At 47.5% G+C, this 57,671-nt stretch carries 52 protein-coding genes, 1 tRNA gene, 3 pseudogenes, 1 riboswitch and 1 other annotated feature (1 of these 58 running past the window's edge); of the genes and pseudogenes, 37 read left to right on the top strand and 19 right to left on the bottom strand.

Annotation, left to right across the window (positions count from 1 at the left end):
- The 7 genes in view from GSO_RS04815 to GSO_RS04785 are tightly spaced (at most 14 nt apart) and all read left to right on the top strand, a layout consistent with a single transcriptional unit that may run on beyond the window.
- Positions 1-432: the end of a phage tail tape measure protein gene (locus GSO_RS04815; protein WP_010489601.1), read on the top strand. The gene continues 3,714 nt to the left of window position 1, outside the view; 432 of the gene's 4,146 nt are visible here — the last part of the coding sequence; its start codon lies off the left edge, out of view; the stop codon is at positions 430-432.
- Entirely contained in the window at positions 429-2,366 is a 1,938-nt protein-coding gene (locus tag GSO_RS04810; RefSeq protein WP_010489598.1) for a distal tail protein Dit, read from the top strand. Before GSO_RS04815 ends, GSO_RS04810 begins: the two co-directional genes overlap by 4 nt.
- Positions 2,367-4,802, top strand: a complete 2,436-nt coding sequence (locus GSO_RS04805; protein WP_010489596.1) for a phage tail family protein — start codon at positions 2,367-2,369, stop codon at positions 4,800-4,802.
- A gap of 1 nt (position 4,803) precedes the next feature.
- Positions 4,804-5,094, top strand: coding sequence for a hypothetical protein (locus GSO_RS04800; protein WP_005713395.1), 291 nt, complete (start codon positions 4,804-4,806; stop codon positions 5,092-5,094).
- Complete coding sequence (locus GSO_RS18325) at positions 5,087-5,218, top strand: XkdX family protein (RefSeq protein ID WP_005714777.1); 132 nt, start codon at positions 5,087-5,089, stop codon at positions 5,216-5,218. Before GSO_RS04800 ends, GSO_RS18325 begins: the two co-directional genes overlap by 8 nt.
- The gene (locus GSO_RS04790) at positions 5,199-5,549 is read left to right on the top strand and encodes a hypothetical protein (RefSeq protein WP_015968166.1); all 351 of its coding nucleotides are present in this window, start codon (positions 5,199-5,201) and stop codon (positions 5,547-5,549) included. Before GSO_RS18325 ends, GSO_RS04790 begins: the two co-directional genes overlap by 20 nt.
- A gap of 14 nt (positions 5,550-5,563) precedes the next feature.
- On the top strand, positions 5,564-5,983 hold the full coding sequence (locus GSO_RS04785) for a phage holin (RefSeq protein ID WP_010489573.1): 420 nt from the start codon (positions 5,564-5,566) through the stop codon (positions 5,981-5,983).
- Positions 5,984-6,063: 80 nt separating this feature from the next.
- On the opposite strand, the gene GSO_RS04780 is transcribed toward GSO_RS04785, so the two are convergent.
- Positions 6,064-6,720, bottom strand: coding sequence for a hypothetical protein (locus GSO_RS04780; RefSeq protein WP_010489570.1), 657 nt, complete (start codon positions 6,718-6,720; stop codon positions 6,064-6,066).
- 61 nt (positions 6,721-6,781) lie between these two features.
- Between GSO_RS04780 and GSO_RS04775 the strand changes: the two genes are divergently transcribed.
- A complete protein-coding gene (locus GSO_RS04775) occupies positions 6,782-7,951 on the top strand; it encodes a GH25 family lysozyme (protein ID WP_010489568.1) in 1,170 nt (389 codons plus the stop codon).
- Between the two features lie 375 nt (positions 7,952-8,326).
- On the opposite strand, the gene GSO_RS04770 is transcribed toward GSO_RS04775, so the two are convergent.
- A complete protein-coding gene (locus GSO_RS04770) occupies positions 8,327-10,159 on the bottom strand; it encodes an LPXTG cell wall anchor domain-containing protein (protein WP_010489566.1) in 1,833 nt (610 codons plus the stop codon).
- 516 nt (positions 10,160-10,675) lie between these two features.
- Here GSO_RS04770 and GSO_RS18660 point away from each other — a divergent pair.
- The 6 genes from GSO_RS18660 (at position 10,676) to GSO_RS04745 (ending at position 16,515) form a co-directional block, all read left to right on the top strand.
- Positions 10,676-11,062 (top strand): L-type lectin family protein, encoded by a 387-nt coding sequence (locus GSO_RS18660; protein ID WP_235500833.1) that lies wholly within the window; start codon positions 10,676-10,678, stop codon positions 11,060-11,062.
- A complete protein-coding gene (locus tag GSO_RS15575; RefSeq protein ID WP_235500834.1) occupies positions 11,052-13,178 on the top strand; it encodes a WxL domain-containing protein in 2,127 nt (708 codons plus the stop codon). The genes GSO_RS18660 and GSO_RS15575 overlap by 11 nt, the downstream gene beginning before the upstream one ends.
- 86 nt (positions 13,179-13,264) lie before the next feature.
- The gene (locus tag GSO_RS04760) at positions 13,265-14,275 is read left to right on the top strand and encodes a WxLIP family cell surface protein (protein ID WP_138117757.1); all 1,011 of its coding nucleotides are present in this window, start codon (positions 13,265-13,267) and stop codon (positions 14,273-14,275) included.
- Entirely contained in the window at positions 14,272-15,318 is a 1,047-nt protein-coding gene (locus GSO_RS04755) for a DUF916 domain-containing protein (protein WP_010489562.1), read from the top strand. The genes GSO_RS04760 and GSO_RS04755 overlap by 4 nt, the downstream gene beginning before the upstream one ends.
- A 30-nt stretch (positions 15,319-15,348) precedes the next feature.
- Positions 15,349-15,504: a hypothetical protein gene (locus GSO_RS18105; RefSeq protein ID WP_093997912.1), complete on the top strand. Its 156-nt coding sequence runs from the start codon at positions 15,349-15,351 to the stop codon at positions 15,502-15,504.
- A 108-nt stretch (positions 15,505-15,612) separates the two neighbouring features.
- A complete protein-coding gene (locus tag GSO_RS04745) occupies positions 15,613-16,515 on the top strand; it encodes a WxL domain-containing protein (protein ID WP_010489557.1) in 903 nt (300 codons plus the stop codon).
- Positions 16,516-16,796: 281 nt separating this feature from the next.
- Here GSO_RS04745 and GSO_RS04740 read toward each other — a convergent pair whose 3' ends face one another.
- Complete coding sequence (locus tag GSO_RS04740; protein WP_010489555.1) at positions 16,797-17,444, bottom strand: hypothetical protein; 648 nt, start codon at positions 17,442-17,444, stop codon at positions 16,797-16,799.
- A gap of 94 nt (positions 17,445-17,538) precedes the next feature.
- Positions 17,539-17,626, top strand: a riboswitch (SMK box riboswitch).
- Between GSO_RS04740 and metK the strand changes: the two genes are divergently transcribed.
- Complete coding sequence (gene metK, locus GSO_RS04735) at positions 17,624-18,808, top strand: methionine adenosyltransferase (protein ID WP_010489553.1); 1,185 nt, start codon at positions 17,624-17,626, stop codon at positions 18,806-18,808. It overlaps the preceding riboswitch by 3 nt.
- 422 nt (positions 18,809-19,230) lie before the next feature.
- A complete protein-coding gene (locus GSO_RS04730) occupies positions 19,231-20,724 on the top strand; it encodes an MDR family MFS transporter (RefSeq protein ID WP_010489551.1) in 1,494 nt (497 codons plus the stop codon).
- 164 nt (positions 20,725-20,888) lie between these two features.
- Here GSO_RS04730 and GSO_RS04725 read toward each other — a convergent pair whose 3' ends face one another.
- Positions 20,889-21,380 carry a MerR family transcriptional regulator gene (locus GSO_RS04725; RefSeq protein ID WP_010489548.1) on the bottom strand — a complete coding sequence of 164 codons (492 nt, stop codon included), beginning with the start codon at positions 21,378-21,380 and terminating at the stop codon, positions 20,889-20,891.
- Between the two features lie 120 nt (positions 21,381-21,500).
- On the opposite strand from GSO_RS04725, the gene GSO_RS04720 reads away from it, so the two are divergent.
- Both GSO_RS04720 and GSO_RS04715 read left to right on the top strand, forming a co-directional pair.
- Positions 21,501-22,979 (top strand): MDR family MFS transporter, encoded by a 1,479-nt coding sequence (locus GSO_RS04720; RefSeq protein ID WP_010489547.1) that lies wholly within the window; start codon positions 21,501-21,503, stop codon positions 22,977-22,979.
- Positions 22,976-23,701, top strand: coding sequence for a DUF4811 domain-containing protein (locus GSO_RS04715; protein WP_010489546.1), 726 nt, complete (start codon positions 22,976-22,978; stop codon positions 23,699-23,701). The genes GSO_RS04720 and GSO_RS04715 overlap by 4 nt, the downstream gene beginning before the upstream one ends.
- 79 nt (positions 23,702-23,780) lie before the next feature.
- Here GSO_RS04715 and GSO_RS15570 read toward each other — a convergent pair.
- Positions 23,781-24,456: pseudogene (locus tag GSO_RS15570) on the bottom strand (phosphatase PAP2 family protein).
- A gap of 128 nt (positions 24,457-24,584) precedes the next feature.
- Positions 24,585-24,778: a binding site (T-box leader), on the top strand.
- A gap of 192 nt (positions 24,779-24,970) precedes the next feature.
- On the opposite strand from GSO_RS15570, the gene leuS reads away from it, so the two are divergent.
- The 3 genes from leuS to GSO_RS04690 all read left to right on the top strand — a co-directional run bounded on the left by leuS (position 24,971) and on the right by GSO_RS04690 (position 30,236).
- Complete coding sequence (gene leuS / locus GSO_RS04700) at positions 24,971-27,382, top strand: leucine--tRNA ligase (protein WP_010489545.1); 2,412 nt, start codon at positions 24,971-24,973, stop codon at positions 27,380-27,382.
- A gap of 495 nt (positions 27,383-27,877) precedes the next feature.
- Positions 27,878-29,521 carry a putative polysaccharide biosynthesis protein gene (locus GSO_RS04695; protein ID WP_010489544.1) on the top strand — a complete coding sequence of 548 codons (1,644 nt, stop codon included), beginning with the start codon at positions 27,878-27,880 and terminating at the stop codon, positions 29,519-29,521.
- Between the two features lie 4 nt (positions 29,522-29,525).
- Positions 29,526-30,236 (top strand): pseudouridine synthase, encoded by a 711-nt coding sequence (locus GSO_RS04690; RefSeq protein WP_010489543.1) that lies wholly within the window; start codon positions 29,526-29,528, stop codon positions 30,234-30,236.
- A 152-nt stretch (positions 30,237-30,388) separates the two neighbouring features.
- Here GSO_RS04690 and GSO_RS04685 read toward each other — a convergent pair whose 3' ends face one another.
- Positions 30,389-31,213 carry an NAD(P)H-hydrate dehydratase gene (locus GSO_RS04685; protein WP_010489542.1) on the bottom strand — a complete coding sequence of 275 codons (825 nt, stop codon included), beginning with the start codon at positions 31,211-31,213 and terminating at the stop codon, positions 30,389-30,391.
- Positions 31,210-31,710, bottom strand: a pseudogene (locus GSO_RS15565) (NUDIX domain-containing protein). The gene GSO_RS04685 and the pseudogene GSO_RS15565 overlap by 4 nt, the downstream one beginning before the upstream one ends.
- A 310-nt stretch (positions 31,711-32,020) precedes the next feature.
- On the opposite strand from GSO_RS15565, the gene GSO_RS15560 reads away from it, so the two are divergent.
- A complete protein-coding gene (locus tag GSO_RS15560; RefSeq protein ID WP_010489540.1) occupies positions 32,021-32,647 on the top strand; it encodes a hypothetical protein in 627 nt (208 codons plus the stop codon).
- 278 nt (positions 32,648-32,925) lie between these two features.
- Here GSO_RS15560 and GSO_RS04665 read toward each other — a convergent pair.
- Positions 32,926-33,010: transfer RNA gene (locus GSO_RS04665), tRNA-Leu, on the bottom strand.
- 133 nt (positions 33,011-33,143) lie between these two features.
- Between GSO_RS04665 and GSO_RS04660 the strand changes: the two genes are divergently transcribed.
- Both GSO_RS04660 and GSO_RS04655 read left to right on the top strand, forming a co-directional pair.
- A complete protein-coding gene (locus GSO_RS04660) occupies positions 33,144-33,617 on the top strand; it encodes a glutathione peroxidase (RefSeq protein ID WP_010489539.1) in 474 nt (157 codons plus the stop codon).
- Between the two features lie 102 nt (positions 33,618-33,719).
- Positions 33,720-34,925 (top strand): MalY/PatB family protein, encoded by a 1,206-nt coding sequence (locus GSO_RS04655; RefSeq protein WP_010489538.1) that lies wholly within the window; start codon positions 33,720-33,722, stop codon positions 34,923-34,925.
- 120 nt (positions 34,926-35,045) lie between these two features.
- On the opposite strand, the gene GSO_RS04650 is transcribed toward GSO_RS04655, so the two are convergent.
- Complete coding sequence (locus GSO_RS04650; protein ID WP_010489537.1) at positions 35,046-36,374, bottom strand: metallophosphoesterase; 1,329 nt, start codon at positions 36,372-36,374, stop codon at positions 35,046-35,048.
- 202 nt (positions 36,375-36,576) lie between these two features.
- Here GSO_RS04650 and GSO_RS04645 point away from each other — a divergent pair, with 202 nt between their 5' ends.
- The 3 genes from GSO_RS04645 (at position 36,577) to GSO_RS04635 (ending at position 39,426) form a co-directional block, all read left to right on the top strand.
- On the top strand, positions 36,577-36,843 hold the full coding sequence (locus GSO_RS04645; RefSeq protein ID WP_010489536.1) for an ACT domain-containing protein: 267 nt from the start codon (positions 36,577-36,579) through the stop codon (positions 36,841-36,843).
- 32 nt (positions 36,844-36,875) lie between these two features.
- Entirely contained in the window at positions 36,876-38,219 is a 1,344-nt protein-coding gene (locus GSO_RS04640; protein ID WP_010489535.1) for a PFL family protein, read from the top strand.
- Between the two features lie 139 nt (positions 38,220-38,358).
- Positions 38,359-39,426 (top strand): competence protein CoiA, encoded by a 1,068-nt coding sequence (locus tag GSO_RS04635; protein WP_010489534.1) that lies wholly within the window; start codon positions 38,359-38,361, stop codon positions 39,424-39,426.
- 292 nt (positions 39,427-39,718) lie between these two features.
- Here GSO_RS04635 and GSO_RS04625 read toward each other — a convergent pair whose 3' ends face one another.
- Together GSO_RS04625 and GSO_RS04620 are read right to left on the bottom strand one after the other, a co-directional pair.
- Positions 39,719-40,354, bottom strand: coding sequence for a DsbA family protein (locus tag GSO_RS04625; RefSeq protein ID WP_010489533.1), 636 nt, complete (start codon positions 40,352-40,354; stop codon positions 39,719-39,721).
- Positions 40,355-40,423: 69 nt separating this feature from the next.
- Positions 40,424-41,017 carry a CYTH domain-containing protein gene (locus GSO_RS04620; protein ID WP_010489531.1) on the bottom strand — a complete coding sequence of 198 codons (594 nt, stop codon included), beginning with the start codon at positions 41,015-41,017 and terminating at the stop codon, positions 40,424-40,426.
- 162 nt (positions 41,018-41,179) lie between these two features.
- Here GSO_RS04620 and yjbM point away from each other — a divergent pair, with 162 nt between their 5' ends.
- The 3 genes from yjbM to GSO_RS04605 are packed head-to-tail and all read left to right on the top strand — an operon-like array spanning position 41,180 to position 43,558.
- Positions 41,180-41,857: a GTP diphosphokinase gene (gene yjbM / locus GSO_RS04615; RefSeq protein WP_010489529.1), complete on the top strand. Its 678-nt coding sequence runs from the start codon at positions 41,180-41,182 to the stop codon at positions 41,855-41,857.
- 1 nt (position 41,858) lies between these two features.
- Positions 41,859-42,656 carry an NAD kinase gene (locus GSO_RS04610; protein WP_010489527.1) on the top strand — a complete coding sequence of 266 codons (798 nt, stop codon included), beginning with the start codon at positions 41,859-41,861 and terminating at the stop codon, positions 42,654-42,656.
- On the top strand, positions 42,656-43,558 hold the full coding sequence (locus tag GSO_RS04605; protein WP_010489525.1) for an RluA family pseudouridine synthase: 903 nt from the start codon (positions 42,656-42,658) through the stop codon (positions 43,556-43,558). Before GSO_RS04610 ends, GSO_RS04605 begins: the two co-directional genes overlap by 1 nt.
- 113 nt (positions 43,559-43,671) lie before the next feature.
- On the opposite strand, the gene GSO_RS04600 is transcribed toward GSO_RS04605, so the two are convergent.
- The 5 genes and pseudogenes from GSO_RS04600 to GSO_RS04585 form a co-directional block, all read right to left on the bottom strand.
- A complete protein-coding gene (locus tag GSO_RS04600) occupies positions 43,672-44,730 on the bottom strand; it encodes an FAD:protein FMN transferase (protein ID WP_010489523.1) in 1,059 nt (352 codons plus the stop codon).
- 218 nt (positions 44,731-44,948) lie between these two features.
- The gene (locus GSO_RS04595) at positions 44,949-45,584 is read right to left on the bottom strand and encodes a copper homeostasis protein CutC (protein ID WP_010489521.1); all 636 of its coding nucleotides are present in this window, start codon (positions 45,582-45,584) and stop codon (positions 44,949-44,951) included.
- A gap of 20 nt (positions 45,585-45,604) precedes the next feature.
- Positions 45,605-46,423 (bottom strand): undecaprenyl-diphosphate phosphatase, encoded by an 819-nt coding sequence (locus GSO_RS04590; protein ID WP_010489519.1) that lies wholly within the window; start codon positions 46,421-46,423, stop codon positions 45,605-45,607.
- 195 nt (positions 46,424-46,618) lie between these two features.
- A pseudogene (locus tag GSO_RS18655) lies at positions 46,619-46,854 on the bottom strand (hypothetical protein).
- A 165-nt stretch (positions 46,855-47,019) separates the two neighbouring features.
- The gene (locus GSO_RS04585; RefSeq protein ID WP_010489515.1) at positions 47,020-48,060 is read right to left on the bottom strand and encodes a lactonase family protein; all 1,041 of its coding nucleotides are present in this window, start codon (positions 48,058-48,060) and stop codon (positions 47,020-47,022) included.
- A 270-nt stretch (positions 48,061-48,330) separates the two neighbouring features.
- Here GSO_RS04585 and GSO_RS04580 point away from each other — a divergent pair, with 270 nt between their 5' ends.
- On the top strand, positions 48,331-48,705 hold the full coding sequence (locus GSO_RS04580) for a PTS glucitol/sorbitol transporter subunit IIA (protein WP_010489512.1): 375 nt from the start codon (positions 48,331-48,333) through the stop codon (positions 48,703-48,705).
- Between the two features lie 94 nt (positions 48,706-48,799).
- Here GSO_RS04580 and rpsN read toward each other — a convergent pair whose 3' ends face one another.
- The 3 genes from rpsN to GSO_RS04565 all read right to left on the bottom strand — a co-directional run bounded on the left by rpsN (position 48,800) and on the right by GSO_RS04565 (position 51,305).
- Entirely contained in the window at positions 48,800-49,069 is a 270-nt protein-coding gene (gene rpsN, locus GSO_RS04575) for a 30S ribosomal protein S14 (RefSeq protein WP_003564153.1), read from the bottom strand.
- 116 nt (positions 49,070-49,185) lie between these two features.
- Positions 49,186-50,163 carry a GMP reductase gene (locus GSO_RS04570; protein ID WP_044112599.1) on the bottom strand — a complete coding sequence of 326 codons (978 nt, stop codon included), beginning with the start codon at positions 50,161-50,163 and terminating at the stop codon, positions 49,186-49,188.
- A 194-nt stretch (positions 50,164-50,357) separates the two neighbouring features.
- Positions 50,358-51,305, bottom strand: coding sequence for a magnesium transporter CorA family protein (locus tag GSO_RS04565; RefSeq protein WP_010489474.1), 948 nt, complete (start codon positions 51,303-51,305; stop codon positions 50,358-50,360).
- Between the two features lie 66 nt (positions 51,306-51,371).
- On the opposite strand from GSO_RS04565, the gene GSO_RS04560 reads away from it, so the two are divergent.
- From GSO_RS04560 to yfmH, 6 genes are all read left to right on the top strand, one after another.
- Positions 51,372-52,214, top strand: a complete 843-nt coding sequence (locus tag GSO_RS04560) for a methyltransferase domain-containing protein (protein ID WP_010489473.1) — start codon at positions 51,372-51,374, stop codon at positions 52,212-52,214.
- Positions 52,215-52,552: 338 nt separating this feature from the next.
- On the top strand, positions 52,553-53,062 hold the full coding sequence (gene trmL, locus GSO_RS04555; RefSeq protein WP_010489472.1) for a tRNA (uridine(34)/cytosine(34)/5-carboxymethylaminomethyluridine(34)-2'-O)-methyltransferase TrmL: 510 nt from the start codon (positions 52,553-52,555) through the stop codon (positions 53,060-53,062).
- A 22-nt stretch (positions 53,063-53,084) separates the two neighbouring features.
- Positions 53,085-53,492, top strand: a complete 408-nt coding sequence (locus tag GSO_RS04550; protein ID WP_010489470.1) for a DUF1149 family protein — start codon at positions 53,085-53,087, stop codon at positions 53,490-53,492.
- A 106-nt stretch (positions 53,493-53,598) separates the two neighbouring features.
- A complete protein-coding gene (locus GSO_RS04545) occupies positions 53,599-55,917 on the top strand; it encodes an FtsK/SpoIIIE family DNA translocase (RefSeq protein WP_010489468.1) in 2,319 nt (772 codons plus the stop codon).
- Between the two features lie 8 nt (positions 55,918-55,925).
- Positions 55,926-57,188: an EF-P 5-aminopentanol modification-associated protein YfmF gene (gene yfmF / locus GSO_RS04540; protein WP_010489466.1), complete on the top strand. Its 1,263-nt coding sequence runs from the start codon at positions 55,926-55,928 to the stop codon at positions 57,186-57,188.
- A partial coding sequence (gene yfmH / locus GSO_RS04535) for an EF-P 5-aminopentanol modification-associated protein YfmH (RefSeq protein WP_010489464.1) occupies positions 57,185-57,671 on the top strand: 487 nt, incomplete at its 3' end. The genes yfmF and yfmH, both read left to right, overlap by 4 nt.

Below are 57,671 nucleotides of genomic sequence, written 5' to 3'. Positions count from 1 at the left end.
CCAACGTTCCGTGAAGCTATTTTTCATCCTAATGGTGTAATTGAGATTCCATTTGGTCGTAATGTGATTAAACCAATCGAAAAGCATGCTCAAATTGTCCCTGCCGGAATGACAGCTAGAATGTTTCCAAAATTGCCTCAATACGCCAATGGTAAAGACATTCCAGCAAATGCAACAGCGCTTAGCCTAGCAAATCAAGTGACACAATCGTTGGTTGGTCAACAACCGATTAGTGTAAGCAATTATTTAGACACAAAAAATCTTGAAAAGTTGCTTATGTCGATTCAGTCTATGATGTCCGCGCTGATGCAACGCGACACAACAATTGATATGGATGGACGTGCAGTTGCACAAGTTCAGTATCCATATCTTGATCAGATACAAAAGATTAGTGACAAAAGGCAAGCACGAGGAAGGGGCATCACAAGTTGAAAAAAGTTATTACGGTAACATTCGGAGATGTGGATTTGTCTCCTTATTTTATCGTGTCAAATATTACAATGCCTTTTTTATATAAGGACAACAAATACGACCAAGTCGGCCTATCTGACGGGGAACAACTGACTTATTCGCGCAATGCTAAAACACCAATTACAATTGAAGGCACAATACTTTCTGAAAATTCAGACTTAACAGTTGCTGAAACGCGAGATCAGCTTATTTCATTGTTAAGCGGAAACGTGACAAAGCAACTAAAACTATCGAATTATCCAGGCCGCTACTTCGATGCAATATTTGAAGGGACACAGGAATATGATGGAACATTTGATTATATTGCTAAAGTTGATTTGGTATTCATGGTCCCCGATGGCGTTGCGCACTCGGTAGCCAAGAAGACGTTTGACAATATGCCTTACAAGGATATCCCACTGAATCTCATGGCAGGCACAAGCGCCGACCCAGTATCAGTCACAGGGTCGGGATGGAATATTCAAAAGCTTGGATCGTTCAACAATCCTACCGTTGGGAAAAAGTATGCAGCTACGGTCTTGCTTGGGCGGGCTGATTTTGCTGTCAGTTTCCAACTTTGGGCGAATGATATTAATGGCAATCGGATATCACTGGCTGGGTTTCCTGTGACCACACAAATGGGAGCAAATCAGCGCAGCACGATTGTCTGCACTTGGCCCGATCCAGGGACGACTGGAGCAGCTCAGATTGAGGTGACACTTGCGTGGGCTTTCCAAAAAACGGATGTTGGCACCTATCAATATCTCAAAGCCAAGTTAGAGGAAGGCACCACTTATTCCACGTGGTCTCCTAACCCAGCAGACGCAGCATACTACGCAAACACAATCATGGTTCACAATGGTGGCACTTATCCTGTTGAGCCAATCATTACGGCAACTATGCACGCGGATAACGGCATGGTTGGGATTGTTAATGATCGCCCGGGTATTCTCCAATTTGGCACGCAAGAAATAGATGGTTTCACCACCGAAGAAAGCGAAGTAGCACTTGATTTGGCAGCCGTGCAAGGCTCACATATGGATAATCAAGCCGCCACAAACAATCCCTATTGGGGTGGTGATCCTAGTATGCCTAATGAACAGATTGGCAATGCGATTTGGACTCATGACGATTATGATGGCTGGAAGGTTGAGCCTAATTGGCCCAGTATTACTGGCGACCACAAGTATTGGAACGGTCCTTCAATCAAGCACAACCTTGCTCAGACACATAACGGTAACTTTAAGAGCAATCTCACATGGGACGTTATGACACGCTTCCAAACTGGTGTCTCAAAGGTTGGTTCACTCGAAACAACTTTAGAAAGTGACGGCAAGCCAATCTTTCAGATGATACTGAAAGACAATAGTGCACTGTCTGACCAAATATGGTGGATGTGCTATTACAAAGATCAGCTGGTCGTCAATGAACAGCTTGATCGTAGCATTTTCACTAATGACAAGTTCATTCAGTTGGAATTACAGAAATTTGGTAATTCAGTTGTTTTCCGAGTGTCCCCATGGGTTGGCAATCAAGGACGAGAGACGACTATTACCCGCCAGTTTACCTTTGCGGATGCTGCTAGTGTCGAGACTAAGCAATTTTCCGCGTGGTTCATGCGTGACAAGACGTGGGGCGAATCGACCATGTATCTGATTGCGTCCACCGTCAAATGGCAGAACGTTAGCTGGTATACGAATATCAAGAATCGTTTTAGCAATGGTGATGTTCTCAAGATTGATGTGGCTAATGCTAAGACGTACTTGAATGGTTCTCTTGACCCAACCATGCACACGCTCGGTAATCAATGGGAGCAATTCAAACTGCCACCCGGTGATACTAAGATTGCTATCACGCCCTCGAGCTGGGCACAGCCATTTGCATGTGAAGTCGAGATAAGGGAGGCGTGGCTATAAATGGAGTATTACTTTGCAGATCGAAAATCAAACATTTTGGGTGTTGGTTCGACCGATGGCAAAGGCGAGTGGCGAATTGACAATGATGTCGAAACACAAAGTGTTGATAACCGTCCTGCGGTCGAGCTTTCTCTTGATATTCACTTCACGACTGATCAGGAACAAGCAGTCAATGAGATGGCTAAAGCAACCAACTTCATCATGTATCAAGATGAAGAAGGCAATGCTCACCAAATGGTGATTGAATCGGTTGAGCATGATTCACTAGGCCATATCCATTCAATTGTTGCCAGCGATGCTGGTAATGATTTAATAAACGAAACCGTTGGCGCCTTCAAGGCCGACAAACCATATACGATTGCTGAATACATTCTCATGTTTACAAATGATTCTGGCTGGGAGATTGGTATCAACGAATTTCCTGATAACGTCCGAACGCTTGAGTGGACAGGCGAAGAATCGTCGTTGGCTCGCATTATTGCCGTGGCAAAAGATTTTAATGCAGTGCTTAGTTTTGGCTTTGAGTTTGTGGGAACCAACTTGGTCAAGCGTGTCATTAACATTCGGCATGAAACGGCCGGTGACAGCTTGATCTCTTTTGAAATGAATAAGGACATCAACAACATCGTCACGCACCTCGATACCTATGACATGGAAACATCGATTAAGGCTTACGGAGCGGTGCCAGAAAGCACGGATGGATCAACTAATAAGGATCCAATCAACTTGATCGGCTACAAATGGACTGATCCGACGGGACAGTTTGTGCTTGATCAGTACGGGTTCTTGCACGATACCATTGCTGTGCAGAAATATTCACGTTTGTTAAGCAACAGCAACCCAAACCCAAAACAGTCTGACTGGAATCGGGTTAAAACGTTTGATTCAAAATCGCAGGCAGAACTTTTGCAAGCGGCTTTGGCAGATTTGAAGAAATACAATCATCCAAACGAAACGTATGATATTGATTTGGTTAATTCGCCATACGTACCGCTTAATCAAACCGTCCACATTGCAGATGAGAATCAACAGCTATTCCTGTCTGCCAAAGTGTTGAGCATTCAGCGCAGCCGTGCTAACCATTCTGTCAAACTGACTTTGGGTGAGTTTGCTCATGAAACAGTCAGCTTTGACCAACGGCTCAGCGATCTTGCCAATAAGATGGCCAACATGCCCAAGACTATTCAGTTTTATCCATGGCTTCGTTATGCCGATGATGACAAAGGCACTAACATGTCAGCGTTACCTGCTGGTAAGAAGTATATGGCAACAGTTTGGTCGAACAAGTCGTCAGTCCCGAGTGACAATCCGGCCGATTATGCTGGTAAATGGGCACTGATTAAGGGAGAGGATGGTGCTAACGGTAAACCGGGGCCTAAAGGTGCCGACGGTACCAGCAGCTATCTTCATACTGCATATGCCAATAGTATCGACGGCAAAACTGATTTTTCAGTTACAGATGCCAGCGGTAGATCTTACTTCGGGCAGTACGTTGACGAAACGCAAGCTGACAGTACCGACCCGACACGCTACTTGTGGGCATTATTTAAAGGCGCCGATGGGCGCGATGGTAAAGACGGTAGTGACAATGTTCCGGTTGTGACGGTTGGCCCGAGTTACCCTGCTAAACCAAAGGCTGGGGACCAGCACTGGTTAACCGACGAGGACGGAAATCTTGCCGCTTTTGCCATATTTGATACCACAAGTGGTTGGGATTCAAAACCAATTGCAGCCAAAGCATTAAATGTCGAAACCTTTAATGGCATGACTTTTAATGGGGTCACTTTTAACGGATCTACCTTTATCTCATCTTTCAACCACATCCAACCAGATGGTTTTCCAAATACGATCAGTGGGACGACAAAAATTAGTGGTGGCAGCATGGTCACGAATGCAACGCTGGATAGTAATAGCAAGCAAACGTATCAATCTAAAGTTGATCAGTTGGGGTTGGTTAGCAAGTCAATGTACGACGGTAAGGAAGTTAGTTCCGTTGATGCACGCCAAGGCATGCTCACACTAAAATCTTTGTATAATCCATCTGGGCAAGACGTCACACTTGTATCAACGTTTACGGCGGCTGATTCGGTTTTCTATCAGCACATTGATAGTGGCCTTGAAACCAATGACGTTAGAAGTATGAAAATTGGATATTCAAGAAAAGGCCCAAATGTCACCATTGGGATTGCTTTTGAAATGAAAACTAGCAACGGGTGGGTCAAAATTGCCAACATTCGACCAGGATATAGTCCATTCAATAATGATGATGCAGCAAGATTGATCGGTAGCATGTCGTATACGGGCGCAGCCTGTGAATTGTATGTTTCAGCGGGTGGAATTTATATCATTCCATGGCGTGGGCAAGGCGCGTATGCTGGCAGCTTGAGTTTCATTACGCGTGATGCGTATCCGATTAATGATGCGGTGGTGAATTAAGATGAAGATTAAGATTTGGCTAGATGATCAAAACCGACTAACCAACTGGGCCTATGAAGCAGATGATGCTAAATTGGGCCCAACAGAGGACGGTCAACAAATCATAGAAGCAGATGACGTGTCTCAGTTTTTTGAGGGTCACGCATCTCTTGTAGACGGCAAAATCGTTGCCGATGAGGGTTATGATCCGGCTAATGATCATCCACTCCCCGGACCGTCACCTGAACAGCAGATGATTGCCGCGCTGTATGCCCGTGTGACAAATCTTGAGGATGGTGGAAAAAATGAGTGACTTTGAATTTTGTGGCACACTATATTCTTGGGGGTGCCCGATAGAGCAGTACGTGGGGCGGCAAATAACGGAGGACCAATACAAACAAATTACAGGCAGTGACTATGTCGCCAGCAAAAGCTAGCGGCTATTTTTATGGAAGGAAGTATAAAGATGTGGATTTCAAGAGTTGGATAGATATGTTTGTGGAGTTGGGTGGTGGAGCTTTGTTTGGTTGGTTTGCAAGCCAATGGCGCATGCATCGAAAGCATGGAAAGGCAATTGATTCAGGCCTTGTCGGTTTGCTTCATCATGAGGTTTACATGCTGTGTAACCATCATATCGAGGTGGGGTATATCAGCACGGACGACTTGGACGATCTTAATTACCTTTTCCGCAGCTACAAAGCACTGGGCGGTAACGGAACGGGCGAAGCGCTATATAACAAAGTTTTGCAACTTCGGATTAAAAACTGAAAGGAATGTTCAGTATGAAGATTAATTGGAAAGTACGATTATTAAGCGTCAAATTCTGGCTGGCTTTGGTGCCAGCTTCTTTGTTGGTAGTTCAAACGGTAGCAGCGGTTTTCGGTTACAACTGGGACTTTGCCAATTTAGGCAAGCAGTTAACAGCAGTGGTCAATGCAGTATTCGCTGTGCTGACCATCGTTGGCGTTGCAGTTGATCCAACAACGAAGGGGGTGAGTGATAGTCAACAAGCTTTGAATTATAGCGGCATCATTGAAACTAAGGCTGACAAAATCAAGGAACTTGAGCAGCAGATCAAAGCTTTGCAAGAAGCTGATAAACAGGTAAGCTCCACAACGCCTTTGAATGTGGCTACTTCGGTTTCTTCGACTGCCGCTGCAAGTACAGAATCGTCAGCGGTCAATTCAACGGAAGGAGTCTAATGTGAAACCTAAAAATGAGCTAACTATCTTTGGCGTTGCCGTATTGGCAACTATCGCCATCACTGAATTAACAGTCCATATTACAGAGCACTATCTATCTGGTGTAGCACTATTTTTGGCACTAATTTCCCTGGGTCTAACGTTCTTCTCGATAATTCGGGGTAATCAGAAATATCCAGACGATATATTTGGTCCTCGAATCCATTACCGAAGGGATTCTTTGAGACTACCCGAAATCGGAACTGAAAATCAGTGAATGTGTCTGGCATATTCACCTTTCCTTGAAAGATTGTGGTTAATCGATAAGTGCTATAAGGTTTGACAATTACGATGTCATTCGGTATCAGTCGAATAACATTTAATATCCCAGAACGCATATTTTCTTCAGATGCTCCTCCGGCAAGGCGTTCTTTGACCATGTCGCCAGCAAGAGTCTCTTGGGTCAGCAACTGGAAGCCAAAATATTTATCAGATCCATGTGCAATAAGTTGAAAACCATAAATGGTCAGCGGAAGTGATGAAGGGTTTAAAACATCCAGGTCGATTTCGATTGATGGACCCAGCATAAATAAATTTTCTGAATTGGGTCGTTTTGAGTTGTAGCTAAAGACTGCATGATTAGCAAAAGTGATGAATTCTAAGTTCATATACTTTGCCTTTTTTCCCTGACTTTTCCATGTCCATAGCGAAAACCCAAAGCTTGCCAAAGAAATCAATATAGAAATAATGGATAACATTTCTTCATCTCCTCCCAATTAGTATCCATTAATACGTAACGTAAAATCAAGGAGGAAACAAATGAAAAACAATACGAAACTCATCCAAGCCGTCGCTGCTTTAGCGGCGGCTTTTACTTTGGCGGCAACTCCGGTTTCGGTTTCCGCTGCTAAGGGCGATATTGGCGTTGATTGGGCGAAGTATCAAGGCGCGACCGGCAAGTATGGTATAAACAACAAGTTTGCCATTATTCAGGCTGGCGGTACACAAGGCGGTACATTGTACGATCAATGGACGTATGCAAGCCAAGTTAAAGCGGCGCAAACCAATGGTCTCAAAGCTCACACCTATCTGTGGTATGGGGTTGGCGGCAGTGCTGATATTGGTCGGCAAGCCCTTGACTACTTCTTGCCGAAGATTCTAACACCCAAGGGATCTATTATTGCCCTTGATTATGAGGATGGTGCATCTGCAAATATGCAAGCTAACACCGATGCCATTTTATATGGGATGCGTCGGATTGCACAAGCTGGTTACACGCCAATGTATTATTCTTACAAGCCATATACAGTGGCGCATGTGGACTATCAGCGAATTCTACAAGAGTTCCCAAACTCTCTATGGATTGCTGCGTATCCAGATTATCAGATCCGGGCACTGCCAGATTATGGCGTGTTCCCGTCTTTGCCAGGCATTGCGCTCTATCAGTTCACTTCTATGCATGCAGCGGGAGGGCTTGATGGTAATGTTGATCTACTTGGCATCACTGACAACGGATACACTAAGCAACCAGCGACACCGTCTACGCCAACTGTTACGACACCACCGGCTACATCATCGGCAGCAAGCGACACTGATTACGCTCAAACTGGTGTTTTCAAGCCGTCCGCGACTGTTAACATCCGCACTGGTGCCGGCACCGGCTATGCATCCGTTGGTAGCTATGCACCTGGTGAAAGTGTGATTTATGATCACGTGTATATCCGTGGCACATACGTTTGGGCACGTTATCTCAGCTACTCAGGCAGGTATCATTATGTTGCCTTGGGTGTTAATGGTGGGGAGAGCTATGGCTCGCGTTCGTCTGGATATACTTCGCTGGTAAGCCACACGTACTACACAGTCCGATATGGTGACAGCTTCTGGAGCATTGCCAGAAAGTATGGCATCAGCATGTACACGTTAGCCGCTAACAACGGCAAATCAATCTATAGCCTGATTTATCCGGGCGAAAGCCTGTATATCCGATAACAAAAATGCCTCCTACCAGTAATGGCGGGAGGCTTATTTTTGTGCACAAAATATGCACAAAATGTGGTTTAATACTATTGTATATACGTTTATTTTCGCACTTACTCTCCGTTTTGTTGTCTCTACATACTTTCCACAAGAAACCCGAAATGCTGATTCGATAGCATTTCGGGTTTCTTTTTTTTGCTCTGATTTTGTCTGCTTTAAAAAAACGAGACCAAAACCGTTTCATGATTCGGCGGTATTCTGAGCGGTGATGCATTGATTGGCAACTGATCTAAACCATCTTCATATATGCCCATGGTTGGGAGACGCACAAAAAGCCATGATAACAGCCTCATTATGTCATCATGGCAATTTACTGCTTAGTTCAATTTACTTGCGGACTTTAACGAACAGAACAACTCCAATTAATGCTAGAAAGCTACCTAACATGGCGGCGGCGATTTCCAGGCGTTCGCCAGTGTCCGGCAGATGACGCTGATTTTGAGAATGATTCATGCCTCCGGGCTGGTTGTTAGATTTGGATAACAGTTCGGCGCTTGAATTGGAAGAATCACTTATGAATGTAGGAGGCTCTGAGGATGTTGACGGGTGCTTCGGTCTTAAGGTAGAAGAACTGCTTACCGATGTAGAGGACTCTGATGAGGTAGCGGGCAGCTTGGAACTTGAATTAGAAGAATCACTTACAGATGTGGAAGGTTCTGACGAAGTGGATGGTCCCTTGGGTCTTGAAGCAGAGGAACTACTTACTGATGTAGAAGGCTCTGACGATGTTGACGGGCGCTTAGGTGTTGAGGCAGAGGGGGTACTTACCGATGTGGAAGGTTTTGATGATGGGGATGGGAGGCTGGAACCTGATTCAGACGGCTTGCTTGCAGACGCAGAAGGCATCGATGATGTCGAAGGTTTGACCGGTGGCGGGGTTGCAGAAGCTCGGTCGTTTGCTTGAATGGTGACTTGCGGATGTTGGGTATTAATTGTAAAGGGTAACGGTGTTGGATTGCATTCGTAGCCATTAGGTGCTTTTGTCTCAACAAAGTAATAGCTGCCAGCCAATAATTGACGAACCGTTAGCTGACCCTGGGTGTCGGTTGTCAGGTTTGCGCGAACCAAGGTGTGGTTGGCGCGGTAAAGAGCAAAAACCGCACCCGCTAACACCTTTTTGGGATGATCTTGATCACGTTTGATTAGTGTGACTTGACCAACCTTACCGTTACCGCTGCCATTATCTGTCCACACGATTTTGCCTTTTGCATCTGTCGGCAAGCCACTGCCTTGATTCTGAGCTTCTGCAGATACTTGGTTTGTCCACGTTGTCGTTTGAGCAAAACTTGCCGGACTTGGATTTGTCCATAAATCAATCTTAATGGTTTGATTGATATTACCTAGTTCAATTTTAATTTGGTTTCCTTTAATTTGATAGTCCGGGTTCATGGTGCCGCTTTGGTGGAAAGCACCTTGGGAATAGTTACCAGTTTCAACTTGGATTTTTCGAGTGGCGTCAAAAGTTTGACCACTGCCAAGGGTGTCATTGAGAACTAGGTGGTTAACTTGGACCATTTGAGGATTGACGGTAATTTCCCACTGCAGAATCTTAGGTCGGCCAAGGCTATCGACATACTGAGCTTTTTCAGCTGCTGAAGCATTAGCGGGCGGCAGGACTGCCCATCCTGATTTAGCAATATACCAGCCGACTTGATGATGCTCATGGTCATCATATGTACCTTGGGCAGTAAAGGTTAAAGTACCAGTTCGCCCTACAGTGGAATGACTGAAGAAGTCGGTGAACGTCAAAAGCGCTGTTTGGCTGCCTGCTTTAGCGGAAAATTTGCCGATAACGGCGCCTGTTTTGGGATCTTTCACTGGAAAACTAAGATCGGTTTGAATGACGACCGTGGCCGGTAAGCTAACTTTTGCCGTATCGCCAGCCGCAATGACAGTTTGGTCGGGCACGCGCCAATGGTAATTAAGGGTGTATATGAAGTCTTTGGAAAGTTTAGGCTCATTGGTGACATCATGGCCATTCATGTCGGTAATCGTCGCATCGTTGCCCTTCAATCCTATCATCGGAATACTTTTGTCAGCACTCGTGGTTGCAGCTTTGCTTGATGTGAATGCCAAAGCCGAAACCAACAACGAAAAAACAAACAAGATAACAAAGAACCGACGTGAAACGCGGTTGCCTTCACGGCTTTGACTTTGCACGGGAATACCTCCTGTCAATTTCTATTAAATAAATTATAACATGATGACATCTGTTTGATTGATTGCTTTCGCACAATGTATCGCTAACCTCCAGATAAAGGCGGCAAACGGATCATCTTTATAAGTTTATTTATTTAGCAATTAACTACTCACAAGAAACTTAACTGACAGCCCGTAATTATTAATAACTGAAATTTAGGCGAGTACGGTGACTGTTACTATTTGGCTAAAACTCAAGAAATGAACATAACGAATCAAAAACAATAAAAAAGCAATCTTGAGCTTGTAATGTTTACATAAAAATTAAAAACACGGTGTTCTCATAAAAGTTTATGGCCTTAATAGTTTATTTAGGAAATCAAAATAGAAAAACGGGTATTATATTAACTTATAAGTCATGAAATATACATAATATTATGTTGCCCATGTTTAACAGCCTTGTTATAGTTATCGTACGGTAAGATTCGATAAAAGAAAACGCTTTTAAGAATTGCTGAAAAGTTGGGGGTGATGTGGGTGAAACGTGTACTGACGATTGCTGGGATTTTCGTTGCGATGTTTTTTATGTTATTGTTTCCGATTCAAAAGGTCGTAGCGGCGGATGATGATATTCCACCTGATTCGGGTATTCCAGATTCTGCATTAAAGGCGCCGGATTACTTTTTCAAGAGCACGGCAAAGCCGGAATATAACCAGAACCGTTCGGCTTTTAGTACAACTTATCCGCAAGCATTGATTGTGACTGGGTCAGCGAATTATCAAAATTGGCAAATTGGTGGTATGTGGAGTAAACAGCGGATTGATCTTAACAGTGCCTTTACCTACGAGACTGCTCATTACTTTGGTTCGCGGCCTGGTTATGATGCAGACGGGATGACGTTTACTTTGCAAAATGATCCCTGAAGGTATTGCCGCTTATGGTGCGCCGGGCGGGGGCTTAGGCGCGTATCCATGGTCTAGAAGTGGTCCGCCGAAGCAGGAGTTGATCAGCCACTATATTCAAAATGCACTGTCTATTGAGATGGATAGTTACTGGAGCGGCGATAGGGCACAATTTGATGATATGTATGATTATGATTATCCCAATACCAAAATGACCGGCCATTTAGGGGTAGTTCGACCGGGTGAGACCCCATTGACCACCAAAACTTCTAGAGACGTTGGGCATCTTCAATACGTTCCCTTAACGGATGCAACGAAACTTTCAAATGGTAAATTTCGTCCGTTTACGGTTAAGTGGACACCATCTGTCACGTATAAGGACGGTGTACGAATTCTAGGTGGTGATCTTCAGTATTACATGGATGGTAATCCCAAAGAAGGCGGCATTTTTAGAATTAACAATGTATTGGATTACTTCAAATCAGACAAGGTGCTCTTTGGTTATACCGGTTCCAGTGGTACGCACCCGACTTTCCAAGCAGTGGCGTTGCTGAAAATGCCACAAAATGCCCAGCCGGTGACCGTTAATTTTGTGGACACAGCAGGTAATGCCATCCAGGACCCACTCACGATTCCCGGTGATCCGGGGAATCAGTGGGATGCGGCTAAGCGGCGGCCGGAATGGATTCATAAAGGGGATGACTGGTATCAGTACACAGGTAAATATACGGCGAATACGCCAGATCAAAAGGATGCTGGAACGTTTTCGGCAACAGATCCGTACACCGTGACCTATCAATATGAAGCACGGCGACCACCGCTGAGTTATGTCTTGAAAAAAGGAGTTCGTAACGATACGGCTGGGGAAACGGATTTTAAAACATCAACCGACGCTAAAGACGGTGATCTGGTCACTTATGAGCTGACTTACACCAATTTGCTTGGCGGCACCACCGGTAGCATTAAAGACCAACTTGATGCCAACCACACTTACCAAAATGGTTCCTTACAGATGGCCAACGCTGACACGGGAGGCGCGTTCAAGCCATATACTGCGGCTGAAGAAAATTTTAAAACCAATCATACGATTCCGTTCCCTTACACCATTAAAGACGGGGACAGTTTTAAGATTCGGTTTACTGCCAAAATTACCCGCCAAGATACTGCTGAAACGATTCTTAATCAAGCGTCGGTTGGCGGTTCCGGGAGCGATCAGATCACCTCAAATCAGACCACGATTCATTTACCGGCCACAACCGGTAAAGTTACTTTCCGCTATGTGAATCGGGCTAGCGATATGGCAAAGCCAGAAGTGATCGCACCTGAAGTGACAGTCACGGGCAAAATCGGGCAGAAAGTTTCAGACGTTGACGCTAGTGCAATTCGTCCTAAAGCGATCAAGGATTGGACTGTCATTGATCAGGCCAGCAACGCCGACCTTACCCAGGCAACGTTTGATCAGGCCGAAGTTGTTGATCCGGTTTTCAATAAGGAGGAAACCGTGATCACTTATCGGTATGAGAAACCGATGCTGAAATTGACAGTTGACCCGTCGTTGGACTTTGGTGATTTTGACACCAACAGTGTTGATCGTACCTATTACATTGGCGAGAATCAGGCGAAAACCAAACAGAAATTGCCGTTTGGGGTCACGATTGAAGATTATTACGGGGTTTCCCAATGGCAACTCAGTGTTCAGCAAAATGGACAATTCACTTCGGAGGTAAAACCTGACAGCCAAAATCCTGATTTGCACGTGTCGCATACTTTGGATAATGCCACATTGCATTTTCTGAATCCGCGGCTGCAACACACGATGGTTTCCGGACCGGCCTGGGCGCAACAAGACAACTTGATTTATAAAGCACCTGATGACTTTGCACTGGATCCAACAGCTACAAAATCCACGGTCTTGGCCGCAATTGATAAGCGGGGCCACTATCTCAAGGACGATGCGGAACAAGCCGAAGCAACCGGTATCCGGTATGACAATAGTGGGGCAAGCACGTGGCGATTGAACTTCGGGGATGCCGACAGTGCCCCAACAAGTGTCGGCCTGCACGTACCAGCAAGCACCAAGCGTTACCAGGCACACTACAAGACAACGTTGACTTGGAATCTGTCGATGTTGCCGTGAGGGTCAAGTTGGCCAACCTGCCGTATTTAGTTAAGGCGGCAAGCGAGGGGGAATGAGGTTTGAAATGGAAAAAGTCGTGGTACGGCATGCTGCTTATTTTGGGGCTTGTGTTTTTTGGAACCGTACCACAACCCGTGTTAGCAGAAAACGAAAGTGAAAAGACTGATTTTGAAGTGCAACCGGTTTTGCCGGATGCCCAAACCAATACCCAGTTAAATTATTTTGACTTGGTCTATCCAAAAGATTCCACTCATACCATTCAAATGCGGGTTCAGAATTTTTCAGATAAAAATATTACGGTGGCCAGCGACTTGCGCAATGCCTATACGCAAGATGGTGGTGGAATCGAATTTACACCGAAGACAAATGACCTGGATCCGAGTCTGAAACATCCATTCACAACAGTAGCAGCGTTAGATCGCGGCAGTGCCACGATTAAACTGGCGCCTAAGCAGATGAAGGTTATCACTGCCACGATTACTATGCCTAAGAACAATTATGACGGTATGATTTATGGCGATTGGCATTTCATTGAAAGGGTGGATAAAGGCAAATCAGGCAGCACGGCGATCGGCTCGAACTATGCTTATTCAGTCGGTGTCGTCTTGCGGGGACAGAACTATGAAGTTTTCCCGGATGTCAAATACGATGAAACCAAACCGATCTTGTTTCAAAAGCATCCGGCATTAGGAGTGACCCTGCGTAACGTTGAACCCATGGCCATCTCACAGGCAAAAGTCGACGTTAGTATTGGTGCCGATCAAGGCGAGGTTCGCACTTACCAGGCCAGCAACGTCATGATTGCGCCAAATTCAAAAGTGGTTTTCCCTGTCTCTTGGAGTTACGACGAGATGAAGCCCGGAACGTATCACATTAAAGCCACGATAAAGGGCTTGAGTACCTACAATCGTTTTCCAGTGAATTGGACATTTAAGAAAACCATGAAGGTGACGACTTCGCAGGCCAAAACCGTTAACGAACGGGCAATAAAAAAGCCGGTTAATCACTGGCTCTATGCCACCATCGGCAGCGGCGTGTTGTTGCTAGCGAGTTCAGGGGCATTATTATGGGTGCTTAAACTGAGGCCAAAGTCATGAAAAGGCGATTACGCTGCCAGCAATTGGCATTCATTGCGATGTTACTTGCGTGTTTGTTATTTAGCGGTTATCAGATAAAAACAGCTGTTGCTGCTGTCAATAACCCTCAACAGACGCTTATGGTGGCGCCTGTTATTCCCGACGATAATCAGGTTAAAAAAGCGGCAGGCTATTATGAGCTTCAATTGCCGCAAACCGAAGATCGAACGATTACCGTACAAGCCTATAACGCCAGTGCAAAAGCTTTAACTGTCGGGGTATCGATTCTCGACGCCCAAACCGGAACTAACGGGGTTGTGCAGTATGTCAAACCCAAACAAGTGAATCGGCAGTATTTAACCATTGCCGGAAGTGACCTAGTCAAAACGCCAGCGCAGATCACGCTTGCACCGGGCGAGACAAAGGATGTACCGGTTGTCCTAAAAGCGAGTAAGGCCCGGCCAAAAGGCACTTACCTGTCGGCTATTCATCTAATCGCACTGACACCTACTGACACGGCCAACGTTCGTCAGCGTATTGCCTACACCATCGGGCTGGTTTTGCATCAAGGACGTGATTTTCAAAGTCTGGAGGCGCTGCGCCTAAAGCAGACGAGTTTAGTCAAAAGATCATCCGGATTTCAGTTGCGTTACCGGTTTCTGAATCCAGAGCGCCATTTTTTAAAAGACGCAACGGCATCCGTGCAACTGACCAATGCCTCCAGCCGCTTTTTCTCGCTTAAAATGCAGCAGCCGTTGTCACGGATCGCGCCTCAGACTCAGTTTGTGATGACGCACGATATTCAAGGGCAAAAACCTGTATCCGGTCAATATCGACTGCTTGCGGAAATTAAACAGGGACGGCATTTAAAGACCATCACTCAGTATGTGCGCATTACCGGTGATGGCAAACTAATCGCCAGTTCGCGCACCGCATTTCGCCTGGCGCAACAAAAATGGAATTTGCTGAAGGTTGCGATCGGCATTGTGGTGTTGGGTATCATCGGTTTTGTCCTTTTCCGCTGGCGTCAACACCGTAAAGCCAAAAAATCGGCTGAAATCTAATTTCAACGGGCAACAAAGGAGGTGATGCAGGTGCAGGCATTGATCACGCGTTTTTCGTATCGTCGCGTCAAATGGTTCTTAATCGGCTTGACGATCGTTTTATTGATTGCTTTTGTGATTTGTCTGAGTTTGACGATTAAGACTTATAACGATTTCAATACGTGGAAAACAGTTAATCTCTTTTAACTGATTTAGCTGGGGGACACAGGTTTTGGATGGTTTTATCTCATCATCACGCATTCACTAAGGCGTTCGCAACGATGTTGGGATTGAAGATAACTAAGGAGGGTTTTCATGTTTAAAGTGACAAAAATGACCAGTACACTTGCTACTGGGGCGCTGCTTCTTTCGGGATTGGCGCTTGCAACACCGAGTGCGGTTCAGGCAGCAACGGTTGACGGCAACGCGAATGTTAACGGTGGCCAGGCGCTACCACAAGAAGGCAAAACAACTGCAGGAATTTCCTTTGGGCAAACGGCACCATCTGGGAACACGGGTTATCTGCGACTACAGATGGTGCCAAAGATTCTCGACTTCGGGAATCACGAATCATTTGTTTCTGAATATCCGGTTTTCACTGCCGACGGGATCAACGCCGGAAATGCAACGAACAACCGGTATCCTAACTACAAGAGCGGCGACACGAACCTCACCGCGATTTTAAACACCGATGATAAGGCTCTGTCTGCCGTTAAGGGGAAAGTTTGGACCACCGTTGTTGACAAGCAAACCACGCGGACCGATGCAGAGAATAAGCTCGATGCAAGTGGCAAAACTGACAGCAAGGCCGGTTCCTGGACGCTTAATGTCAAAGCTGATTCTCCGTTGACACTGAAAAACGATAACGGCGGGGACACCGGTAAAACCATTGATGATGCAACTTTGACCTTCACCAACACGGCTTATGGCCAAACCGGCAGCGTCTATGCCTTGACCAACGAAGTGCAGGATGATGGCTTCACCCCTGTAGGCCCGTTGACACCGGTGGCTGACATCGCCAAGACCACAACGTTGAATTTAGGCACGAACGATACAAGTCATCAAGTTGCCTATGCCGCACCTGAACAAGGTGAAGGCGCGAACGTCTTTGCTTGGGACAAGAAAAATATCAAGCTGGTGCTACCTAAGACCGCAGTTGTTCAAAACGGTATCTATGAAGCAAGCCTGACATGGACGCTGGCATACGGCCTGAACTAATCAAAAGCTATGGGCTAATGCCAACATTGATTTGCTGATAAACTGCCAATTGTCAATCTAAAAATGCCTGCAGCATTCAATTAAGTGAAGCGTCAGCCCCCGAAATAGGAGCTGACGCTTTTTCTGCGACTGGGAGGGAGCGTACTATAGAAAAACAAACTGATGCCCAGCATTCTAACTGGGAAAGCGTAATTTAGGCTGATTTTCGACACAAAAAGCCCGCAACAACCATCGTCGCGGGTCTGAATTGACGTATTTAGAGACGAACAACTGAAATGCTACTAGCCATGCAACCGGGTTAAGTAAAGAAGTAACGCCATTATAAGAGGACTGAATTGATAGCTGTAAGCCGGTAACTTAAAGGATCGACGACTGCTGATGGCGAGCGCTACAACCAACATACCAGCAATCGCAATTAGGTTCATGCGCTGTTGGAAATAACCGATAGCCCCGACGACCAGTAGTAGGATTAAGTCAGCCCATTTTGGCAGGTGGTCGGCCCACAATCCAATGAGCGCAGGTAAATAAAGAAGCGCTAAATCCAATAACATCGTCCGATTGAAGAAGTGTAGGCAGGCATATATGATGATGACCTGCGCTAAAAGTGCTTGGCCGAAGATCACGGTATTCATCCATTGGGAGGGCATTTTCTGCGTTCGTAAAAGTAACGTGATCACGAGTTGCACCGCAATTAGCGGTAGTAACAGCCATTGGTTGATGGCACCGAGAATCCCCATGATGGCAGCTAACAGCAGCATCAGGTCGTAGCGTTTCACAAGCCCCGTGCCGGCGAGACAGAGTGTCATAAGTAAAAGTGCGATCAGCTGGAAGTTCCAACTGATTTGCAATCCGGTGGCAATTAAGAATGGGTAAGCAAGTACCTGGCCAATAAAAGCTGCTGCATAAGCATTTTGATTGAACTTTTTCAATATGAATGTCCTTTCCGTAACAATTTCATTTTACAGAACCCTCGTGACATAGACAAAGATTTTCGGAAATTTTACAAATATTATGTTATGCTACTATAGTTGCAAAACATTCCCGATGGGGTTCGTTATCCGTTAGCGAACATGCCTTGTAACCGAAAATCATGAGGGGGAAACAAACGATGCAAGAACGCCATTTATTTACTTCTGAATCTGTTTCAGAAGGGCATCCGGATAAAATTGCTGACCAGATTAGCGATGCCATCCTGGATGCGATGCTAGAAAAAGATCCCGATTCCCGAGTTGCGTGTGAAACAACCGTGACGACTGGTTTAGTTTTGGTTGTTGGCGAGATTTCGACGAATGCCTATGTCGACATTCAATCCGTTGTCCGCGGCACAATCAAGAAAATCGGGTATACGAAAGAATCCGGTTTTGATCCTGACAGTGTCGGTGTTTTAGTGGCATTGGACGAGCAAAGCCCGGACATTGCTCAAGGTGTGGATGAAAGCCTTGAAGCCCGTGAATCTGATACCGATCCTTTAGACAAGATCGGTGCCGGTGATCAAGGGATGATGTTTGGGTTTGCGATTGATGAAACCGATACTTACATGCCTTTACCAATTTCATTAGCCCATGCGTTAATGCGGCGGACCGATAAATTGCGGCATAATGGCGAAATCAGTTATTTGCGCCCGGATGCCAAAGCCCAGGTCACGGTCGAATATGATGACAACGAACAACCGATTCGCGTTGACTCGGTCGTCGTGTCCGTTCAACATGACCCTGACGTCACCCTTGAAGAAATCCGGCGTGATGTGGAGGCCAAAATTATTCGCAAAATCATTCCGGCTGACATGATGGACGATGACACGAAAATCTATGTCAATCCGACTGGCCGGTTTGTCTTAGGCGGTCCCCAGGCCGATTCCGGCTTGACTGGACGCAAGATTATCGTCGATACCTATGGCGGGTTTGCCCGGCATGGCGGCGGCGCCTTTTCCGGTAAAGATGCGACTAAGGTTGATCGTTCCGCCAGTTATGCCGCTCGCTATATTGCTAAGAACATTGTAGCAGCTGGTTTGGCCAAGCGCGTTGAAGTCCAACTGGCTTACGCGATCGGCGTTGCCAAGCCGGTGTCGGTATCCGTCAACACCTTTGGCACCAACGCCATTTCCGAACAACTGATTGAACAGGCGATCCGTGAGAACTTTGACTTACGGCCCGCCGGAATTATTAAAATGTTAGACCTCAAGCGGCCGATTTACGAACAAACGGCGGCTTACGGTCATTTTGGACGTACAGATGTTGATCTTCCTTGGGAACACCTCGACAAGGTGCAAGCACTTCTCAAGTACCGAGATTAGCGAGAAAAGAGGCGGCCACAGCCGGGAAAAACCGGTTGGGTCGTCTTTTTGTGTGAGCGCGAGCCGGCGCGGTTAGAAACCGGAGCATAAGTGGCCTTGAGCCTAAATGGCTGGGCTTTGGCCATTTAGGCTCAAGGTCCTTATGTGCAGGTTTCTGCGCCGGGGAGCGCGTTATGGAGTGAGTGCGAGCCAGCACGGTCAGAAACCGGAGTGTAAGTGGCCTTGGGCGTGATGGCCCGGGTTTAGGCCATCGCGACCAAGGTCCTTACACGCAAGCTTCTGCGCCGGCGAACGCGTTATGGAGAGTGAAAGTAAGGGGTTGATTCTTTAAACTACAGACTTCCACGCTAGCAAACGGCCCCCCACACGTCACCGCTGCTGCTCGACCATCAACATCGCATCACCACTTTAGAGAGGTAGTTATGAAGCAAAGAAAAACAAATGTTGCACTTGTTACCACAGCCATTTTTATTGGCACGTTTATGACCGCCATTGAAGGTACGATCGTTTCGACCGCGATGCCAACGATTATCGGCAGCCTGCATGGTGTACATCTCATGAACTGGGTCTTTTCGATTTTTCTGTTGACCAACGCCATGGCGACGCCGATTTATGGTAAATTAAGTGACAAAATCGGCCGTAAACCAGTCTTCTTAATTGGCCTGACGATTTTTGTCATCGGCTCGTTATTATCTGGCTTATCGCAGTCAATGATCATGTTGATCATCTTCCGGGCGATCCAGGGTATTGGTGCCGGGGCCATTATGCCGGTGACTTTCACGATCATTGCGGACATTTATCCATTTGAAAAACGGGCCAAAATGCTGGGCTTTAACGGGTCAATGTGGGGAATTGCTTCGGTGATTGCCCCGTTGCTTGGCGGGTTTATTGTTGACCAGTTGAGTTGGCACTGGATTTTCTTCATCAATGTGCCACTGGGCTTGCTGACGTTCGGCATTGTTTGGTTCTTTTTGCAAGAAGATCGGCGTCAGGTGCGGCAGCCGTTGGATGTTCGCGGAACCGCCTGGTTACTGATTGCCTTGCTGGCGCTGATGTACGGTTTTCAGGCGCTTGCCGAACCTAACGCACTTTGGCAAATTGCCGGCATGGCCATTGTGGCGGCTTTTGGCTTTTGGCGGTTCTGGCAAGCGGAAAAACATGCGGTTGATCCGATTATCGACCTTAAGTTGTTTGAGAACCGCACGTTTGTCGTTCACAATTTGATTGCGGCGCTGATTTCAGGATTCGTGATTGGTTTTGAAGTGTATATGCCGATGTGGATTCAAGGCATTCTGGGAATGGATGCTTCCCTCGGTGGTTTTGCCGTGACCCCAAGCTCGTTAATGTGGGTTGTCGGTTCCTTTGTTGCCGGCAAGCTGCTTGGCCGCTTCCAGCCTAAGCCGATCCTGACCGGTGCCATGATTTGGTTACTTGGCGGTAGTCTCATTTTGGCGCTTGTCCCGCAATCAACGCCTTATTTTGTCTTCTTGCTGATAGCTGGCAGTCTTGGATTTGGTTTTGGCTTGGTGATTACGATTACGACTGTGACGGCTCAGGCCATTGTTGCGCCTGATCAGGTAGGAGTTGCAACGAGCTTTAACACGTTATCACGGACGTTGGGGCAGACATTGATGGTGTCGATTTATGGCATTGTTCTCAACTTACGACTGACACAAGGCGTTGCGGCTGATGGCCGATTAAATAGCAACATGCTTAATGAACTCATCAATCCGCATACGGCGCAGAATTTACCTGCCACCGTTTTACCGACACTTCGCCAGATTCTCTATGAAGGACTCCACAATATCTATTTCTTCTCCATTGTGATCGTTGCGCTGGCACTGATAGCGAACCACTTCGAAGCAAAAAAAGTTCTATCAAAAGAAGCAACTCAGGAAACTGATGAGGAAGCTTGAATCCTTGGTAAAAGAATCTGAGCTTGCGAGATGGTAAAAGCCGGCCAATGCGCTATATGACAAAGTAAAAAAAACGATCCTCGAGAACAAGCAAATTTTGTATTGCTCTCGAGGATCGTTTTTGTCTGAAAATGGTTGCTGATACCAGTTCTGCCACCGCGGACTTATAAAGTTGACCTACCTGTATCATCTTTATTTTCGGGAAGCGAACCTTGATGCGGTGGCATAGGTGGCTGGATGGCTTTTTTATACAGCTTGGCCGTGTTTTCCTGAACCACGGCAATGACATCAAAACTAGGGTCATTTTCCAGTGGGCCAAAATTTAAAAAAGTTTGATGATCGTCATACTGAATGCCTTGCAAACGGGTGCTCATGAGGACGTGAAGCATATCGGCTTTTTGGTGTGACTTTTCGATTTCTTCACTAGCCTTGGCTAAGGTGTAGCCTTCATCCAGCATGGTTTTGATCATAACGATCAGCGCAATATTAGACAGCGAATAACGCTTGTTGCCATTTGCTTCATGGCGATGTGACTGGATCAGATGCTTTTTTTCCCAATAGCGGATTTGGGTCGGGGTGGCCCCGGTAACTCGGCTGGTTTCGCCGATACCTAGCGAAATATCGAGTGAGCGTAATCGTTCATTGAAAAGTCCCATGGCCTGGTCTGCCTCCTTTGCCTTGACAACTAATCAGTTTAATTGTAATATTTTATCTTGTCAATATTACATTATGTGATATAAAAAGCGCGAAACATTATAAAGAAATCAGGCGAAGTTATGGACGTTAAAGATATCAATGGGAAGCAGGTCAACGTCCCTATGATGGTCATCACGCTCATTGTCGGGACGTTTATTACAGTACTGAACCAGACGATTCTTTCCACTGCGTTTCCGACGTTGATGAAAGCCTTCGACATTTCGACCGCAACGGTGCAGTGGTTGTCGACTGGCTTTATGTTGGTCAATGGGATTATGATCCCGGTTTCGGCCTACTTGAGCGCGAAGGTGCCTTCCAAATGGTTATATATGAGTGCCATGGGAACGTTCTTTGTTGGCACACTGGTCGCCTTTATTGCCAATAGTTTTGCGGTCTTATTGGCGGGTCGCTTGATTCAGGCTCTGGGTGTCGGGATCACGATGCCATTATTGCAAAATATTATGATGTCGATTTTTCCACCAAATCGTCGCGGGGCCGCCATGGGGATGGCCGGCATTGCCATCGGCGTTGCGCCAGCGATCGGGCCGACCCTTTCCGGATATGTCATTGACAATTTCGGCTGGCGGGTTTTGTTCGGGATGATTCTTCCGATTGCCGGTTTGGTCCTCATCGCAGCGTTGTTCTTTTTCAAGAATGTTTTGCCACTGTCGAATCCCAAATTGGACGTGCCGTCACTGATCGAATCCTCCATTGGTTTTGGTGCCTTGCTGTACGGATTCTCCGAAGTCGGAAACGATGGCTGGGGTGATCCGATGGTGCTTGGTTCAATTGCCGTGGGACTTATTTTCATCGTGATTTTTGGCTATCGGCAGTTGCATTTAAAAGAACCATTTGTCGAATTGCGGGTGTTTAAGAGTAAAATCTTTGCGCTGTCAACCGTTTTGGGTACGATTGCCAACATGGCGATGGTTGGCGTTGAAATGATCCTGCCGTTGTATTTACAGATTATTCATGGTAAAAGTGCGCTGGAATCTGGCTTGACACTGTTACCGGGGGCACTTTTAATTGCTGTCATGAGCCCGGTCACTGGCCAGGTATTCGACCGCATTGGTGCCAAACGGTTGGCGCAATTAGGACTTTTTCTTCTGACGATTGCAACGCTACCATATTTCTTCTTGACGACAAACACCCCGTCAATTTTCATTACGGTGATTTATGCCGTGCGGATGTTTGGAATTTCAATGGTCATGATGCCATTGACGACCAATGGGATGAATGCGTTGACGCCTGACATGATTCGCCACGGGACGGCGGTCAATAACACGGTCCGGCAGGTTGCGACTTCGATGACGACGGCGGTTTTGATCTCAGTCTTGTCAAACGTCACCAATCTCGCCAAACCGGCAGCCAGCTTGGTAAAAAGCAATCCGTTGCAGTATAAGCAAGACTTTTTCAATGCCACCCTCAATGGATACCACGCAGCCTTTTTACTGGCAGTCGGGTTTAGTCTTGTCGGCTGGATTCTGACATTCTTCCTGAATAGTCATGCCATGTCGCAAGAAGTGACGATTAAAGATGAAAAGAAGGTGAAGGCATGATTCTTTGGTTTTTAGGGTTGATGGTCGTTGGCCTTTATCTTAGTTTCATCATGATGCACCGTTCGCTTAAACGCACCGCATTGATCATCGTGTTTGGTATTGGCGTCGTGGGCAGTTTGTTGCTCATCACGCTGAATGATAATGCCCATTTTGGAATGGTTAAGCGGACAACAACCGACGAGCAGACCATTTATACCGCATCACCTAATGCGCAAATGCCGATGCTTTTGAAGCAAACCGTGGGAACTGCCGGTAAGCACGCCGTTTATATTTACAAAACGGATCCTAAGAAAAAGGCCGTGCATACCAAAGCCGACCTAGCTGTGTATAATAAAGTTTCCAGAACGTCTGATCCGACCGCTTCGTTAACCAGCAAAACGACTCGCTGGGAATATCAAAATGGCTTTTATGGCGCCTTATTTAATCATGAAGGCGCCGGCCAATTTGTTTCTCAGCATAACCAGCTCGCCATTCCCAAAAGCTGGTTCGTTCTGACCACGACGCAGGCTAAACAACTTAGCAGCAAGTTAAAAGCATTGCAGCACCCAACTGCGCAGCAAAAAGCCGCGTTGGCGACGAAGGTAAAAGCTAAAGCAGCGGAACTGGTCAAAGCCGATCCTAAGTTGGCGACCGATCAGACCGCGCTAATGAAGCAGGCACAAAAAGCCGTGCAACAAGAGCTGATTCAACAAGCCGTGCAGGATGTGCAACAACACAAATAGGTAGTGACAATATGTGGTGCATCGATGCAGGCAACCACAGTCAACTTATGATATTAAAATAGCAGATGGCGAGTTTTACTCAGCGATCTGCTTTTTGCTTACGTTGATGCTGGCGAGACAAATACGGGCTGAAAAACCACCAACTCAGCATTAACAAGGCGAATCCCAACGAAAAGCCGGCAAAGACATCAGTCGGATAATGGACCCGGACAAAGATACGTGAATAACCGGTCAGACCGATCATCAGGACTGCCAGAATCGTGATCAACCATTTGCTAGTCGTATGTTTAAACAATGACCACGCCAAAAGAATGATGGTGCCATAAAACATCATGGTGCCGCTGGAATGTCCGCTGGGAAAGCTAAAGCCGCTAGCTTTGACTAAGGCGCGAATTTTGCGGATCCGCGATGAACGGCCGCGGCCGTTGGATCAGATATTTGATGCTGACATTGAGCACCCCCATGATGGCGCCAACGCTCGCTGTAAACACGGCAGCAGTCCGATAACGACAAAGTAAAAGCGCTGCTGCCAGCAACATGGTTAAAACTACTAAAATGCTCGGGTTTCCTAACTCGGTAATGATGAGAAGCAGCGGTTTAAGCGTTGCTGCATGAAAATGGGTTACAAAAGCGATGACTTGCTGATCGACCGTATGAATCCAATTGGCGTCGGTGACAATGCCGACCAATAGGGTGATAAAAATGATCAATGCAGCTCCTGAAAGACAGAGCGGTAGTGAACGACGATGTAACAAAACAAACCTCCCCAAAATTAAGCGCTATAAATTGTGATGAATGCGCGAAGAAAATGACTAATATGAACAGAATAGCATAAAGACCATTGAACACATCTAAGGTTTTTGCTATGATTGACGCAATCATCAAACGAACAAAGGAGTAGTAAGTCGATGCGGGGATCAGAGAGCAGGCGGTGGTGCGAGCCTGACGATGCTAAGACTGAACTGGCCTTTGAAGTTGCTGCGGTGAAGCCAGTAATCGTAGCCGGTCGGACCGTTATCTCCTTCGAGCGCTGTGCAAACAGAACTTAGGTGGTACCGCGGCTGAGCCGTCCTAATGAAGATAGGGCGGTTTTTTGTTTGAAAAATACGTGAACCAGTTCACGTTATAACGCGTTCACCGGCGCAGGAGTCTGCGTGTAAGGACCTTGGTCGCAATGGCCTAAGTTCGGGCCATCACGTCCAAGGCCGCTTACACTCCGACCCCTAAGCGCGCCGGTTCACGCTCACAAAATAATCAGGAGGTAAAGAAATGGCATATGATCATCATAAGATCGATAAGAAGTGGCAACGTTATTGGGCAGAACATAACGAGTTTAATACCACGACTGATCCGAAAAAACCGAATTTTTATGCGTTAGACATGTTCCCATATCCGTCAGGTCAAGGCCTGCACGTTGGACATCCAGAAGGGTATACGGCAACGGATATTGTTGCGCGGATGAAACGGATGCAGGGCTTCAACGTGTTGCATCCGATGGGCTGGGACGCATTCGGTTTGCCGGCTGAGCAATATGCCTTGAATACCGGACACAATCCGCGTACCTTCACCAAGCAAAACATTGAAACATTTAAGCGTCAAATTAATAGTCTTGGCTTTTCATACGACTGGAATCGCGAAATCAATACGACAGATCCAAATTACTACAAGTGGACGCAATGGATTTTTGAACAGTTGTATAAACATGGGTTGGCCTATGAAGCAGAAGTGCCGGTTAACTGGAGCCCGGATTTAGGAACCGTTGTGGCTAACGAAGAAGTTATCGATGGTAAAACCGAACGCGGCGGCTTTCCGGTCATTCGCAAACCAATGCGGCAGTGGATGCTGAAGATTACGGCGTATGCGGATAAACTGCTTGCCGATCTCGATGACCTAGACTGGCCGGAATCGATCAAACAGATGCAACGCAACTGGATTGGTAAATCCACCGGTGCGCAGATTACCTTTGCAGTCACTGACAGTCAGGAAAAATTCGACGTGTTCACGACGCGTCCGGACACACTTTTTGGCGCTACCTATGTGGTGATGGCACCTGAACACGAATTGGTTGAAAAAATTACAACACCGGAGCAGCAGGCAGTTGTCGATGCCTATGTTGAAGAAGCCGCACGTAAATCCGATCTGGATCGGACCGCGCTGGATAAAGAGAAAACCGGCGTCTGGACCGGCGCTTATGCTACGAATCCGGTGAACGGCGAGAAACTGCCAATCTGGATCTCGGATTATGTCTTGGCAACCTATGGCACTGGGGCGATCATGGCAGTACCGGCACATGATGATCGTGACTATGCTTTCGCCAAAAAGTTTGGCATCGAAATTAAGCCGGTCATTGAAGGCGGTAACATTGATGAAGCGGCTTACACTGGCGATGGGGTCCACATCAATTCCGAATTTTTGGATAGTTTAAACGAGCAGGACGCTATCGATCGGATGATCAGCTGGCTGGAAGATAAAGGCATTGGTCACGCCAAAGTCAATTATAAGTTGCGTGACTGGGTCTTTTCCCGTCAACGGTATTGGGGCGAGCCGATTCCGGTGATTCATTGGGAAGACGGCGAAACCACACTGGTACCGGAAGATGAACTGCCGCTGGTACTGCCTGAAGAAGTCGATATCAAGCCGAGCGGAACCGGTGAAAGCCCATTGGCCAACTTGACGGATTGGGTCAATGTTGTCGACAAGAACGGGCGCAAAGGTAAGCGAGAAACCAACACGATGCCGCAATGGGCTGGTTCTTCATGGTATTTCCTGCGCTTTGTCGATCCGCACAATAAAGAAGCACTTGCCGATTACGACAAGCTCAAGCAGTGGATGCCGGTTGACCTTTATATTGGCGGCGCTGAACACGCGGTCCTGCATCTTTTGTACGCGCGCTTCTGGAACCTGTTCCTTTATGATATCGGCGCGATTCCGAATAAAGAGCCATTCCAGCGCCTGTACAACCAAGGTATGATTCTGGGTGATAATCATGAAAAAATGAGTAAATCCAAGGGTAATGTTGTCAACCCTGACGATGTGGTTGACGAATACGGCGCCGATACATTGCGGCTTTATGAAATGTTCATGGGCCCACTTGATGCCGGTATCGCGTGGTCCACAAAGGGCTTGGCCGGTGCGCGCAAGTTCCTGGATCGCGTCTGGAGTGCCTTTATCGATGACGAAGGCAAACTGCGTGATCGCATCACAACCATCAACGACGGCCGTTTGGACAAGGTTTATAATGAAACCGTTAAAAAGGTAACCGAAGACTACGAAGCCTTGCATTTTAACACGGCAATTTCTCAGATGATGGTCTTCATCAATTCCGCACGCAAAGACGACGATTTGCCGTTAGAGTATGTCGAAGGCTTTGTCAAAATGCTCGCGCCGATCGCCCCGCATTTGATGGAAGAAATCTGGTCACGACTTGGCCACGATCACAGCCTGACATATGCGCCATGGCCGACTTACGATGAAAGCAAGCTCAAGACCGATACGTACGACATGATGGTCCAAGTCAACGGCAAACTCCGCGGCTCCATCACTGCCAATGTTAACGAATCCGACGATGACATCAAACAAGCCGCACTAGCCAATGAAAATGTCCAGAAGTTCACGGCTGGTAAGGACATTAAAAAGATCATCGTGGTTCCAAGAAAAATCATCAACATCGTGGCCAAGTAATGAGATGATATTGCGAGTTATTGAAGATCCGTGACGTCAAGATCTTACGACAACCATTCAACGTTAGGTTCCAGCAAAACAAAATCGGTGCCAAAGACTGAGAGGGTCGATGGGACTGATTTTTTTTGAGGGCGAGTCAGCGCGGTTAGAAGCCGGAGTGTAAGTGGCCTTGGGCGTGATGGCCCGGGCTTAGGCCATTGCACCCAAGGTCCTTACACGCAGGCTTCTGCGCTGGCGAGCGCGTTATGGCGAGCATCAACCAGCCCCCTAACAACTATAAACACAAGTTAACCCCCCCAAACAAAGCCCGTCATTCCAGAATATTACGCCAAGTCGGTCTTTAAACCTCCTTTGGCGTGGTATCATATTAATAATTGCCTTATCCAGAATTATCAAAGTTTTCTTTTGATTCACCAAAGAAATCCGGGAAAGATTGCAAGTGAGGCGTGGATTGCCTAAAATATAAAGGATTACGCAACACGACAGGAGCTTATCATGGAAAATTTGCTGGGCAGCGGTAATCAGCCGCCGCGTTCAGACAAGGAAAAAATGATCCGCGGTTCGGCGTGGATGACTGCCGGCAGTGTTTTTTCGCGGATTTTAGGAGCCATCTATGTCATTCCGTGGCGTATTTGGCTCGGTGCAGCTTTTCTAACGGCAAATGCCTTATTTACCAAGGGCTATCAGATTTATAGTCTGTTTTTGATTATTTCAACCGCGGGTGTTCCAGGGGCGGTTTCCAAGCAAGTTGCCCGGTACAACGCGATGGGCGAGTATAAAACGGGCATGCGGCTCTTTTATCATGGGACAATCGCCATGCTTCTTATGGGTGTTTTGTCTTGCGGTGCGATGTGGCTTTTGGCACCGTTATTAGCGGCAGGGGATGCGCGGATGATCCCGGTTTTCCGGTCGTTGGCGTGGCCATTGCTGCTAATCCCATCGTTGAGTCTGATTCGCGGCTTTTTCCAAGGGTACAATGAAATGGCACCAAGCGCGATCAGCCAGTTTGTTGAACAGGTCGCCCGAATTTTGTACATGCTGGTGATGACGTATGCGATTATGGTTGCCGGCAATCATCATTACTTAGATGCGGTGGTTCATTCAACGTTTGCGGCGTTTATTGGCGCAGCTTTTGGACTCGGTCTATTGGTTGTGTATTTTGTTCAGCAAAAGCCGCGCTTAGATGCGTTAGAGGCGCAAAGTAAACAGGCTCTGAACATCAGCGTCAACGAGATTTTGTTGGATGTGGTGCGTCAGGCAATTCCATTCATCATCATGGATTCGACGATTAACATTTACTACATCATCGATCAATATACGTTTAACCCGATGATGAAGGCTTTTTATCGCGTAAGTGAGGACCAACTGGATCGGTTCTACGCCTTATTTGCCGGTAATGCGAATAAGTTGATTATGATTATTGTTAGCTTGGCGGTTGCCATGGCCATTACCGTTGTGCCCTTGCTGGCCGGTGCCAAAACGCGTGGTGATGTTGCGGGGTTGGCGCGGCAAATTACGAACACCTTACAGCTGTTCTTTATTGTAATGATTCCTTCAGCCTTTGGGATGGTGGCAGTTGCGCGTCCTTTGTATGTTTTGTTTTATCGTGATATGGATTGGTTGGGCATCAGGCTATTACAGTGGTCATCAATTTTAGCAATTTTACTGGGCCTATTTACGGTGTTAGCTGCGATTCTTCAGGGCCTGTTCAACAATCGTCTGGCGATTCAGGAAATGTTAGTGGGGATGGCGGTCAAAGTTATCGCGCAGTGGCCGATGATTTTCTTTTTCGATGTCTATGGGCCGATTATCGCAACGATGCTTGGCATGACGGTATCAAGCCTGTTGATGCTGTATTCAACGAATCGGATGTACAATATTCACGTGCGTCAAACGATTCGCCGCGGTATCGGTATTCTGGCGTTTTCATTGATCATGTGCGCCGTTTGTTACCTGATCGTGAATTTTTCCGGTATGATCATTAACCCGCAAAGCCAGTTTGGCGCTGCTTTGGTTTTGTTGGTAGCGGTTGGTGTCGGGGTATTGATTTATGGTTATTTAATTTTAAAAACGCGCTTGGCAGACATGATTATTGGCGAACGAGTCAGTCGGTTACGCGAAATCTTTCACATTCGGTGATGTTATGCGATTAGATAAGTATTTAAGTCATTTGCAATTTGGTAGTCGAAAAGAAGTCAAGGCGCTCATTCGTGATAAACGCGTTCGAGTTGCCGGCGAACTTGTGACAGATCCGGGTTACAATATTTTACCGGGCGTCGCAGTGGAAGTGAATGATGCGCAAGCAGATGGACCGCTTGAAGTCGACTATTTGATGAATAAGCCGGCAGGGGTCATTACGGCGACCGAGGATCCGGTGCAACCGACTGTTCTGGATTTGATTCGGCCGCATGACTACCGGCCTGGTTTATATCCGGTTGGGCGATTGGATAAAGACACGACCGGATTGTTACTGCTGACCACCGATGGCAATTTAGGACACCGACTTTTGGCACCGAATCATCACGTTGCCAAAACTTATACGGCTACACTGGCAAAAGCGCTCACTGACGACATGAAGCGTCAGTTGGAGCAAGGCATTGTTTTAGAAGATTTTACAACAGCCCCGGCAGAAGTAACGGTGGTGCCGGCAACTAACAATAAAGTGATTCAAATGACGATCACGGAAGGTAAGTATCATCAAATCAAGCGTATGTTGTTGGCGGTCGACAACGAGGTGGTTGCCTTGACCCGCATCGCGATGGGACCGCTGCGTTTACCGGAAAATATGGCCGCTGGCGACTATCGCGCGTTGACAGATGAAGAACGGGCACAGTTGGCACAGATATCCCAATAGCGGCTAGATTGTTTTGGTGCGTTCTGCGTACCAAATAGGCTGGCGTTAATAAAAAGCGGCGGCAAGAGTGGAAAAATCTGCTCTTGCCGCCGCTTTTAGTCTGACTTGCCTAATTATATGAAGGAAATGCCCGGAACTGGTTGGCAAGCTTTTTAAGATTCGGACAATTGTTTCAGATAGGCAGGCAGCTCCCGAATCACCATCGTAGGTAATGCCACGTAGCTATTCATAGCGACAATATCAGCGACGTGTGAGTGGACGAATACGGCTGCCAACACCGCTTGCTTCAGTGGCTGAAACTGACCTGCAAACGCAGCAATGATGCCAGTTAGCGTGTCGCCAGAGCCGCCTGTGGCCATTGCCGGACCACCGGCCATATTTTCGTAAACGTCTTCGCCAACGAAAACATGTGTCTGGGAGCTTTTAGCAACAATGATGCCAGGGATGAGGCTGGCTGCCTGTTGACTGGCGGTGACAGTTTGCTCGGAAAGTGCAAGGCCAGACAACCGCTGCCATTCGACCTGGTGCGGTGTCCAAATGAGCTGCGCGTTCGGGTAGTCGAGATGATGAGCGGCCACAAGGGTAATGGCAGAACCATCAATAATTAGAACCTGCGTCTGCTCAATTGCCGTAAAGACTCGCTTTAAAATCGCCAAGGCAGCGTTATCGGTTCCCAATCCCGGCCCAATGACAATTACCGTGGCTTGACGAATAGCCGTTTCGAGGGCAGACGAGGCAGCATCGAGAATCATGGCTTCAGGCAAGCGGGCGTGCAAGGCGCTGCGGTTGACTGGATCAGTCGCCACACTGACCAATCCGGCGCCGGCATAAACCGCCGCACTGGCACTCATGATGGCGGCACCACCGAACTGTGCGTTGCCACCGACAATAAGGATTTTGCCAAAACTACCTTTGTAAGTATTGCGTTGCCGCGGCCGCACGACTGCCTGTGCTAACTGTTCCGTTAATTGCTTCATGAATCAGAGCCCTCCTTTAACACGGTCCATTCACGAAATGTTTTAGTGGTTAAATCTGCTTGGCCGGTTTGTAAGAAACTTTTTGCAAACATGACCAGCGGCGAGGCGTTCTCCCAAGTTAATTTTTCCAGTGGGATGGCTTGTGCGCCTAGCGAATCCTGACCGATGAATTGCGGTACGGTTTTAGCTAATTGACCACCAGTGATCGTGAGTGTGTAGAAAACGCAGATATGTTGATTAATGGTCCAGTGCTCATACTGCCAAGGATAAACAAAACTGGTAGCGCCCAACTGACGATCAATCGTGGCGGTGAGTCCTGTTTCTTCGTTAAACTCTCGCAAAACATCATGCTCAAGCGGCTAAGGGCCGTCTAAGCTGCCGCCGGGAAGATCAAAGCGGTGGATGTAAGGACCGCCATTTTTACGAATGACGATCAAGTGCTGATCAATGGTTGCAATCCCATAGCAGCCAAACGCACGGTGCGTCTTATGTGTCATTAGCTCGCCTCCATTTTTTTAGGTTAAGAGTGTTTTTATTGACATTTGGGTGATCTCCAGTAATACTGAAATCGAGTAAGAATGTTGCTTAGTATGAGATTGAAAGGGATGTTAGTCATGGCTACGAAGAGCTTTCAAACAGATTTTAAATTCACTTCGAAAACTGCGAGTGCTTTGGCTAATGCGTTACAACAGTCTAAGCGCGTTGATGTTGAGGTGACACAAAAGGTTCGACACTACTCAAGCACTGACTTAAGTAAAACTGCCAAATTTGATTCTTTTTTTGGTAGTGGACATGAGAGGACGAAAGTTGGCCCTTGATCTCGTTTCTCTAAATGGAATTATAAAAAAGTATCCTGAGGAGCAGGTTCGTGAGAGCCTCTCCTCTTTTACTTCAATCAATAAAGACGTAGAAAATTTCTTACATGAGCGTTGCATTGAGTTTGAAAAAATCTCGCTAGCACGGACAACACTTGTGTTCAGTTCGTACAAAGGTAGAAGTGTGCTTGTTGGTTATTTTTCTATTTCATCTAAACCACTGACCATATCAAAGAAGAATTGGCGTGGACTTTCGAAGTCTGTGCAACGCAAGCTGATGCCGATGGGCTACAGGACAGAGCAAGAGAATTACGCCGTTTCTTCGATATTACTAGGGCAGCTTGGATTAAACTTTCAGTATCATGACATTCATCTTATTACTGGGGCAGAATTATTGAGTTTGGCGTATAAAACTATAAAAGTTGCAAATGAAGTGGTTGGTGGACTTGTTTTATACGTTGAAGTTGACGATGAACCTCATTTACGTGAATTTTATACAAATAACGGTTTTTCGCAACTGGTGATGAAGCGCCCAGAAAACTCGAACAATGGACACACCCATCCATATATTACAGCAAACGGTCAACACCTATTCACAAAAAAGATAAGTGATTTATAAAGATACAAGGTGGCGTGAGTCTTAGATGCAGTATTGACGATGGACGTTCGAGCTTATTTTAGGAATCATTTACATTTTTGCAATTTTTGATCGTATTTGAGCCAAGCAGTTTTAGTTCCAGTCTACACAGTCTCGATGATTCGCTTCCTTTGCTCAGGGAGGCTTATTTTGTCCCCCCTGAAAACAAAAACAAAGCCCTCCTAAGGTAACCTAAGAGGGCTAAAACGTTGATATATAGGCATTTCATTTTCTAAAGAAGTCTAAAATATCCTATGAAATGCCGCGAACAGGAATCGAACCTGCACGGGAATAAATCCCACAGCGACCTGAACACTGCGCGTCTGCCAGTTCCGCCATCGCGGCAACAACATAAATGATTATAGCGGAAGCGCGTAGGCCACGCAAGCAAAAGTTTTAAGAATTTTTTCGGTACCGTTTGTTTCGCCAAAAGTGTTAGTATAAGGCATCAACTCTGATTAAGAAAGGCGGACCAACTATGTCAATTTATGATTTCGATGCAACTTTGGAAGATGGCGCAGAGTATTCATTGAGCAAGTATAAAGGGCAACCCTTGCTGATCGTGAACACGGCGACTAAATGCGGGTTTGCCCCGCAATTTGACGGTTTGGAAAAACTATATAAAAAGTACAAAGATAAGGGGTTTGTCGTCTTAGGGTTCCCTTCTGATCAATTCAAACAGGAGTTGGCAGACGGTCATGCAGCGGCAGAGGCGTGCCGAATGAAGTATGGGGTTAGTTTTCCGATGCATCAGCTTATCAAAGTTAACGGTGCGCACACGGCCCCACTTTTCAAATATCTTAAAACCGAAGCGCCTGGTGAGTTGGGGAAGTCGATTAAATGGAACTTCACGAAGTTTCTCGTTGATCGCGATGGCCGGGTTGTGAAACGATTCGCCCCGAAAACAACGCCTGAAGCGATTGAGCCGGCGTTGAAAGAGGTTCTTGCTTGAGTAACGGTATGCCGTTAGCGGGTCATGGCGACTTGAACGCGGTGGACACACCCTGAATGGATGCGTACAATGGCAACAAAAGCAAGAAAGCAGGGATCGTTGATGGAAGAATTGCCAGCTGACGTTGCAGCCTTTGTTGATGCACACTTGGTTGATCGGCGAAATAGTAATGCCGTCAAGTGGGATGGCTTAAAAGAAGAGTTTGGCCGGGATGACTTGTTGCCAATGTGGATTGCCGATACGGAGTTCAAGGCGCCGCAAGCGGTCTTGGATGCCCTAACCGCCCGCGTACAGGAAGGGACGTTTGGCTACTCCATCCGTCCACAATCGTATTATGATGCGTTCATAAATTGGCAAAAAGAACGCCATGGGGTGACAGTCGAACCGGAATGGATGCGGTTTGGCGTCGGGGTGGTAAAGTCGTTATATGCCATGGTCAACTGGCTGACCGACCCCGGCGACCCGGTTTTAATCATGCAGCCGGTTTATTATCCATTCATGAATGCGATCAAAGACCTCGGCCGCCGCGTAGTTTCGGTTGATCTGCAATTAACTGCCGATGGCTGGCGAATGGATTTCGATCAATTGGAAGAGACGCTGGCAACAACCCACATTAAAGCGATGATTCTGTGTTCGCCGCATAATCCAGTGGGACGAATTTGGACGCGGGACGAATTAACTCGGCTGTTTGCGATTACCAGTCAGCATGATATCACGGTGGTTTCGGATGAGATCCATGGCGACCTTGAAGTCAGCGGCCCTAAATTTACGTCAGCCTTGCAGGTGGCGGAAGGCAAAGCCCGCCAAAATCTCGTGGTGTTGAATGCCCCTTCGAAAACGTTCAATCTTGCTGCGCTGCTGAACTCACATATCATCATTCCAGACGAAAACCTGCGCGCCAAGTATGACGACTTTATCAAACAGCTGCATCCGGTTGATACCAGCTTGATGGGGCAGGTCGCAGGCGAGGCTGCTTATCGGCATGGCGCTGCGTGGCTGGATCAGGTTCTTCAGGTGGTTCGGTATAACTACCGGCAATTGTTGGATGGTTTAGCGCAGGCGGCTCCCAAAGCGACTGTTGCCGATCTTCAAGGGACTTATTTAGCCTATGTTGATATTGGTGCATATGTGGCACCTGACCACATCAAAGCCTTTGTTGAGGGTATCTGTGGTTTGGCAGTTGACTACGGTGCATGGTTCTCGCCCAAAACGGCGACGTATATTCGCTTGAACCTCGCCACTGATCCGAAACTCGTTGCTAAAGCGATCACTCGGTTAACAGAGCATTTAAGCCAGCCGCAATTGTGATCCTAGTCTCAAGAAGCCATTCGTTCATCAGTACTGCTAAAAGCAGGCTTTAGAGTAACGCTTTTGGCGTTGACGCTAAGGCCTGCTTTTTACAAAATGAAACATTGCCGATAAACAATATTAGGGATGTTTGATGACAAGATGCTGATCGTTTAGATTGTGATCCTGCACAATGGTTTTAAGATAACGACGCAACATCGGCGAGCGTTCGAGGACAGCCCACCCCGGATCGGCATGAAGACGCTTGAGTTCAGCTTTGTTCGGGTGATCATCACCTGTGAAAAAGCGCCAGTTAAGGATCCCCATCAGTCTGGCCGCCGCATCCAAATCGTGTTCATTGGTCACACCGTTGTCCATCAAATCACCATATGCCAAACCTTCACCATCTTGAAGGAAGAGACGTTTTAAGTATCGTTGATAATGCAATAAATCAGGATTTTTTCGTTGCGCAGACGTCAGGTAAGGCGTTAGATTCGTAGCTTTTTTCTGATAAGTAATTTTATTCGGACTGAAACTGACAATGCCATAACTTGCCGGGCTGACTGAAAAGGCACCGCTGACCACCTCAATCGTTGGGCATTGACCAGTGGGATCACGACTGATGTCCTGGGCGTGGATATGACCGGAAAACAAGATTGGAACATGATATTTGGTCAGTAACTTCTTTAACGCATCACTATCGTCTAAAACATAGCCCTCATTCACAGCTTCATTGTGGTTATAAAGGTTGTGATGCATGAAAACAATTGACTTGCGATGGGCATGAGCCCCGATGGCAAGCTGTTGGCGAACCCAACTCAACGTTTGCGGCGAGAGTTTGCCACCTGTGTTAGGCGGGCGATTGGATGGCTCAATCGTGTAAATATTGCTGTCGAGTAGCAATAACTGGTATTGGTGGTTCAGATTCACGCGATAGCTCAGACTGTTCGGATCCTGCGCTGCCGCCTGTGCGTAACTGGTATGAAAAATTTGCCGCCAGTCGTTAGGGCTGATTTGCTCGGTCATCAGCTGTTGCTTGCCTTTGTATGCACGCGCCCAGCCGTCGTAAATGTCATGGTTACCGGGAATGATCAAAACCTTAGTCCCGTTATCGACAAGTGGCTGTAAGCGCCGCATCAAGCTTTCCGTGCTGGCTTTTTCACCATTAAACGTCACGTCACCGGTGATGACCACAGCTGTTGGCCGCGCCTTAAGCGCACTTTGCACCAGGGCATGAACGGCTACCGGTTGATAATCCATGTCCTTACCGGCAGCGGATTTCTTGATTTCAGTGTAAGCGGTGCGCTCATCGTGCAAACTGGGCGCGATGAAATGGGTATCGCTCAGCACCCAAATGTTGGCGCGAGTATCACTGGTTAAAGGTGCATTGTGATCGGGATGCACCTGACTTAACGCGAATGCGAATAGCACCATGCCAAGCAGTGCCGCAAAATATTTAACGACTTTCATTTTCTGCCTCCACGATTTAGTTTATCACGGCATTGGTTCAGTGCTGACTTGAATCATAAGATAGTTTGATTGGGAAAATAATTTACCGATGCTAAGGTCTAAGTATTTGAAGATCTCTCCAAGTTGCGAGGCGGATTATGGTAAAATGAGACATCATTTTAAGCATCAATCAAAATAAAGCTTTTTAGAGAGAGGACAAATCATGCAAGTCATCGTAACCGTTATTGGAACTGATAAAGTCGGGATCATTGCCCAAGTGACAACGGCATTGGCCGACTTGAACGTCAATATTTTGGATGTGTCACAAACCATCATGCGAGGCGCTTTTACCATGATGCTACTTGCCAAGATCCCGGATGATGCCAGCTTTAAGTCTGTTAAGCAGCATCTGACGGCTTTAGGCGACAAGATCGGTGTGGAGATTAAAGTTTCCCGCCAAGAAATTTTTGATGCCATGCATCGGCTTTAATCACCACCAATTAGATCAATGAGGGAGTAATCATGGAAACGCAACAGATTAAAGAAACAATTGAAATGATCAGCGAGGAAAACCTGGATATTCGTACCATCACGATGGGAATTTCCTTGCTGGATTGTGTGACCGGCGATTTACAGACAACGGCCGATCACGTTTATGCCAAAATCATGCGCAAAGCTGCCAAACTTGTTCCGGTTGCGGAGGCCATTAGTGATGAGTACGGCATTCCGATTGTCAATAAACGTATCAGCGTGACACCGGTCAGTCTATTGGCAGGTGCTGACCCAACGTTGGATTTTCGTCCGGTTGCCAAGGCAATGGATCGGGCAGCGAAAGACCTGGGCGTCGACTTAATCGGCGGCTATTCGGCTTTGGTTCAAAATGGCAGTACAGATGCGGAAGTCGCTTTGATGAAAAGTTTGCCAGAGGTGCTGGCAACGACAGAACGGGTTTGTGCCTCGGTCAATATTGGCAGCACTCGCAGTGGCTTGAACATGGATGCCGTGAAGCTAATGGGTACGGTGGTCAAGCAGGTCGCCGCTCGTAAGCCACAGAATGCGATGAAACTGGTGATCTTCTGTAATGCCGTTGAAGATAATCCGTTTATGGCCGGTGCTTTCTGGGGTGTTTCTGAAGGTGACGTGGCGATTAATACCGGTGTTTCCGGGCCCGGGGTTGTGCAACGAGCGTTAGCAGCCGAACCAAATACCAGCTTTGAAGGCGTCTGTGAAACCATTAAACAGACCGCGTTTAAAGTTTCACGAATGGGACAATTTGTGGGTAAGGTGGCAGCTGAACGGCTAAAAGTACCGTTTAATATTGTTGACCTAAGTCTCGCACCAACCCCAGCTCAAGGCGATTCGGTGGCCCAGATTTTAGAGACGATGGGCCTCAGTCATGTTGGCACACCGGGAACAACGGCAGCCCTCGCCCTGCTTAATGATGCCGTGAAAAAAGGCGGCATTATGGCAGCAGAACGGGTCGGCGGTTTGTCAGGCGCCTTTATTCCAGTATCCGAAGACGCAAACATGATTACGGCCGCAGCTAACGGCCAGATCAGTTTGGAAAAGTTGGAAGCAATGACGGCCGTTTGCTCGGTCGGACTGGATATGGTGGCAGTTCCGGGTGATACACCGGATACCACGATTAGCGGCATGATTGCCGACGAGGCGGCGATTGGCATGATTAACAATAAAACCACGGCGGTTCGCCTCATTCCTGTACCAGGTAAACACGTAGGCGAACAGGTAGAATTCGGCGGACTTTTCGGTACGGCTCCGATCATGGCAGTCAATGACGGCGATGCCACTCAGTTCATCAACCGCGGCGGGCGGATTCCGGCGCCGATTCATAGTTTTAAAAATTAATTCGGCTGGCTTTTTCAGTTTTGTATAGAGAGTTTACTTTTTCGATAGCTAGTCATCAAAATGTCTTGTCCAACCGCTGATTAGCGGAAGGACAAGGCATTTTTGATTGTTGGCGTAATCTGTAGACGAGGTGAAAATGATGTTTGTAGCGTTAGACGAGAACAATCGCCGCATCACATTAACCAGTCATCGCCAGGCGCGTCAATTGGCTGGCGGTCGCTTTCATTGTCCGCTTTGCCAACAACGGGTGTTCATCAAAAATGGCGTTGTACTGCCGGCGCACTTTGCCCATCGTCAGCGGCCAATTGGTGAAGGCGAACCGGAAAGCGCTGAACATCTGGCCGGGAAAAGCTGGTTGGCAACCTGGCTGCGTCAGCATGAGCGACCGGCAACATTAGAATACTATGATGCCGCGATCCGCCAGCGTGCCGATATTCTGATTCACCAACAACCACCTAAAGTGTTGGAATTTCAGGCAAGCCCGTTGAGTATTCCTGATTTAAAGAAGCGGACGACGATGTATCATCGCCGTGGCTGGCAAGTGAGTTGGATCTTAGGACGTCGGTACCACGATTCACAAGGGAAAAGACAAGCCCGCAAATTCTTGACGCTGGAAAATGATCGGTTAACGTTGTGGTACTTAAACGTAAAGATTGGGACTTTATCGCGGTTACAGCTAAAAGACAAAGGTCGGCTTTGGACGCACTATGCGCACGACAACTCGCCAAGCCAACAATGGCAGTCCGAATCAGTTGATGGCTATCGTCAGGCCAGACAAATTGCTTTAAGCTTGCAGAAGCGCGCTCGGCCATGGATGCGTCTCCAAGCATTGGCATATGAAAGACGGCATAATTTGCAAGGTGCTCCCTGGGTGGTTCATAACCAACCGCATCCGCTGCGGCATTTTGGCGTTCCAGAATTACGGTTGCGGATTCAGTGGCTACTGATATTTGAAGGTCGGAGCTTCACAGCAGCGCAAAGCCAGCGTTTCTGGGTAAGCGCGTTACCAGATGTTTGGACGCCTTTGTTACCAGTGGGGACGCTTGCCAAGGTGCTTGCTGACCATTGGCTGGCGTTAATCAAAGATGCTGGCCTCATCGGCTTTGATGGTTCGCGTTATCGGTGGCGTCAATTGCCACAATGGTTTGCGGATATTGATCGGAAATTGGTCAACATAACACGCTCATCAGAGAAAGATTGTGGATGAAGGATTCAGCGTTTAATGGTTAAAGTCTTTGTGCGCGACGGCCTAAACTTAGCCTGACTCAACGCACGCCGTAACACGTTCGCTGGAGTAAAAGAGCCTTACACTCCAGCTTCTAAACGGGCTGGCTCACGCTCATATAAAAAGGACCTTGCATGATCGCAAAGTCCCAAGTACACCATAGAACTATTCAGCTAAACTGTTTGCTGCCAGATGAAACCGATCAGCTAAGCAACCTGCCAGTTATCAAGCCAGGTCGCTTAATCGTGAAGGTGGGTGACGACGTTAGAGGCGTTTAAAAGAATCGAAAATGACCGCCCATATTCTCCGGTTGTTCAGTGAAGAATCGGGCCGGATCTGTTCTGATGAGGTCACAAAGTTGCGGAATGAGATTGGCATCACTGATTTGCTCGATTAAGATAGCATGACCGTCATCAACGGCGCGGTCTGTGTCCACAATGACAAGGGAAGGGGTCTGCGTAATACCCATCTGGTTGGCAGTACGCTGATCGGAATCAAACCCCATTTTGACTTCGGTGCGCTGCCGATCCTCGTAAAACATTTCATGATCTAAATGACATTTCGTCAGCATTTTGGCAACGAAGGCGGCATCGTATTGATACTGAACCAGTGGCGCGTGTTGTTGTAATCGCAACAGCAACATGCGCGCCTTCTTATTGCCTTGGTACTGGGCCGCTTTATAATCCAATGCGAGGTTATAAGCGGCACGCAACAATTGATTTCGTTTGGCAAGGCTGTGAACGTTTAATTGTTCGTACTGCATGAATTGTTCAATAATGTCCAGATTGAGAACCGGAACAAAATGAACTTTTACCTCTTGTTGGAATTTATCCAGTTGGTGTAGCAGCTTTTGTTCTGTACTCAGACAGATACTGCCAATCGGATTGAAAAAAAGAAAAATTTCTAACACGGTCTTGGCCTCCAATGTGCTGGCAACAAATTTCTACACTTACTTTATCAGAAATCGCGCAAGTAACAATTATTTAGCTTGTGAATCATGCACATGCTCATATGCACGTTGTACTTTATTGATGACAGGTTGTTTTTTTATGTGAAAATTCTGTAGCAAGTTATCGTAGAATTTTTTGGCTTCATCTAGGTTTTGATACTCCATTTCCAATTCAAAATCGGAAGTTTGGTCGATATAAAAGGTCTGATCGAGTGTTAACAAGCCAGCCGGCAGATGGGCGAGTCGTCTGGTTGTTTTGGCTTGTGTTTGCGGATGGACGCTTGCCGGGTCAATGTGGCGGGCTGCCAATGCTTGGGTGACCTGGCCGGGCTTAAGATCACCCCGTTCAATTAAATTTTGCGCTTCCATCGATGTGAGCGGATCGGTAATTTCCTGAAGATCACGATGCTGACTGTCGTTGGGAACCTTCAGCGTTTGCTCGGCATGGTCGGCAAACTGGCGAATCCGCAAGCCAAGACGTGCCGCTTTGACAGCACCGTCAGCTGTGTCATAATAGGTGTTCATTTGGGAAAAAGCCGGGTCAAACTCAAAATGATTCAAAATCGCCAGAAATGCGGTTTTGGTTAAACAAGTTTTAAATTCCTGTTCGCGGGAAATAGCCATGGGTTGCCTCCAAACGCAACGGCACCGGTTACATGCCAAAAATATGATAGAATGGTGGTCGTGAGTGCTGTCGGCAACTATCAACAAGTCAAACAATTAAGCTTTGACTTGTTAGCTGACAAACATACCACATTATTAGAGTTTAGTATGGGAGGGCCAGTAATGCAAAGAGACTGGGACAGTTTCTTAATGCCATATGAACAAGCGGTCGGGGAATTAAAGATTAAATTTCGTGGCATGCGTAAACAATTTCAACAGGCCAATGAGCATACACCCATTGAATTCGTGACGGGACGGGTTAAACCGGTCAGTTCGATTATTGAGAAGCAGAGTCGTCGGTTCATTAGCGATGAGCTTTTGGAACAGGATATGCAAGACATTGCTGGTCTGCGAATTATGTGCCAATTTGTGGAAGACATTTATCAGGTGGTCGATCTGCTTCGTCAACGGACGGATATGAAAATCGTCGAAGAACGGGATTACGTAACCAATGTGAAACCTTCCGGCTACCGCAGCTACCATGTTGTGATTGAGTATCCGGTGCAGCTGATTCACGGCGAAAAAAAGATTCTAGCCGAAGTTCAGATTCGCACCATGTCGATGAATTTTTGGGCAACGATCGAGCACAGCCTGAATTACAAATACAATGGCGAATTTCCGGACACGTTAAAAGCCCGGCTTAAGCGAGCGGCAGAGGCTTCCTTCATGCTTGACAAGGAAATGTCCGATATTCGCGAAGAAATTCAGGAAGCCCAACATTTATTTGTTTATGGTAAGGGACAACAGCCGTATCCCGATACAACTGACGAAAAAAAGCCTGACAGTAAAAAGGATGAATAAGATGCGCGTAACGGTTTTTCATAATAGCATACCTGCCTCCATCACGGCAGCCCAAAAGTTAATTAAGCTGTTAAAAAACGGCCATTTTGAACTGGATGAACGGCACCCTGATGTTGTCATCACAATCGGCGGTGATGGCACGTTGTTGTCGGCCTTTCACCGCTACGCCGACCAACTGGATACCATTCGCTTTATTGGCGTGCATACCGGTCATCTGGGATTTTACACGGACTGGCGTGATTTTGAAATTGAAGACCTTGTCATTGCCTTAAAAGAAGATTCCGGGCAAAGCGTGAGCTATCCGCTTTTGGATGTTCGTGCCATGTATGCGGATGCCACGAGTGCGCATTATTTGGCACTTAATGAATCAACTTTGAAGCGGTTGAATGGTACGATGCGGACAGAAGTTTATATTAAAGGCGATTTCTTCGAGAGTTTTCGAGGCGATGGCTTGTGTGTTTCCACGCCGACCGGTTCGACGGCTTATAGCAAGTCCAACGGCGGTGCCGTCATGCATCCGCGGCTGGACGCGCTTCAGGTGACCGAGATTGCATCGATTAATAATCGGGTATTTCGGACGCTCAGCTCACCGATCATTACGGCGCCTGATGAATGGGTGACACTGGAGCCGACTGGTCGGGATGATTATGTGATGACAGTCGATCAGTTCGTCATCAATCCGCCAACGATCAAACAGATTCGTTATAAGATTGCCAAAGAGCGGATTCATTTTGCCCGTTATCGGCACATGCATTTTTGGGATCGGGTCGAAGATGCTTTTATTGGAGCGAAACATTAATGCGTTTTGAATGGCATTACGAAGGGCCGCCGCTTAAATTGGGGGCTTTTTTAAGACAACAGGGTTTCTCCCGTGCCCAACTCAAAAAGCTCCACTATCAAGGCGGTTTTATTTTTGTGAATAAACGGCAACGCAATACCGCGTATGGGATTCGCACGGGCGACCGAATCCTGGTTCAAACCGCTCCCGAACAGGCGGCTGATAGTGTCGTCCCGTACCCACATGATCTGGCGATTTGTTATGAGGATGATGATTATCTAGTCGTCAACAAACCAGCCGGCGTTGCGTCAATTCCGGCAATCGGTCGTAAAAATGACAGTATGGCTAATATGGTCAAGGCATATTTGATCAAAACCCATGCAGAAAGTCAGGCGGTACACGTTGTCACTAGGTTAGATCGGGATACCAGCGGTTTAATGGTATTTGCCAAGCACAGTCTGGCGCATAGTCTGCTGGATCGGCAACTGCATAGTGAGGCTTTCTTGAAGCAATATGTGGCAATTGTTACCGCTAAGTCGCCGTTGCCTGCCCATGGGTGGATCGTGTTGCCGATTGGGGTGAGCCAAGGCTTTTATATGCGGCGAATCGTGAGCACGACTGGCAAGCCATCCGTGACCGAATATCGAACGCTGGCGCAGACTTCGCAGGCCGCGGCTGTGTTGGTGACGTTGCACACCGGTCGGACACACCAGATTCGGGTGCATTTTGCGGCGATCGGGCACGTGTTGTTTGGCGACGATTTGTACAGCCGACAACCTGTCAGCTTTGAACGGCAGGCGTTGCATTGCGCTCATCTGCGCTTCTGGCAGCCACTGAAAAAGAAATGGCTGGATATACAGGCACCGTTGCCAAAGGATATGGCGGGGCTGGCTGAGCGTTTGCAGTTGCCGCTGCGGGGATGAGTGGACTTTTTGCTGAACTCCGGTTAATAAATTCATCTATTTTCGCATGCAAATACGCCCAAAGTCAGTCTCAAGCGGTGACTGACTTTGGGCGTATTGTATTTAGCGCGAACTTAGAAATTGCCTTTGTGGTAACCCGAATCAGCATCAAATTTAAATTGTTTCTTGAGTCCGTTGGTTAAGTAGATTTTTTTGTCATTGGTGATGAAAATGGCTTGGATGTGCTGACTATTTTTAGCATTCATATACTGCAAGCCATCCTTCAATCCCTTATCAAAAGCGGCATTTGACAGCGCATCACCATCCACGCTTTTTTTGGAAACAATCGTGACTGAAGCTAGATTGTTGTCATAAGGATAGCCGGTTTTAGGATCAAAAAGGTAAATGTATTTGTGGCCGTGGGAAATCAGATATTGCTCGTAGGTACCGGCAGTGACAATCGATTCGTCACTTTCCGGAATGGTGCCAACAGCGGTGCCGCGCGCAGCAGTCGGATCCTGGATGCCCACATGCCAGTCGCGTTTGGCCCCCAGTGGCGAGTGGCCCATGACCACCACGTTACCGCCAAGATCGATAATGGCCGCGGTGACGCCGTCTTTGCGTAACACGTCGCGGACTTTATCAGCCACCCAGCCTTTGGCAATGCCGCCGAAATCAAGGCGCATACCTTTTTTGGTGAGATAGGCGGTGTTGTTCTTTGAATCAAGCTTGACATCGCGCCAGTTAACCAGCGGTAATGCTTGGTCGATCTCGCTTTGCGCTGGTACCCGCGCCCCTGGTAAGCCGATTTGCCACAGATTCGTCACTGCACCGATCGCCATATCAAAACTGCCATTTGAGTTTTTGGAAAAATAATAAGCTTTCTCCAATAGCGGCATGAAGTCTTTTGGCACTTTGACCGGTTTAATGCCGGCATTGTCATTGATTTTATCAAGCACCGAACCACCGCGGGTCAGCGTCGCTTCATCGTCAACATGATGAATCATGGCAAAACCGTCTTTTAATGCTGATTTTTTGCCTTTATCATAAATCGTCAAGGTACAAGTCGTGCCCATCACGAATTCGTTTTGGGTATAAGGCGTTTTGAGGTAAGTCGGCTGGGCCTTTTTCTGGCAGCCGGATAAGGTAAAAAGTCCAAAGAATGCTATTATACCGATAAAAATTTTTCGCATCATGCGTAACCCTCGTTTCATTTTTCCCTCTAGTATCATACCGCGCGTTATCTAAAAAGAAAAACCGGTTTGAGCTAGTCCGAAGCAGTTTATCAATGCCTCAAAAAAATCGGTTCCGAGACGAAAGGCGTGTTGGTGGGCCTTTTGTTCCGAGAACCGATTTTAGTGTAGCTTTATTCAGTCACGTCTAGCACAGGCGGGACGTGAAAGTGATTGATCTAAAATTGAATTAACTTAGTGCCGTGTAACTCCTTAACACCTAACTTGTCGGCAATTGCTGCGGCATTTTGACTGGTGATCCCGCCGCCGGGAAGAATCGTGATTTGATCTGCAGCGTGGGCGATCAGCGTTTGCAGGTGGGGCAAGGTGGCCTCAATCGGCGTTGTGAGTGGTCCGCCGTGCGTTAAAATGCGGTCAACATGATGGGCCGCCAGCCAGTCGATAGCGGCCGGTTGCTGGTCTTCGGGGATGGCATCAAAGGCCATATGGAAAACCACACTCATGCCGGCACTCGCAGCAATCAGACTGGTCATTGCATCTTCGTCAATCAGGCCATCTGCGGTCAAGGCGCCAAAAGCAACACCGTCAACACCGAGTGCCTGGGCTTCAAACAAGTCGGCTTCCATTATCTTTAATTCGGTGTCATTGTAGACAAAGTTTCCGCCCCGTGGCCGAATCATGGTCACCAGGCTGCGACCATGTTCGTGAACATATTTTGCACTTTCCGCCATAACGCCTTTCGAAACCGTTGTGCCGCCCACCGCCAGATTATCGTTAAGTTCGATGCGATCGGCACCAGCAGCTAAGGCTTGGGGAATATGCGTATAATTTTCAACAGCAACTTCTCGTAACATAACATCCTCCTATGGCATAATTAAAGGAACATCACAAGCAACACGATAGCACCGAGCGCGATTCGGTACCAGCCAAAGGGTTTAAAGTCATGTGTCTGGACGAATTTAAGCAGCCACTTGATGGCGACGATGGCAACTAGGAACGAAACAACAGAGCCGGTGAGCAGGACGATCCACTGTTCGCCGGTGAAGCCGTTGCCTTGCCACAAGTACTTGCCGATTTTCAGAATCGATACCCCTACCATGGTCGGAATCGCCAGGAAAAAGGAAAACTCGGTCGCAACATACCGGGATGTACCGATTAATAAGGCTCCCAGGATCGTTGCGCCGGAGCGGGAAGTGCCAGGGACAATTGACAGAACCTGGAAAAGACCGATCAACAGCGCGGTTTGGTAAGTGATGTCAGCCAATGTCGTGATGTGTGACGGTTTATTTTTGAGGTAGTTTTCAACGATGATGAACAAAACCCCGTAGACGATTAAAGTAGTGGCAACGACCAGTGGTGTATGTAAATGTTTATCCATCCAGTCGTTGAGCGGCAGGCCAACAACAACGGAAGGCAAAACCGCGATGATGACTTTTGCCCATAATTGCCAGGTTGCGTTTTGTTCCTTAACGGTTGGCTTAGAAAATGGATTCAGCTTATTGAAATATAATAGAATGACGGCCAAAATCGCACCGAACTGAATGACGTATTCAAACATGTTCATGAATTCGCGTCCCTGGGACAACTTAACGACCTGATCAACCAGGTCAATGTGGCCGGTGGAACTTATCGGGAGAAATTCCGTCAGCCCTTCGACGATCCCGATAATCACGGCCTTAATAATATCAAACATAATAACCCTCCAATTCTCAATGTTAACAGTATACAAGGTTTTTGCCTGCTTGCCACATTGAAGCCGCAATTTATTGGGATCTTACAGAATCCGGCGGCAGTGGTAGGTGGTGTTGTTCGACTGAAAAGAAGGTGGTTGAAGATAGGTACGGCGTGAGTGCCGTTGAAAAAGTTGATCCACGATTCCGTGAGAACATTAACAGTTTAACGACTTCCGAACGATACAGAAAAAGGTCAGACAATAAGTTCGAGGCCGCGCCAAACTCCGCAATCTCCGGCCAGCTGGGGCTGGAACGCTGTGGGCACGACTTCGAACCCGCAAAGCCCGCGGTTTCGAAGCTCGGCCTTGTTGTAGGCGGGGCAAAGAGCGCCCCACCAACAACAATTCCACGGCTGAGCCCCATCTGGCCTACGATTGCTCCGCTTTGGCACTGATATCTTAACATTACTAACGAATTACTCCTGGGAAAGCAAAAAGCAAACGCGCTCACAACAACCGTATGGAGTGCGTTTGCTTTTATATTGTTGTATGAATTATGACTCAGCCACTCATAATATGTGGTAATTAAGCAAGTCCCACGCGAGTTAAAAAATCCACTACTTATCCGCTAAGAACAAGACATTAACAGCTTCCGGTGTTGGAATGTCGCGTTGCTGTTCTGTGAGTGTGCCGGTTTTCGGATCGCGGCTGTATAAGGTTCCGTTGCTGGTATTTTGATTGACGGCAAGGATGTAACGTTCTGTCAGATCGAAATTAAAATCGCGCGGAAAGTCACCAGCTGTGCTGATTTGCTGCAGTTGCGTCAAATTGCGGCCATCGGGGCTGACAGCAAAGACCGTTAAGCTGTTGAAACCGCGGTTAGAGACGTAAAGAAAACGTTGGTCACTGCTGAGGCGAATGGCCGCTGCGCCATTGTGGTCGGTATAGTCGGCCGGGATGGTTGGCAATGTTGTAATAAGCTCAAAGCTGCCGGTAGCGGCGTCGTAGCTTAAAACACTGACTTTGCTGGATAACTCACCAAGCAGATAGGCGATTGGCTGATTGTGATTAAAGGCAATATGCCGCGGGCCAAATCCGGGTTCGGTATGGAAGACGATGGGATCGCTGAGTTTACCGGCATCGCTAACGGCATAGGTCGTCAAGGTGTCGTTACCAAGATCCACAACTGCTAGGCGCTGAAAATCTGGCGTGACTGCCGCAAAGTGGACGTGGGCGCTATCCTGTTCCGGACGGGGGCCGTTGCCTGAATGAACGACCTCATCCGTGGCCGTTAAACTGTGGTCGCGGTTGATTTTATAAACATTAATACGGCCTTCATGGTAGTTGCTGGCATAAACGAGCTGACGATTTTCATCGATGGAAACATGGGCGGGTGATGAGCCGGGTGCCAAAACCCGATTGATCAAGCGGGGAGGATTAGTATTCAGATCATAGCTGGCAACCCCGCCTTGATCACCTTCTGCATCGACGGCATATAAAATATTGTCATCAGACACCGCTAAGTAGGTCGGTGAGCCTAAATCGGAAATCAGTGGGGTAGGCGCGGCCAATTGTCCCTGAGTATCGTCAAAGGTACCTGCGTAGATACCGGCACCGCCATGGCGCGTGTAACCGCCTAATAAGAGTCTTTGCTTCATGAACCGATTGCTCCTTTCGAATTTATGTTGAGTATAGCATGTTTTGACCTTGCTTATGCTATGATATAAAGCGTGACCTGAATGGAAATAACGGGTACCGGGTGTGGCGGCAAGGGTTGATTAGCGTACTTGAGTCGTCAGCGTTATTTCTCCCAGGATGTCAAAATGAGTATTTCACACTTTAAGAACGTGCAAAAATTTATGGCTATTTACCGTGACTGTCATAACGTGCCAGTTCACGCTCAACAATAATGGAAAGCAGGCTTTAATATGCAATTTAAGGCAACAGTAACAGCAATTGGCAAGGATGCCTTGAGCTCAAAAGATCCCATGATTATTTTGTTTGGGCCGCAAGCAACGGACGCATTGCGTGATGTCGCCGTGATCCAGCAATTTGCTGACCCCGCATCGCTTGCACAGTTTTCGATTCAAGCAGGCGACCGGATAACGATTGACGAGACAACCTTTACGATGACCTATGTCGGGCAACTGGCCGTTAGCAATCTGAAAGCAATCGGGCATGTGACCTTATTGTTTCAGGATGTGCCTGCAGATAAGCCGATGCAAAACGCGATTTATCTCAAGCCTACGCACCGGCCGACCTTTAAAGTTGGCACGACCTTGTTGTACGAAACACAGGATTAGCCTAAGCGGTTTCTCCATAACGCACCCATAAAAAAACACCTAGCACGGCTTGCTCCGCCAAGATTTGGGGGACAAGCCAGCTAGGTGTCATTTTTTACCATGATGCCTTGCGAACGCCGGGGATCTGACCTTTATGAGCCAAATCGCGGAAGTTCAAACGCGACATCTTGAATTTACGCATGTAAGCATGTGGCCGACCATCAAGCTCATCACGACTATGGGCACGAACAGGGGACGCATTTCGCGGTAACGCCTGCAATGCGGCATAATTGTGCTCAGCCTTATACTTGGCACGCAGCGGTGCGTATTTGGCAATCGTCGCTTCAATCTTTTTTTCTTTGGCAATCTTTGACTTTTTAGCCATGTATGCTATCACTCCTTGTTTGTGGTTTGTTTTTTAACGGTTATATTCGAACAGTTCAACCCACTTAGCATAGCACAGCCGCAGTCGACTCGCAATACTTACAAAAGGTAAGCTTTTTAGTATTGGTCACCATTAAAAATTGAGTTTTTAACGATCACGTAATCAACTTTGGTTAAGGCTTCAAGGTCGCGACCACCAGCATAGGAAACAGCAGACTGCAGATCTTCCTGCATTTCTTTTAACGTGTCACCGATCTTACCCTTCACCGGCAAAAGAATCTTCTTACCTTCAACGTTATGGTGGGTACCTTTTTGATATTCCGATGCGGAACCGTAATATTCCTGGTATTCTTTGCCATCAATCGTGACGTGTTTGCCCGGTGTTTCTTCATGACCGGCAAACAGGGAGCCGATCATGCACATGGTTGCACCAAACCGAATGGACTTGGCAATATCGCCATTGTTGCGAATGCCGCCGTCAGCGATAATCGGTTTACGGGCGGCTTTTGCGCACCAGCGAACGGCAGCCAGCTGCCAGCCACCGGTCCCAAAACCGGTTTTTAATTTGGTGATGCAGACTTTACCGGGGCCAATCCCGACTTTGGTTGCATCGGCGCCGGCGTTTTCGAGTTCGCGGACAGCTTCGGGCGTACCCACGTTGCCAGCAATCACAAAAGCATTTGGCAGGTAGTGTTTGATATGTTGAATCATGTCAATCACAATTTGGGCATGACCATGGGCAATATCGATGGTGATATAGTCCGGGGTCAATTCATTGGCTGCCAGTGCTTCGATAAAATCAAATTCTTCATCTTTGACGCCGACACTGATCGAAGCAATCAGGCCGCGTTTCTTCATATCGCGGACAAAATCCATGCGCCGCTCCGGTTGAAAGCGGTGCATAATGTAGAAGTAATCGTGTTCGGCCAGCCAGATCGCCAAAGGTTCGTCAATGATGGTCTGCATATTGGCAGGAACAACCGGAATCTTAAAGGTGTGGGGGCCGAATTTCACACTGGTATCAACCTCTTTGCGTGAGCGCACCACACATTTGTTGGGAATCATTTGAATGTCTTCATAATCAAAAATCTGCATGCCGTTGTTCATCGGATTCATCCTTTCGCAAAAGCCGAACATTGTTAAGCATTTTTGGCGTTATTCAAAACACCAAGTGCTAAGATACGCGAATCAAATGTAAAAGTCAATCAAAATAGATCATTTTCTTTTTAATGTTCGGATTTTACACAGAGAAAAAGAAAAGCCGGTGATCCCGGCTAGGTAGGACGCGCTCAAAAGTACTTGTTGCGCCAAAATTGAAAGGCCAGAACAACGGCGAGCGCGATGGAGATGGCGATGGTGATGATCCAACTGACTTTCATATCTGCCAGCGGTAAATGGACGTTCATGCCGTAAAAAGAGAAGACCAGCGTCGGGATTGTCAGCAGAATCGAGTAAGAAGTTAAAAACTTCATGACGCCGTTCATGTTATTGTTGATAATTGACGAGTAGGTATCGGCGGTTTCATTGATGATGGAATTGCTGATTTGCGCCATCTCAACGGCCTGTTGATTTTCGATAAGGGTATCTTCTAAAGAATCCTGATCGTCTTCGTTGAGATTTAATGGGTTGGTTCGTTTGAGTTGTTCCAAAACATTACGATCCGTCCGAAGACTCATCATGAAGTAAACCAAGGAACGTTGGATGCCCATCAACCCATAAAGCTCTTCGTTACGCAGGTTATGCTGAAGTTTACTTTCAATGGCTTCGCGGGCTTTGTTCAAGTCGCGCAGATAAGTCAGGTAACTAATGGAAATTTGATAAAGAATTTGAATGACGGACCGGCTTTGGTGTTCAGGGTTAAAGTTACTGATCTTCCCTTCAGAAAACAGGCTCAGCAACGGAATCGGCTCTTCATTGATCGTGATCACGGCGATGTTGGTGATAATGATGGCTAGCGGACCCGTTTTATAAACGACTTTTTTGCGGGCATCGCGCGTGACGGTGGGCATATCGAAAATAAACAGATGGCTGTCATTGTCCTCGTCGAATTCATAACGGGCACCTTCATCAGGATCAAGTCCGTACAGTAGGAAAGCCTCTGAAAGGTTGGCTTTATCCTGAAGTTGCTGACGCTCTTCCGGTGTGGGATTGACAGCATTAATCCAGACGCCGGGGCGAATACGCGATTGCGGATTCAGCTGACCGGATTTCTCATCAAAGCGATAAATTGAAAGCATGGCACGCTCCTTGGCTTTTTTCTTTTAGTTTACAACAAGCGCTAGTAATGTACAGAAGGGAAAATAATGCGAAAACGTGAAGCAAAAATTCAATTAGCCGCGCAGCAGGAGCCGCTTTTTGCCTGTCCGGTATGCGGCAATGCCATGCGCGTTGAACAGGACTCGTTGGTATGTTCCCAAGCGCACGTCCGCGATTTTAGCCGCAAAGGGACCGTGAACTTTTTAAGCCAGCAAGTCGCAACCGAATATACAGCGACGATGTTGGCAGCTAGACGGCGGATGCTTGCGGCCGGCTTGTTCAAGCCGTTTTTGGATGCCATGGCAGTGCATTTGCAACCGCATCAACGCTTACTGGATGTTGGCTGTGGGGAAGGCACTCCGACAGCTTACTTGGCAGAGCAAAAGCAGCAGGTGGCCGTGGGCTTCGACATCTCGGCGCCCGCGATTAATTTAGCCGGTAGTTTGGCGACGTCGGCTTTATTTGCGGTGGCTGATTTGGCCCATTTGCCGTTTGTCGATGCTGCTTTTGACACGGTGACCGATATTTTTTCGCCTGGCAACTATCAAGAATTTCGCCGGGTGTTGCGGCCGAACGGTCAGTTGTTGAAAATTATTCCGCGCGCTGGGTACCTCAAAGAACTACGGACCGGGTTGTACGCCGGAACCGCCAAGGCAACTTACGACAATCGCCCGGTGCTGGATCGCTTTTTGGCGACTTTTCCCCAAGCAGAGATTCACCCAATTACGTATGACTTTCCGTTAGCAGCTGCTCAGTTTGCTGATTTGTTGACGATGACGCCATTGTCTTGGCAGGCGCCGGCTGAACGTCGCCGCGCGATGCTCGCGAATCCGCTTTCAAGTATTCACATTGAAGTCGATCTGTTAATCGTTGCACATCTTGTCAAGTAAAGGGGTTGAAAACGGGGGTAGCCGGTGTTAATATTATTTTAAGCTATTTATTTCGGGCTTTTATCAGGGCTAGCTTTTGGGTAATTGATAAAAGTTTGCGATAAATTACTTCACTAACGTATCGCTTCGCTGAGTGCGCTCCGAAGCAATGCGTTTTTTTGTTGCCCAAAAACGGACTTGCTCAGAGCTTCTCGTTGTTTTGCCATTTTGGATCATGGAACGACGGAGAAGGCGAGGTCACAAATTGTCGGCGCTGACCACAAAGTTGCGGTGATACGGGCGGACTGTGCGCTGCAAGTGTGCTACACTGAAAGCACTTGTGTTGAAGGGACGATAACATGGCGAATCACATAGTTTTATTTGAACCGCTGATTCCGGCAAATACCGGCAATATTGCGCGGACTTGTGCCGCAACTAATAGTTACTTACATCTCATCAAGCCGTTGGGATTTGAAACCGACGACAAGCACTTGCGTCGCGCTGGCTTGGATTACTGGGCGAAGGTGCGGATTATTTATCACGACAGCCTGGATGATTTTATGAGCACAGTCGCGGATCCGCGGCACCTGTATCTCATCACTAAGTTTGCCGATCAGACATACTCAGATCGCGATTATACCAATGCCGATGTGGATCATTACTTTTTGTTCGGTAAAGAGACCACCGGATTGCCAGAGGGCTTCATGCGGCAACATGCCGACAAGTGCTTGCGGATTCCAATGACGGAAAATGTCCGGGCACTTAACCTGTCAAACTGCGCGGCGCTGGTAGTATATGAGGCGCTGCGGCAGCAACAGTTTGCCGGACTGGAGACCGTTCATACTTACCAACATGATAAACTGAAGTAACTTACCTTTAGGAGGCGCGAAGATGGAAGCAAAACGTTACCCAATTACCGTCGAATCATTTCATTATGATCTCGTTAAATCAGACACCCCGGCTAAGAATGATTTACAGGTTGCGATGCGGCAGATTCAGTGGTCTGATCCCAAAAGACAGGAAGAACTGAAAAAAGGCAATCTTTTTGAGATGATGATCCCGTTTGACGTTGTTCCCGACAATAGCGGTTTTGAAATCTCAGGGAAGATTACCCAGATCGTTCAGGTGATGGACTACTTTGGTGAAGCCAATGAGTTGCCGCAAGAAGAACTGGGTAAGCTTAGCCGGCCGTTAGTTGAAACGATTGAAACGTTAACTTATCAAGTGACAGCGGTCGCTTTGGATCAAGGGGTTAATCTGCAATTCGGAGCCAGCGATGAACAACCCGGCCAGCATTAATGGCATTTGATACTTAAAGAAGCAAAAAAGGCGGCTGCGTGGCTGCCTTTTTTAATTGCGGCTTCAGCTCGTGTATAATAGGCAGGAATGGAAGGAGTATCAACACATGGCACAAAAACGCGGCGGGCGCAGGCGTCCGCGCAAAAAGCGACCAACTAAACAACAGCAGCACACCCTGAGCTGGGTTGGGGCGCTATTTGTGGTGTTTTCAAGCCTGGCGTTTTTCCGTCTGGGAATGGTTGGAACAGTGTTGGCGAATGTTTTTCGGTTAGTTGTCGGCGACAGTTTCCTGGTTGTGAGTGCCGCAACGATTGTGACCGGCATTTGGTTTCTTTTAGCTGACCGCTTACCTAAACTTGCCCGCCATGTGTGGGTAGGACTGGCGATTGTCCTCATTGCCGCGCTGGTTTTGTTGACGTCAACCACGATGGCGACTTTAAATGTTCACAGCCATTATCTTTTGACCACTTGGCGGCTGCTGCAAAATGATTTCGGCCTGATGACGACTGCCTCTCAAGTTGGTGGCGGCTTACTCGGAGCTAGCCTTTTCTCACTGCTAGCGCCATTGTTGAGCAGCCTTGGTGCAACGATTCTGGCCTGGTTTGGCGTTGTCGCTGGCATACTCGTGTTTTTGGGAGTAGGTGCTAACCAGGTTTTTAACTGGTTGCAAGCATTGGGGCAGGCTTGCAAGCGCGGGGTACTTCAAATTCATAGCAGCTTCATTGATTTAAAGAAAGAACGTGCCAAGAAAGCGGCCGCCCGACCGAAAACATCGGCGGCAAAGCCTAAGCCAGTGTCAGTATCGGCTGATACTCAGGCAGAGCCGGCTTCGGAACGGACAGATGATTTTACAATTAACGGACCTGCGCCAGTACCGCCAGCCCCACCAAGCGAGGTGCCGACAAAAGTTGCCTCGCCGAGTTCAGCAGCACCGCATGTTTCATCGGCGATCCAGAAACCCGCCGCTGTTCACGATCCAGATTCAGACATGCCTGCAGCGGATTATCAACTGCCGAGTTTAAACATGCTAACGGCAACGCCGCCGGTTGATCAAAGCGCTGAATATCAGGCGATTAAAACCAATCGAACCAAATTAAAAGATACGTTTGAAAGCTTTGGCGTCAAGGTGGCTGTCAAAAGTGCCACGCTAGGCCCATCAATCACCCAGTACGAGATTCAACCAGCTGTTGGCGTGAAGGTGTCCAAGATAGTGAATTTATCCGATGATCTGGCCTTGGCACTGGCCGCCAAAGACATTCGGATTGAAGCACCGATTCCGGGGAAATCACTGATTGGCATTGAGGTGCCGAATCAGCATATTGCAACAGTCGGCTTTAAAGAAGTGATGGCCGAAACACCAAAAGCACCGGATCATCCCTTGGTTTTGCCGCTTGGCCGCGATGTCAACGGGAAAGTCGTGACGTTTGATCTGACTAAAATGCCGCATTTATTGATTGCCGGGGCAACCGGTTCCGGTAAATCGGTGATGATTAATGTCATTTTGACAAGCATTCTCATGCGAACAAAGCCGACTGATGTCCGTTTAATGTTGATTGATCCTAAGCGCGTTGAGTTGTCGGTTTACAATGGCGTGCCACATCTGTTGACGCCAGTGGTCACTGAAGCTAAAAAAGCGCCGAGTGCGTTGAATAAAATTTTAACGGCTATGGACGAGCGGTATCAACGATTTGCGGCAGCCGGTGTCCGTAACATGAAGGAATTTAATCAAAAAGTCGCAGCTGATCCGGCCAGCGGGCAGACAAAAATGCCGTATATCGTTGTCATTATCGATGAATTGAGCGATTTGATGATGGTTGCCGGTCATGAAATTGAAACCGCGATTGTCCGGCTTGCGCAGATGGCGCGTGCGGCTGGGATTCATGTCATCATTGCGACCCAGCGTCCGTCGGTAGACGTGATCACCGGGCTGATGAAGGCCAACATTCCATCCCGGATTGCGTTTGCCACATCTAGCGGGATTGATTCGCGCACAATTTTGGATAGTAACGGCGCAGAGAAGCTGCTTGGCCGCGGCGACATGCTATTTTCGCCAATCGGGGCGTCAAAACCGTTGCGAATTCAAGGTGCCTTTATTCCATCGATTGATGTGGAGCGGGTCGTTAAGGCGATTACGGATCAGGTCTCACCGGCGTACGTTGAAAGCATGACACCAACGGAAAGTGTTGAAACCGAGCAGCAAGGTGATTCCGAAGACGAGTTATACGATGATGCCAAGGCGTTTGTCATTGCTCAGCAGAGTGCGTCGACATCCATGTTGCAACGGCGTTTTCGTATCGGCTATAATCGCGCGGCGCGACTCATTGATGATCTTGAGGCTAATCAAATCGTTGGCCCAAGCGAAGGCAGCAAGCCCCGAAAAGTTTTTGCGACACCAGAATCGGCAACCAATGCTAATCAGTCATGAGGGAGACTATGCAAAAAGAAATCAAGCCGGGAGTTTGGCTCATTGTTTTGCCAACTACCCAATTCAAAACAACACGTATTAATGTTCAGTTTTTGACGCCATTGCGGCGCGCGACGATCACCAAGCGCACTTTGTTGACCAGTTTATTGGAAACAAACAGTAAACAGTATCCGACGCAAGCGGCGATGGCGGCCCATTTAGAGGCACTGTATGGCGCCAACTTTAGTATCGGCGTGGCGCGGGAAGGCCGATTGCACCGGATCGGCGTCACCATGAGCACTGTCGATGATCGGTTTACGGATCAACCGTTGTTACCGCAAGCAGTCGCCTTTTTGCGGTCGGTTCTTTTTGCACCGAATTTTCACAATGATCAATTCGATCAGGTGACTTTTGATCGGGAAAAAGAGAATCTGGATCACTATCTGGCTAGTTTGGATGATGACCGGCAGACGCAGGCCGCGTTGGGTGTGCAACGCTTGTATTTTGGTGTTGATCCCGATCAAGCCATTCCGAGTTTTGGTACGCGGGAGGATTTAGCTCCGCTGACGGCGGCAGATTTGACGGACTATTATCATCAACTGATGAGTCAGGATCAAGTGATTATCACGGTTCTGGGAGATGTGCAGGAACAACAGGTAGAGGAGCTGTTTGCTGATTGGCCGCTGGCAGCGCGTGCCCGGACGATGCCGACGATTGCCTTTGATTTGCCTCCACACCCTGAAGTGCTGACCCAAACGAAAACCGTTGTGGCACAACAGGCCAAATTTGACCTGGCTTACCATATCACAACGGATTTGATGGGTCCCAAGTATACTGCTGCGTTAGTGGCCGAAGAATTATTTGGCGGATCCAGCCTGTCGCTTTTATTCACCAATGTACGTGAAAAAGCCAGCTTAGCATATTACGCAAGCTCGATGTTAGACGCTTTCCGGGGCCTGATGTTGGTTCAAACCGGGATCGAAGGTAAAGCCCATGATCAAGTGGCCGACTTGATTCAGCAGCAACTGACCGCGGTGGTTAACGGCGACTTTTCCGATAAGCTTTTGCAGTCGGTTAAAGACGGGATTTTGGATCATCAACGGGCAGCGTACGACAGCCCGCGGTTTTTAACCAATCAGGCGCTGTATCAGCTATTGGTGCCAGATGCCCCTCAAGACTTTGAAAGCTTTGCGCGCCGTATTCAGGCGGTGGATCGCCAAGCGGTTCAGGAAGCAGCAGCCGGCATGAAACTTCAAGCCACATATTTTCTGACTGGGGAGGACAGCGAATGAAGACGCAATATTTTAGCGATGTTGATGAAACCTTGGTCACGACAACGCTGCCCAATGGTTTGCGACTCCAGGTCGTACCGCGGCCGGCGTATCACAAAAGTTATGCGATTATGACCACGGACTATGGCGCGATCGATACACGATTTGCCCCAGATGGTAAGAAAATGGTCACTTACCCGGCCGGTATTGCGCATTTTCTAGAGCACAAACTCTTTGAAAAAGAAGACCATGATGCCTTTGATCTTTTTGGTGAGACTGGGGCCTCGGCCAATGCGTTTACCAGCGCAACCAAAACCAGTTTCCTGTTTTCGGCGACGACGCAGTTAACCAAGAATCTGCAGATTTTGCTGGATTTTGTTCAAGAACCGTTCTTTTCCGAAAGTTCGGTCGCCAAAGAACAGGGAATTATCGGCTCGGAAATTCAGATGTATCAAGACGATCCCGGCTGGCGGGTGTATGCCGGGCTGTTGGAAAATCTGGCTC

Origin of the sequence: Lacticaseibacillus zeae DSM 20178 = KCTC 3804 (assembly GCF_000260435.1) — a bacterium.
Lineage (GTDB): Bacteria > Bacillota > Bacilli > Lactobacillales > Lactobacillaceae > Lacticaseibacillus > Lacticaseibacillus zeae.
The sequence above is the reverse complement of the archived record's forward strand: the minus strand, read 5'-3'. Positions and strand labels throughout refer to the sequence as shown.

Coding starts and splice junctions, on each gene's coding strand:
- GSO_RS04565 (WP_010489474.1), bottom strand. CDS start 51,305: ATGCTTTCAATTTATCGCTTTGATGAGAAATCCGGTCAGCTGAATCCG.
- GSO_RS15575 (WP_235500834.1), top strand. CDS start 11,052: ATGATCCCTGAAGGTATTGCCGCTTATGGTGCGCCGGGCGGGGGCTTA.
- yfmF (WP_010489466.1), top strand. CDS start 55,926: ATGCAAAAAGAAATCAAGCCGGGAGTTTGGCTCATTGTTTTGCCAACT.
- GSO_RS04780 (WP_010489570.1), bottom strand. CDS start 6,720: ATGTTATCCATTATTTCTATATTGATTTCTTTGGCAAGCTTTGGGTTT.
- GSO_RS04640 (WP_010489535.1), top strand. CDS start 36,876: ATGGAAACGCAACAGATTAAAGAAACAATTGAAATGATCAGCGAGGAA.
- rpsN (WP_003564153.1), bottom strand. CDS start 49,069: ATGGCTAAAAAGTCAAAGATTGCCAAAGAAAAAAAGATTGAAGCGACG.
- GSO_RS04560 (WP_010489473.1), top strand. CDS start 51,372: ATGCGAAAACGTGAAGCAAAAATTCAATTAGCCGCGCAGCAGGAGCCG.
- GSO_RS04550 (WP_010489470.1), top strand. CDS start 53,085: ATGGAAGCAAAACGTTACCCAATTACCGTCGAATCATTTCATTATGAT.
- leuS (WP_010489545.1), top strand. CDS start 24,971: ATGGCATATGATCATCATAAGATCGATAAGAAGTGGCAACGTTATTGG.
- GSO_RS04610 (WP_010489527.1), top strand. CDS start 41,859: ATGCGCGTAACGGTTTTTCATAATAGCATACCTGCCTCCATCACGGCA.
- GSO_RS04715 (WP_010489546.1), top strand. CDS start 22,976: ATGATTCTTTGGTTTTTAGGGTTGATGGTCGTTGGCCTTTATCTTAGT.
- GSO_RS04600 (WP_010489523.1), bottom strand. CDS start 44,730: ATGCGAAAAATTTTTATCGGTATAATAGCATTCTTTGGACTTTTTACC.
- GSO_RS04745 (WP_010489557.1), top strand. CDS start 15,613: ATGTTTAAAGTGACAAAAATGACCAGTACACTTGCTACTGGGGCGCTG.
- GSO_RS04660 (WP_010489539.1), top strand. CDS start 33,144: ATGTCAATTTATGATTTCGATGCAACTTTGGAAGATGGCGCAGAGTAT.
- GSO_RS04570 (WP_044112599.1), bottom strand. CDS start 50,163: ATGCAGATTTTTGATTATGAAGACATTCAAATGATTCCCAACAAATGT.
- GSO_RS04790 (WP_015968166.1), top strand. CDS start 5,199: ATGTCGCCAGCAAAAGCTAGCGGCTATTTTTATGGAAGGAAGTATAAA.
- GSO_RS04720 (WP_010489547.1), top strand. CDS start 21,501: ATGGACGTTAAAGATATCAATGGGAAGCAGGTCAACGTCCCTATGATG.
- yjbM (WP_010489529.1), top strand. CDS start 41,180: ATGCAAAGAGACTGGGACAGTTTCTTAATGCCATATGAACAAGCGGTC.
- GSO_RS04775 (WP_010489568.1), top strand. CDS start 6,782: ATGAAAAACAATACGAAACTCATCCAAGCCGTCGCTGCTTTAGCGGCG.
- GSO_RS04655 (WP_010489538.1), top strand. CDS start 33,720: ATGGAAGAATTGCCAGCTGACGTTGCAGCCTTTGTTGATGCACACTTG.
- GSO_RS04755 (WP_010489562.1), top strand. CDS start 14,272: ATGAAAAGGCGATTACGCTGCCAGCAATTGGCATTCATTGCGATGTTA.
- GSO_RS04800 (WP_005713395.1), top strand. CDS start 4,804: ATGAAGATTAAGATTTGGCTAGATGATCAAAACCGACTAACCAACTGG.
- GSO_RS04585 (WP_010489515.1), bottom strand. CDS start 48,060: ATGAAGCAAAGACTCTTATTAGGCGGTTACACGCGCCATGGCGGTGCC.
- GSO_RS04645 (WP_010489536.1), top strand. CDS start 36,577: ATGCAAGTCATCGTAACCGTTATTGGAACTGATAAAGTCGGGATCATT.
- GSO_RS04695 (WP_010489544.1), top strand. CDS start 27,878: ATGGAAAATTTGCTGGGCAGCGGTAATCAGCCGCCGCGTTCAGACAAG.
- GSO_RS04605 (WP_010489525.1), top strand. CDS start 42,656: ATGCGTTTTGAATGGCATTACGAAGGGCCGCCGCTTAAATTGGGGGCT.
- GSO_RS04650 (WP_010489537.1), bottom strand. CDS start 36,374: ATGAAAGTCGTTAAATATTTTGCGGCACTGCTTGGCATGGTGCTATTC.
- GSO_RS04805 (WP_010489596.1), top strand. CDS start 2,367: ATGGAGTATTACTTTGCAGATCGAAAATCAAACATTTTGGGTGTTGGT.
- GSO_RS04690 (WP_010489543.1), top strand. CDS start 29,526: ATGCGATTAGATAAGTATTTAAGTCATTTGCAATTTGGTAGTCGAAAA.
- metK (WP_010489553.1), top strand. CDS start 17,624: ATGCAAGAACGCCATTTATTTACTTCTGAATCTGTTTCAGAAGGGCAT.
- GSO_RS04635 (WP_010489534.1), top strand. CDS start 38,359: ATGTTTGTAGCGTTAGACGAGAACAATCGCCGCATCACATTAACCAGT.
- GSO_RS04760 (WP_138117757.1), top strand. CDS start 13,265: ATGCTGCTTATTTTGGGGCTTGTGTTTTTTGGAACCGTACCACAACCC.
- GSO_RS04545 (WP_010489468.1), top strand. CDS start 53,599: ATGGCACAAAAACGCGGCGGGCGCAGGCGTCCGCGCAAAAAGCGACCA.
- GSO_RS04580 (WP_010489512.1), top strand. CDS start 48,331: ATGCAATTTAAGGCAACAGTAACAGCAATTGGCAAGGATGCCTTGAGC.
- GSO_RS04595 (WP_010489521.1), bottom strand. CDS start 45,584: ATGTTACGAGAAGTTGCTGTTGAAAATTATACGCATATTCCCCAAGCC.
- GSO_RS04620 (WP_010489531.1), bottom strand. CDS start 41,017: ATGGCTATTTCCCGCGAACAGGAATTTAAAACTTGTTTAACCAAAACC.
- GSO_RS04785 (WP_010489573.1), top strand. CDS start 5,564: ATGAAGATTAATTGGAAAGTACGATTATTAAGCGTCAAATTCTGGCTG.
- GSO_RS04685 (WP_010489542.1), bottom strand. CDS start 31,213: ATGAAGCAATTAACGGAACAGTTAGCACAGGCAGTCGTGCGGCCGCGG.
- GSO_RS04730 (WP_010489551.1), top strand. CDS start 19,231: ATGAAGCAAAGAAAAACAAATGTTGCACTTGTTACCACAGCCATTTTT.
- GSO_RS04725 (WP_010489548.1), bottom strand. CDS start 21,380: ATGGGACTTTTCAATGAACGATTACGCTCACTCGATATTTCGCTAGGT.
- GSO_RS18325 (WP_005714777.1), top strand. CDS start 5,087: ATGAGTGACTTTGAATTTTGTGGCACACTATATTCTTGGGGGTGCCCG.
- GSO_RS04590 (WP_010489519.1), bottom strand. CDS start 46,423: ATGTTTGATATTATTAAGGCCGTGATTATCGGGATCGTCGAAGGGCTG.
- trmL (WP_010489472.1), top strand. CDS start 52,553: ATGGCGAATCACATAGTTTTATTTGAACCGCTGATTCCGGCAAATACC.